The sequence below is a fragment of the Sphingomonas sp. ABOLH genome (assembly GCF_003951715.1).
GTDB classification, from domain to species: domain Bacteria; phylum Pseudomonadota; class Alphaproteobacteria; order Sphingomonadales; family Sphingomonadaceae; genus Sphingomonas; species Sphingomonas hankookensis_A.
Map to the genome: position 1 here is coordinate 1 of NZ_QQWV01000030.1, position 45,301 is coordinate 45,301.

General features: G+C 67.2%; 45 protein-coding genes and 1 tRNA gene. 29 read left to right on the forward strand and 17 right to left on the reverse strand.

Annotation, left to right across the window (positions count from 1 at the left end; translation table 11 throughout):
- The first annotated feature begins 439 nt into the window (after window positions 1-439).
- Window positions 440-1,909, forward strand: coding sequence for a lipopolysaccharide biosynthesis protein (locus CA237_RS13470; protein WP_066692945.1), 1,470 nt, complete (start codon window positions 440-442; stop codon window positions 1,907-1,909).
- Here the strand turns inward: CA237_RS13470 and CA237_RS13475 are convergent.
- Window positions 1,896-2,849, reverse strand: a complete 954-nt coding sequence (locus tag CA237_RS13475) for a hypothetical protein (RefSeq protein ID WP_066692951.1) — start codon at window positions 2,847-2,849, stop codon at window positions 1,896-1,898. The genes CA237_RS13470 and CA237_RS13475 overlap by 14 nt on opposite strands.
- A gap of 45 nt (window positions 2,850-2,894) precedes the next feature.
- The gene (locus CA237_RS13480) at window positions 2,895-3,317 is read right to left on the reverse strand and encodes a CBS domain-containing protein (protein ID WP_066693016.1); all 423 of its coding nucleotides are present in this window, start codon (window positions 3,315-3,317) and stop codon (window positions 2,895-2,897) included.
- An 84-nt stretch (window positions 3,318-3,401) separates the two neighbouring features.
- Between CA237_RS13480 and CA237_RS13485 the strand changes: the two genes are divergently transcribed.
- Complete coding sequence (locus CA237_RS13485; protein WP_066692954.1) at window positions 3,402-3,704, forward strand: hypothetical protein; 303 nt, start codon at window positions 3,402-3,404, stop codon at window positions 3,702-3,704.
- Between the two features lie 275 nt (window positions 3,705-3,979).
- Here the strand turns inward: CA237_RS13485 and rpmG are convergent, their stop codons facing one another.
- Window positions 3,980-4,147 carry a 50S ribosomal protein L33 gene (gene rpmG, locus CA237_RS13490; protein WP_055757016.1) on the reverse strand — a complete coding sequence of 56 codons (168 nt, stop codon included), beginning with the start codon at window positions 4,145-4,147 and terminating at the stop codon, window positions 3,980-3,982.
- Between the two features lie 183 nt (window positions 4,148-4,330).
- Between rpmG and CA237_RS13495 the strand changes: the two genes are divergently transcribed.
- The 5 genes from CA237_RS13495 (at window position 4,331) to CA237_RS13515 (ending at window position 7,738) form a co-directional block, all read left to right on the forward strand.
- Entirely contained in the window at window positions 4,331-4,615 is a 285-nt protein-coding gene (locus CA237_RS13495; RefSeq protein WP_066692959.1) for a hypothetical protein, read from the forward strand.
- 12 nt (window positions 4,616-4,627) lie between these two features.
- Window positions 4,628-5,188: a TMEM165/GDT1 family protein gene (locus CA237_RS13500; protein WP_066692962.1), complete on the forward strand. Its 561-nt coding sequence runs from the start codon at window positions 4,628-4,630 to the stop codon at window positions 5,186-5,188.
- 107 nt (window positions 5,189-5,295) lie between these two features.
- On the forward strand, window positions 5,296-5,787 hold the full coding sequence (locus CA237_RS13505; protein ID WP_066692963.1) for a DNA starvation/stationary phase protection protein: 492 nt from the start codon (window positions 5,296-5,298) through the stop codon (window positions 5,785-5,787).
- Between the two features lie 140 nt (window positions 5,788-5,927).
- Window positions 5,928-6,113 carry a DUF1328 family protein gene (locus CA237_RS13510; protein ID WP_066692965.1) on the forward strand — a complete coding sequence of 62 codons (186 nt, stop codon included), beginning with the start codon at window positions 5,928-5,930 and terminating at the stop codon, window positions 6,111-6,113.
- Window positions 6,114-6,124: 11 nt separating this feature from the next.
- Window positions 6,125-7,738, forward strand: coding sequence for a cisplatin damage response ATP-dependent DNA ligase (locus CA237_RS13515; protein WP_066692967.1), 1,614 nt, complete (start codon window positions 6,125-6,127; stop codon window positions 7,736-7,738).
- A 106-nt stretch (window positions 7,739-7,844) separates the two neighbouring features.
- Here the strand turns inward: CA237_RS13515 and CA237_RS13520 are convergent, their stop codons facing one another.
- The 3 genes from CA237_RS13520 to CA237_RS13530 are packed head-to-tail and all read right to left on the reverse strand — an operon-like array spanning window position 7,845 to window position 9,998.
- Window positions 7,845-8,645, reverse strand: coding sequence for a glutaminyl-peptide cyclotransferase (locus CA237_RS13520; RefSeq protein ID WP_126014374.1), 801 nt, complete (start codon window positions 8,643-8,645; stop codon window positions 7,845-7,847).
- 43 nt (window positions 8,646-8,688) lie between these two features.
- On the reverse strand, window positions 8,689-9,639 hold the full coding sequence (locus CA237_RS13525) for a glutathione S-transferase family protein (protein ID WP_066692969.1): 951 nt from the start codon (window positions 9,637-9,639) through the stop codon (window positions 8,689-8,691).
- A gap of 38 nt (window positions 9,640-9,677) precedes the next feature.
- Window positions 9,678-9,998, reverse strand: a complete 321-nt coding sequence (locus CA237_RS13530) for a metalloregulator ArsR/SmtB family transcription factor (RefSeq protein WP_066692971.1) — start codon at window positions 9,996-9,998, stop codon at window positions 9,678-9,680.
- 84 nt (window positions 9,999-10,082) lie between these two features.
- Between CA237_RS13530 and CA237_RS13535 the strand changes: the two genes are divergently transcribed.
- Window positions 10,083-11,009: an acyl-CoA desaturase gene (locus tag CA237_RS13535; protein WP_066692973.1), complete on the forward strand. Its 927-nt coding sequence runs from the start codon at window positions 10,083-10,085 to the stop codon at window positions 11,007-11,009.
- Window positions 11,006-11,440 (forward strand): hypothetical protein, encoded by a 435-nt coding sequence (locus CA237_RS13540; RefSeq protein ID WP_066692976.1) that lies wholly within the window; start codon window positions 11,006-11,008, stop codon window positions 11,438-11,440. The genes CA237_RS13535 and CA237_RS13540 overlap by 4 nt, the downstream gene beginning before the upstream one ends.
- A gap of 86 nt (window positions 11,441-11,526) precedes the next feature.
- On the opposite strand, the gene CA237_RS13545 is transcribed toward CA237_RS13540, so the two are convergent.
- Together CA237_RS13545 and CA237_RS20150 are read right to left on the reverse strand one after the other, a co-directional pair.
- The gene (locus CA237_RS13545) at window positions 11,527-11,889 is read right to left on the reverse strand and encodes a bleomycin resistance protein (RefSeq protein WP_066692979.1); all 363 of its coding nucleotides are present in this window, start codon (window positions 11,887-11,889) and stop codon (window positions 11,527-11,529) included.
- A gap of 318 nt (window positions 11,890-12,207) precedes the next feature.
- Window positions 12,208-13,065, reverse strand: a complete 858-nt coding sequence (locus CA237_RS20150) for a cold-shock protein (protein WP_066692982.1) — start codon at window positions 13,063-13,065, stop codon at window positions 12,208-12,210.
- 207 nt (window positions 13,066-13,272) lie between these two features.
- On the opposite strand from CA237_RS20150, the gene CA237_RS13555 reads away from it, so the two are divergent.
- The 6 genes from CA237_RS13555 to rpoN all read left to right on the forward strand — a co-directional run bounded on the left by CA237_RS13555 (window position 13,273) and on the right by rpoN (window position 18,471).
- The gene (locus tag CA237_RS13555; RefSeq protein ID WP_066692985.1) at window positions 13,273-14,088 is read left to right on the forward strand and encodes a TerC family protein; all 816 of its coding nucleotides are present in this window, start codon (window positions 13,273-13,275) and stop codon (window positions 14,086-14,088) included.
- A gap of 70 nt (window positions 14,089-14,158) precedes the next feature.
- A complete protein-coding gene (locus CA237_RS13560) occupies window positions 14,159-14,779 on the forward strand; it encodes a ribonuclease D (protein WP_066692986.1) in 621 nt (206 codons plus the stop codon).
- A gap of 9 nt (window positions 14,780-14,788) precedes the next feature.
- The gene (gene lptC, locus CA237_RS13565) at window positions 14,789-15,427 is read left to right on the forward strand and encodes an LPS export ABC transporter periplasmic protein LptC (RefSeq protein WP_066692987.1); all 639 of its coding nucleotides are present in this window, start codon (window positions 14,789-14,791) and stop codon (window positions 15,425-15,427) included.
- A gap of 6 nt (window positions 15,428-15,433) precedes the next feature.
- The gene (locus CA237_RS13570) at window positions 15,434-15,976 is read left to right on the forward strand and encodes an LptA/OstA family protein (RefSeq protein ID WP_066692989.1); all 543 of its coding nucleotides are present in this window, start codon (window positions 15,434-15,436) and stop codon (window positions 15,974-15,976) included.
- Window positions 15,977-16,189: 213 nt separating this feature from the next.
- A complete protein-coding gene (gene lptB / locus CA237_RS13575; protein WP_066692992.1) occupies window positions 16,190-16,975 on the forward strand; it encodes an LPS export ABC transporter ATP-binding protein in 786 nt (261 codons plus the stop codon).
- Between the two features lie 5 nt (window positions 16,976-16,980).
- Window positions 16,981-18,471, forward strand: a complete 1,491-nt coding sequence (gene rpoN / locus CA237_RS13580; RefSeq protein ID WP_066692995.1) for an RNA polymerase factor sigma-54 — start codon at window positions 16,981-16,983, stop codon at window positions 18,469-18,471.
- Between the two features lie 305 nt (window positions 18,472-18,776).
- Here rpoN and CA237_RS13585 read toward each other — a convergent pair whose 3' ends face one another.
- Window positions 18,777-19,448, reverse strand: a complete 672-nt coding sequence (locus tag CA237_RS13585) for a glutathione S-transferase family protein (protein WP_066692998.1) — start codon at window positions 19,446-19,448, stop codon at window positions 18,777-18,779.
- A 45-nt stretch (window positions 19,449-19,493) separates the two neighbouring features.
- Between CA237_RS13585 and CA237_RS13590 the strand changes: the two genes are divergently transcribed.
- Both CA237_RS13590 and CA237_RS13595 read left to right on the forward strand, forming a co-directional pair.
- Window positions 19,494-20,057 (forward strand): hypothetical protein, encoded by a 564-nt coding sequence (locus CA237_RS13590; protein ID WP_126014376.1) that lies wholly within the window; start codon window positions 19,494-19,496, stop codon window positions 20,055-20,057.
- A gap of 35 nt (window positions 20,058-20,092) precedes the next feature.
- Complete coding sequence (locus tag CA237_RS13595; protein ID WP_066693002.1) at window positions 20,093-20,494, forward strand: hypothetical protein; 402 nt, start codon at window positions 20,093-20,095, stop codon at window positions 20,492-20,494.
- A gap of 18 nt (window positions 20,495-20,512) precedes the next feature.
- Here CA237_RS13595 and gltB read toward each other — a convergent pair whose 3' ends face one another.
- The 5 genes from gltB to CA237_RS13620 form a co-directional block, all read right to left on the reverse strand.
- Window positions 20,513-25,042, reverse strand: a complete 4,530-nt coding sequence (gene gltB, locus CA237_RS13600) for a glutamate synthase large subunit (RefSeq protein WP_066693004.1) — start codon at window positions 25,040-25,042, stop codon at window positions 20,513-20,515.
- Window positions 25,039-25,638 (reverse strand): DUF2059 domain-containing protein, encoded by a 600-nt coding sequence (locus CA237_RS13605; protein WP_066693008.1) that lies wholly within the window; start codon window positions 25,636-25,638, stop codon window positions 25,039-25,041. Before CA237_RS13605 ends, gltB begins: the two co-directional genes overlap by 4 nt.
- Complete coding sequence (locus CA237_RS13610; RefSeq protein ID WP_066693010.1) at window positions 25,635-27,080, reverse strand: NAD(P)-dependent oxidoreductase; 1,446 nt, start codon at window positions 27,078-27,080, stop codon at window positions 25,635-25,637. Before CA237_RS13610 ends, CA237_RS13605 begins: the two co-directional genes overlap by 4 nt.
- Before the next feature lie 151 nt (window positions 27,081-27,231).
- Window positions 27,232-28,080 carry an undecaprenyl-diphosphate phosphatase gene (locus tag CA237_RS13615; RefSeq protein ID WP_066693011.1) on the reverse strand — a complete coding sequence of 283 codons (849 nt, stop codon included), beginning with the start codon at window positions 28,078-28,080 and terminating at the stop codon, window positions 27,232-27,234.
- Window positions 28,077-29,021: a complex I NDUFA9 subunit family protein gene (locus CA237_RS13620; protein WP_066693014.1), complete on the reverse strand. Its 945-nt coding sequence runs from the start codon at window positions 29,019-29,021 to the stop codon at window positions 28,077-28,079. Before CA237_RS13620 ends, CA237_RS13615 begins: the two co-directional genes overlap by 4 nt.
- A 136-nt stretch (window positions 29,022-29,157) precedes the next feature.
- On the opposite strand from CA237_RS13620, the gene CA237_RS13625 reads away from it, so the two are divergent.
- The 10 genes from CA237_RS13625 (at window position 29,158) to ppk2 (ending at window position 39,931) form a co-directional block, all read left to right on the forward strand.
- A tRNA-Leu gene (locus CA237_RS13625) sits at window positions 29,158-29,244 on the forward strand.
- 168 nt (window positions 29,245-29,412) lie between these two features.
- Window positions 29,413-29,979, forward strand: coding sequence for an RNA polymerase sigma factor (locus CA237_RS13630; RefSeq protein WP_066689984.1), 567 nt, complete (start codon window positions 29,413-29,415; stop codon window positions 29,977-29,979).
- Window positions 29,976-30,944, forward strand: coding sequence for a FecR domain-containing protein (locus CA237_RS13635; protein ID WP_126014378.1), 969 nt, complete (start codon window positions 29,976-29,978; stop codon window positions 30,942-30,944). Before CA237_RS13630 ends, CA237_RS13635 begins: the two co-directional genes overlap by 4 nt.
- A gap of 212 nt (window positions 30,945-31,156) precedes the next feature.
- Entirely contained in the window at window positions 31,157-33,790 is a 2,634-nt protein-coding gene (locus CA237_RS13640; RefSeq protein ID WP_126014380.1) for a TonB-dependent receptor, read from the forward strand.
- An 11-nt stretch (window positions 33,791-33,801) separates the two neighbouring features.
- A complete protein-coding gene (locus CA237_RS13645) occupies window positions 33,802-35,142 on the forward strand; it encodes an alpha/beta fold hydrolase (RefSeq protein ID WP_066689977.1) in 1,341 nt (446 codons plus the stop codon).
- The gene (locus CA237_RS13650; protein ID WP_066689976.1) at window positions 35,139-36,191 is read left to right on the forward strand and encodes an alpha/beta hydrolase; all 1,053 of its coding nucleotides are present in this window, start codon (window positions 35,139-35,141) and stop codon (window positions 36,189-36,191) included. The genes CA237_RS13645 and CA237_RS13650 overlap by 4 nt, the downstream gene beginning before the upstream one ends.
- A 16-nt stretch (window positions 36,192-36,207) precedes the next feature.
- Window positions 36,208-37,557 (forward strand): hypothetical protein, encoded by a 1,350-nt coding sequence (locus tag CA237_RS13655; protein WP_126014382.1) that lies wholly within the window; start codon window positions 36,208-36,210, stop codon window positions 37,555-37,557.
- Window positions 37,558-37,611: 54 nt separating this feature from the next.
- The gene (locus tag CA237_RS13660) at window positions 37,612-38,490 is read left to right on the forward strand and encodes an alpha/beta fold hydrolase (protein WP_066689972.1); all 879 of its coding nucleotides are present in this window, start codon (window positions 37,612-37,614) and stop codon (window positions 38,488-38,490) included.
- 17 nt (window positions 38,491-38,507) lie between these two features.
- Window positions 38,508-39,122, forward strand: coding sequence for a GyrI-like domain-containing protein (locus CA237_RS13665; RefSeq protein ID WP_126014384.1), 615 nt, complete (start codon window positions 38,508-38,510; stop codon window positions 39,120-39,122).
- 38 nt (window positions 39,123-39,160) lie between these two features.
- Window positions 39,161-39,931 carry a polyphosphate kinase 2 gene (gene ppk2 / locus CA237_RS13670; RefSeq protein ID WP_232307940.1) on the forward strand — a complete coding sequence of 257 codons (771 nt, stop codon included), beginning with the start codon at window positions 39,161-39,163 and terminating at the stop codon, window positions 39,929-39,931.
- 132 nt (window positions 39,932-40,063) lie between these two features.
- Here ppk2 and CA237_RS13675 read toward each other — a convergent pair whose 3' ends face one another.
- The 3 genes from CA237_RS13675 to CA237_RS13685 all read right to left on the reverse strand — a co-directional run bounded on the left by CA237_RS13675 (window position 40,064) and on the right by CA237_RS13685 (window position 42,156).
- Complete coding sequence (locus CA237_RS13675; RefSeq protein ID WP_066689968.1) at window positions 40,064-40,936, reverse strand: MipA/OmpV family protein; 873 nt, start codon at window positions 40,934-40,936, stop codon at window positions 40,064-40,066.
- A gap of 67 nt (window positions 40,937-41,003) precedes the next feature.
- A complete protein-coding gene (locus CA237_RS13680; RefSeq protein WP_332307311.1) occupies window positions 41,004-41,456 on the reverse strand; it encodes a DUF2141 domain-containing protein in 453 nt (150 codons plus the stop codon).
- On the reverse strand, window positions 41,359-42,156 hold the full coding sequence (locus tag CA237_RS13685; protein ID WP_126014388.1) for a sterol desaturase family protein: 798 nt from the start codon (window positions 42,154-42,156) through the stop codon (window positions 41,359-41,361). Before CA237_RS13685 ends, CA237_RS13680 begins: the two co-directional genes overlap by 98 nt.
- 294 nt (window positions 42,157-42,450) lie before the next feature.
- Here CA237_RS13685 and crtY point away from each other — a divergent pair, with 294 nt between their 5' ends.
- Entirely contained in the window at window positions 42,451-43,614 is a 1,164-nt protein-coding gene (crtY, locus tag CA237_RS13690; protein ID WP_066689962.1) for a lycopene beta-cyclase CrtY, read from the forward strand.
- Window positions 43,611-45,089 carry a phytoene desaturase gene (locus CA237_RS13695; protein ID WP_126014386.1) on the forward strand — a complete coding sequence of 493 codons (1,479 nt, stop codon included), beginning with the start codon at window positions 43,611-43,613 and terminating at the stop codon, window positions 45,087-45,089. Before crtY ends, CA237_RS13695 begins: the two co-directional genes overlap by 4 nt.
- Window positions 45,090-45,301 lie beyond the last annotated feature (212 nt).

Genomic DNA, 45,301 nt, shown 5'->3' on the forward strand with positions numbered 1-45,301 from the left:
TTGATGTTCCAAATATGCCAGGTGGAATAACCCAACACACTCAGCTCACTTCAAGGAGCCGGCTCTGCACATTACAATCTTGGTGGTTGTAACGAGACATACGAGCCAGCTTAAACTTTAAACGATCCAAAACCACCTTGAATGGCCCAGACCGCAAGCCGCCGCCCACATGTCCCTTCATCTACATCAACAATATCAAAGAACTAGACAACAATACCGGCGTCGCTTCGCTACCCCTCTTTAGGAAGGGCAGATCGCGTCGCCTGCGTTTCGCTGTCTCGGTGGAAGCGAGTAGCTCGCCCCGTCCGGTGAACAGCCCTCTACGGGGGGTCGCCCGACCCGTCAACGGCTTTTTGCAATTTTGTTTCGAGAAAGTTGCAGATCGGCGGAAATCCGCGGGTTTACCCCCTCTCAATCGATCGGGTTAAAAGGTGGTGTGATGGAAAGCCCCGCCGAATCAGCCCCTTCCCCCTCCGAATCGCTCGGGAACCAGGTCCGTCGCGCCGTCATCTGGCGTTCGGGAAGCCAGATTGTCGGGCAGATCGTGTCGTGGGCGTCGACCTTCCTCGTCATCCGGCTGCTGACGCCGGGCGACTATGGACTGGTCGCGATGACCGGGGTCGTGCTGTTGCTGCTCAACATGCTCAACGGCCATGGCCTAGCCAATGCGCTGATTCAGCATGGCAATGTCTCGCGTCGCGAGGAGCGGCAGGTGTTCGGGATGCTGCTGCTGCTCAACATCGTGCTGGGCGGCGTGCAGTTCGCCCTCGCCCCGCTGGCCGCCGCCTATTATCGCGAGCCGTTCGTCGCCGACCTGTTGCGGGTGCAGGCCCTTCTGTACCTCACCACGCCGTTCAGCTCCTTTGCCTACGCGCTACTGGCGCGGCGGATGGATTTCCATCGGCAGGCGCAGGTCAATCTGCTGTCGTCGCTCGCCGGAGCGCTGGCGGCGATCGGAGGGGCCTATGCCGGCCTTGGCGTGTGGACGCTGGTGCTGGCGCCCGCCACCCTGTTCGCGACGCGTGCGATCGGGCTGATGATCGCCGCCCGTGCCTGGATGTGGCCGAGCTTCGACTTTCGCGGTGCGGGCCATCTCGCCCGCTATGGCGGGATCGTGGCGGGCGCGAGTTTGCTGAGCTTCGCCCAGAGCCAGGCCGATATCCTCGTTGCCGGGCGCTTCTTCGACGCGCATGCGGTCGGTATCTACACCACCGCGCTGTTCCTGACCCAGATCTTCACCAACAAGGTCGTGCCGCCGATCAACGAGGTCGCCTTCTCCGCCTATGCCCGGATGCGCGACGATCCGGCGGCGGTCGCGAACGGGTTCGTCCGGTCGGTGCGGGTGCTGATGCTGGTCGCAGTACCCTTCTTCATTGGCCTGGCGGTGACCGCCGGACCGGCGGTGGCGATCGCGCTTGGGCCGCAATGGGCGGAGGCCGCGCCGCTGGTGACCCTGCTCGGCATCGCCATGCCGTTCATGACGCTGCAAGCGCTTTTCCCTCCGGCAGTCGACGCGATGGGCAAGCCCGGCACCACCGCCGGCACGACCGCGATCGGTGCGATCGTCCTGCCGATCGCCTTCCTGATCGGCGCGCGGTTCGGGATCGAGGGCGTGGCCGGAGCGTGGATCGTCGCGCATCCGATCCTGCTGGCGATCGTCGCCGCGCGGGCGCTGCCGGTCATCGGGTTGTCGGTGGGAGCCTTCGCCCGCGCGGTGGCGCCGGCGTTCGGCGCAGGGGCGGCGATGGCGGGTGCCGTAACCCTGGCCGTCCATGCCGCCGGGCCGCTGTCGCCGGTGCCGATGCTGGCGCTGCCGGTGGTGGTCGGCGGCGCGGTCTATGCCGGCAGCCTGTGGCTCTTCGCCCGCAGCGCGGTGCTCGACGCCTGGGCGATGCTCAGGCGGTCCTGAGCCGTTCGATCGCGGTACGAGTCGCCGCCAGATAGGCGTCGCCATGGAAGCGATAGGTGCCGATGAAGTGGACGAACGCCGGATCGGTCGCGAATGTCGCCCGTCCGAACAGCGCCGCATTCCAGAAGTTCAGATACCGGTCGTACGGCAGCAGCAGCGGATCGCGGCCATTGGCGACGACGAAGTTCGACGTCACCTGCTCGCTGCCCCAGCGCGACCAGCTCGCCCGGCCGATCGCCGCGTCCATCGCCAGCGAGAAACCTTCGGCCATTTCGCGCCCCGGCCCGCCCGGCGCAAAACCGGCAAAGCCCGAACAGCCGCGCACATAATGGAGCGGCCCATGCCCCGGCAGTTCTACCGATCCGATCGCCGCCTCCGCCGCGTCCTGCACATGCAGCCCCGCCGCGCGCGGATCGACGCCGGCCCGATCGCGCGCCAGCTCTGACGCGGTGCGGCGTTCGGCGCTCGCCTCGCCGCGCAACGTAAAATCACGCCCGGCATCGATCGCCGCGCGCACCTCGTGCAGGTCGCCCAGCGTCACCGTGTCCGAATCGACCTGGATCACATAGGCACGGCTGCGCAGGTCGAGGATGGTCAGCAACCGCTCCCATGTCCCGCCGCGCGGACACGGCCCGGTATCGACATCACCGATCGCGATGATGCGCGGACGGTTCAGATGATGCGCCAGCACCGCATGGTCGGCGGCGGTCAGCGTCCCGTCGTCGAGGATGACCACCCGCCCGCGCCCGAGCCGTTGCAGCAGCGACTTCACCGCGACCAGATAGGGCAGCAGCACCGCCGTCCCGATCATCGAGAACAGGATCACGCCATCGTCGCCCGTCGCGATCGGCGGGGTGGCGAGCACGCGCCGTGCCAGCCGGCGGTGCAGCCATTGCTTGACGTGCCAGTTGAGATGTTCGGCGAGCGAGGGAGTTGCCATGATGCCGCTCTATCGCTGCCGCCTTAACCGCCGGTCAACGCGCACTTACGCCTGCTGGATATAGGCGCGCATCGCGTTCGCCTCCGCCTCGATCCCGTCGATGCGATGCTTGACCAGATCGCCGATCGACACGAACCCGACCAGCGCGTCGCGCTCGACCACCGGCAGGTGACGGATGCGTCGCTGCGTCATCAGCGACAATGCGCCGAGGATCGATGCGGAGGGTGGCACGGTCACCACCGGGCTGCTCATCCGTTCGCCGACCGCCATTTCGAGCACGTCCGCACCGACCTCGACCAGCGCGTGCACCACGTCGCGTTCCGAAAAGATGCCGGCGACCCGATTGTCGACCAGCACCGGCACCGCGCCGATGCGATGCTGCGTCAGCAACGCCACCACCTCGCGCACCGGCATGTCGGCCCCGACCGACACCACGTCCCGCCCGCCCGAAATCGCCGCGATCGTCATCGCCCTCTCCTCCTGCGCGGCGGTTCCCTCCCGCATCGCGTCCATGGGGTTGAGAATTCCACGCTTCGCGCCCAATGAAAAGCCATGGCGAACGATCTGGACGACCCCGACTATGCCGCGTTCGCGTGGGCGCGGTTTCGCTGGCTGCTCAAGATCATGGGTGGCGTGTCGATCGTCGCCGCACTGGTCGCGCTGGGCGGCATCTGGTGGTGGATCGGGTCGATGAACTGGATCATCGCCGCCGCGACGCTGGGTGGGGTCGGCGGATCGGTGATGCTGGGCGGTGTGCTGATGGCGCTGGTGTTCCTGAGCAACGGCTCCGGTCATGACGCCGCGGTCGATTCGTTCAATGCCGAGCGCGATCCGGGGCGGGATCCGCGGGAGTAGGCGTCCGGTTGGTCACTTTCGCGAAGGCAGGAGTCCATAAGCGCTTCGTGGCGCGCAGTTCGCGCGCCCATCCCGCGTCACCCCGGGCTTGCCCCGGGGTCCCGCTTCTCTCCGACGCCAGAAGAAGAAGAAGAAGCGGGACCCCGGGTCAAGCCCGGGGTGACGATAGGGAAGGACCAAAATCGCAACCGCCCCAAAACGCAAAACCCGCCGGGAGCCTCAGCCCCCGGCGGGTTTTCGCGAAACAAATCGGCCCGGCTGCGGGCCGGACGCGCTTACTTGATCTTCGCTTCCTTGAACTCGACATGCTTGCGCACGACCGGGTCGTACTTGCGGAAGGTCAGCTTCTCGGTCTGGTTGCGCGGGTTCTTCTTGGTGACATAGAAGAAGCCGGTATCGGCCGAGCTGACGAGCTTGATCTTGACGGTGGTCGGCTTTGCCATGACCCAAAAACCCCTTGGGCATGACGCCCGCAAATGACAATGGAAAGCGACCCGCCACGACGCGGGCTGCTGCAAGTTGGGGGCGCATGCGGCAATCGCGCGCCCGAGTCAAGGCTGGACGCCTTCATCGGAACGTAACCTCTGCATTGCAGGTTGGGATTCAAGAGGATGAAGGAGACGGCAATGCGGATCGAGTCGGTGCATATCGATGCGGAACGGGCGATGACCCGGGGCGGCGCGACCCATCCCTATGCCGAGATCGAGGCGATTCGCGCCATCGCCACCGCCGAATCGAGCCTGCCGGCGCTGTCGGTCCTCGCGCTGGTCGATGCCGCCATCGCGCGCGGCGAGCGTGCCTCGCTGCAGGAATGGACGGCGCTGGCCCGCGACGCGGTTCGCTGCGGGCGCAGCGACGTCGCGACGGCGCAGGCCTATGCCGCCGCCTGTTCGGTACGCCTCGCCGGCTGAACCACGACACGCATGGACCCGCTCGTTCCCGCGCTGGTCGCGGTCCTGCTGGCGGGAGTCGGCGATCGTCCGGCACTGTTGAGCGCGATCCTCGCCGACCGGCACGGATCGGCGGCGACCACCGCCGGCCTCGTCGCGCAGGCGATCGGCTTCGCGCTGGCGGCGGTCGGCGGCATGCTGGTCGCGCCCTATCTCACCCCCAATGCGCGCAGTCTGTTGCTGGCGCTCGCCTTGCTCTCGGCGGGCGGGGCGGCGCTGTTCCCGGCGCGGATCAAGGACCGACTCGATCATTGGCGGCTGCCCGGCTGGCTGACCGGCTTCCTCGGGATCGGCATCCTGGCGCTGGGCGACCGTGCCCAGTTCCTCGTCTTCGCGCTGGTCGCCCGCACGCCCGATCCGGTGGCGGGCACCATCGGCGCGACGCTGGCGACCATCGCCCTGTGCAGCGCCGCCGCGACGCTGGGCGAACGCGGCTGGCAACAATTGCCGTTCCGCGTGATCCGGCCGGTCGTGGCGGGACTGCTGTTGCTGAGCGGCGCGATCATCGGCCTTGGCGCGCTCCGCCTGCTGTGATCCAGCCGGTCGATCAGGCCGACCGATTTTTTTGAACCGACAGCGCGGGAAAGATTCGGCACCGCAATCGTTGCTGAACCGAATCATATCCAGCCGGAGAAAATCCCGTGACCAACCCCGCGCTCGACACGCCGACCGACCTCCCCAACAACAAGGTCGCCAGCGTCGCCGATGGCTTGAACGCCGCCCTGGCCGACTGCTTCACCCTCTATCTCAAGACCAAGAATTTCCACTGGCACGTCTCCGGCCCGCATTTCCGCGACTATCACCTGATGCTCGACGATCAGGCGTCGCAGATCCTCGCGGTAACCGACGTCATTGCCGAGCGCGTGCGCAAGACCGGCAACACCACGCTGCGCTCGATCGGCGACATTTCGCGCCGCACCGCGATCAAGGACAATGACAAGGATTTCGTGAAGCCCGACGACATGCTCGCCGAGCTGCGCGACGACAATCTCAAGCTGGTCGAACGCCTGCGCGAAGCCCGCGAAGCCGCCGAGGATGCCGGCGACACCGCCACCAGCAGCCTCGCCGACGACTGGATCGACGAAGCCGAAGAGCGCGCCTGGTTCCTGTTCGAAGCCGCGCGCAAGGGCTGATCCCTTCCCGCCGGACCATGCCAGGGCCCGCCGGTGCCATCCGCACCGGCGGGCTTTTTGTCGCATCCGGAACCGCACCTGCCCCCCACGCGCTTCTGGGAACAGGGCGATCCTGCCCCCCGTCAAGCCGGAGCACCGACATGTTGAAATGGGCCGTCATCTTCCTGGTACTGGGTCTGGTGCTGGGCGCCTTGGGCTTCGGCGGCGTCGGTGGTGCGTTCGTCGGCATCGCCAAGATCCTGTTCTTCGTCGCCATCGCCATCTTCGCCATATTGCTCGTGCTGGGTCTGCTCGCCGGCAAGGGCGTGAAGAACGCGATCGACTGAAGCCGCCAGCGATGCGCGCCTTTGCCGATCTGCTCGACCGGTTGATCTATACCCGGTCGCGCAACGCCAAGCTGGCGTTGATCGGCACGTATCTGCGCGAGACGCCCGACCCCGACCGGGGTTGGGCGATCGCCGCGCTGACCGGCGACCTTGACCTGCCGGCGGTCAAGTCCGCCGCGATCCGCGCGCTCATCACCGAACGGACCGATCCGGTGCTGTTCGCGATGAGTCGCGACTTCGTCGGCGACACGGCGGAAACCGTCGCGCTGCTCTGGCCCGAACCGCCGCCGGGCAGCGTGACCGATGCCGATCCGCTGACGCTCGATACCGTCGTCACCCGGCTGCGCAGCCTGTCGCGCTCCGACGCGCCGCGCGCGCTGGCCGCCATGCTCGACCGGCTCGAGTCGGACGAACGTTTTGCCCTGCTCAAGCTCGCCACCGGTGGCCTGCGCGTCGGCGTGTCCGCCCGCCTCGCCAAGACCGCGCTGGCGCAGGCGTTCGGTCTCGACGTCGATGCGGTGGAGGAGGTGTGGCACGGCCTCGCCCCGCCTTACACCGAACTGTTCGACTGGGCGGAGGGTCGCGCCGAACAGCCGCATGCCGCCGACCTGCCGGTGTTCCGCCCGTTCATGCTCGCCCATCCGCTCGACGACGGCGTGGTCGACCTTGCCGACTATGCCGCCGAATGGAAATGGGACGGCATCCGGGTGCAGCTGGTCCATGTCGGCGGCGAAACCCGACTCTACAGCCGCGCCGGCGACGACATCACCGCCGCCTTTCCCGAAGTCGCCGCCGCGTTCCGCACCCCAGGCGTCCTCGATGGCGAGTTGCTGGTGCGGGGGCAAGGCCAAGGCGATGCGCTCCACGCCGACGACACCGGCGCGGCCAGCTTCAACGCGCTGCAACAGCGGCTGGGGCGGAAACTCGTGTCGAAGGCGATGCTGGCCGACTATCCCGCCTTCGTCCGCCTCTACGACATCCTGTTCGACGGTGCCGAGGACCTGCGCGAACGGCCCTGGCACGAACGCCGCGCCCGGCTCGAAACCTTCGTCCCCCGCCTCGACCCGACGACTTTCGACCTCTCCCGTCTGATCGACGCCGCCGACTTCGCCGAACTGGCCAACATCCGCAGTCGCGCGCGCGATTCGGCGATCGAGGGCGTCATGCTGAAACGCCGCGACTCCCCCTATGTCGCCGGCCGTCGGGTCGGGCTGTGGTATAAATGGAAGCGCGATCCGCTCGTCGCCGATTGCGTGCTGATGTACGCGCAGCGCGGCAGCGGCAAGCGATCGTCCTTCTATTCCGACTATACCTTCGGCTGCTGGACCGCCGACCCTGCGCAAGGCGGCGAGCTGCTGCCGGTCGGCAAGGCCTACTCCGGCTTCACCGATGCCGAGCTGAAGGACCTCGACCGCTTCGTCCGCCAGCACACGATCAACCGCTTCGGCCCGGTGCGTGAGGTGGAAAAGACCCTGGTGTTCGAGGTCGCGTTCGATTCGATCCACGCGTCCAAACGCCACAAATCGGGCGTCGCAATGCGCTTCCCCCGCATCAGCCGCATCCGGCTCGACAAGCCGGCGGCGGAGGCCGACCATATCGCGACGCTGTTGAAATGGGTGAGCTAACTCACCCACAGACGAAACCGTACCCCCGCGCAGGCGGGGGTCCAGAGCCAAGCGGAACCCACGTCAGCGCATGCGACCCTGGATCCCCGCGTGCGCGGGGATACGCTCAACCCTGCGGCACCGGCTCTAACGCAATCTCGAACAAGGTCGGCCACCATTTCCCGGTCACGAACAAACGCTTCCCCGCCGCATCCCACGCAATCCCGTTCAGCACCGCCTCCGGATCGAGCGGTCCCAGCTCCGCGCGCAGCGGCGCCAGGTTGACCAGCCCGTCGACCTCGCCGGTCGCCGGATCGATCCGCACGATATAGTCGCGGTGCCAGATATTGCCCCACAGCTTGCCGTCGATCATCTCCAGCTCGTTGAGGTTGTGCACCGGGCGGCCATTGGCGGTGATCGTCACCCGCCGCTTCTCCTTGAACGTCTTGGGGTCCATGAACCGCAAGGTCGGCGTCCCGTCCGACAGGATCAGCGAGGTCCCGTCGTTCGCCAGCCCCCATCCCTCGCCCGGATAGCGCGCCCGCCCGACCGACTTGAGCGTGCGTGCGTCCCAACGGTGCGCGATCCCGTCCTGCCAGGTGATGCTGACCAGCTGTTTGCCATCGACCGCCAGCCCCTCGCCGAACTGCAATCCCGGCAGCTTCGTGCGCGCTAGCACCTTGCCGTCGTTCAGCCGCACCCGCCGCACGTCCGACACGCCGGGCTGGCCGGTACTCTCGAACAGGCTGCCGTCATGCCACACCAGCCCCTGCGTGAAGGCGGCGCGATCATGCGGATAGCGTGCGACGATCCGTGCCGAGATGCCCTCGACCGGGACCGGTACATGCGCGGCGGGGGGCGCGCCGGTCTGGGCCACGACGGCGGTGGTGGCGAGCGCAAGGCCCAGCGGCAGTGTCCAGCGGATCATGCGCATATCTTTCTCGCCTCCTCCTTGCGCGTACCTGAACCGTTCAGAACGGCACCGCCGGGCCGGCCGGCACGATGCCGGTCGGATTGATATCCTTGTGGCTGCGATAATAGTGCGTCTTGATCTGGTCGAGGTCGATCGTGTCGGCGACGCCTGGCAGCGCGGCGATACGTTCGGCCAGCGCGCGCAGCCGCGGATAATCGACCAGCCGTCGGATATTGCACTTGAAATGCCCGTGATACACGGGATCGAAGCGCACCAGTGTCGTGAACAGCCGGATATCCGCCTCGGTCAGCCGCTCGCCGACCAGCCATTCGCCCGTCAACCGATCCTCCAGCCAATCGAGCGATGCGAACAGCGCATGGACCGCTTCGTCATAGGCGCCTTGCGTCGTCGCGAAGCCCGCGCGGTACACGCCGTTATTGACCGTCGCATAGACCCGCTCGTTCACCGCATCGATCTCGTCGCGCAGTTCAGCGGGATAGAAGTCGCCCGGCCTGGCACCCACATCGTCGAACGCGGTGTTCAGCATCCGGATGATCTCCGACGATTCGTTGTTCACGATGCGCCGCTCCTGCATGTCCCACAGCACCGGCACGGTGACCTTCCCGGTCATGTCCGGACCGGCCATGGCATAAAGCTGGTGCAGGTGATCCACGCCATTGACCGGATCGCCGGTCCCGCCGAATGCCCCGGCAAAGCTCCACCCCTGCGCGCCCATCACCGGCCCGACGACCGTCACCGGCAGCATCGCCTCCAGCCCTTTGAGCGCCCGGACGACCAGCGTGCGATGCGCCCAGGGACAGGCAAGGCTGACATAGAGGTGATAGCGATCCGCCGCCGCCGGAACGCCGGTCTGTCCATCCGGCCCCGGCGCCCCGTCGCGCGTCAGCCAGTCGCGAAACCCGCTCTCCGCCCGCTGGAAATTGCCCGACGCATCGGTCGGCGCGACCGGCGTATCATTGGTCCACACCCCGTTTTGCAGCATTCCCATCGGCAATCCCTTCGCATGTCGTCGCGCGTGCAACGCGCTCAGGCCGCGTCGGGGTTCCCGCCGTCCCGCCGAGCCGCACTTTCGCGCTTGAGCGGGCGGGCAACCGGACAGACTTCCTGCACGAAACCGTTCAGCGTGTTGGTCAGATTGTCGGGTACCAGCCGATAATAGACGAACTGCCCGCGCTTCTCGCTGCTGACCAGTCCGGCCGATTCTAGGATCGAGAGATGCTGCGAGATCGACGGTTTCGACATGTCGAACCGCGCCGCAATCTCGCCCGCGCTCAATTCGGCATGCGCCAGATAGGCGAGGATCTTGCGCCGGGGGACCGACGCCAATGCTTCGAACACGCGCTGCATGAAGCGATAGATAGGCGTGGAGCGCCGGCTTGACAAATATGCTTCGTTATTTAGGTTATTTCCTAATTATCGAAGGGCTCTGTTATGGCTGATTGCTCGACGTTGCGGATGAAGGCTACCGAAACCAGCTGCGCCGTACACGGGCGGGTCCGCTGGGCGCCCGGACGATCGTTGTGGATCGGCGGCATGACGCTCGCCGCGCTCACCCTTGTCCCGTTCCACACCACCTTCGGCAGCGTGCTGCTGTTCCTCGGCACCAGCGCGGTAACGCTGTGTGCCGGCCATTCGGTCGGGCTGCACCGGTTGCTGATCCACCGCAGCTTCGTCGCACCGCTGTGGCTGGAACGGCTGCTGGTCTATCTCGGTACCTTGGTCGGCATGGCCGGGCCGCTGGGCATGGTCCGGCTGCACGACATGCGCGACTGGGCGCAACGTCAGCCCGAATGCCACCCGCTCCACGCCCATCGCGCGCCGATGCTGCAGGATGCGTGGTGGCAAATGCATTGCCGGCTCGACCTAGACCATCCGCCGTGCTTCGTCCCCGAAGCCCGCCTGCGTGACGACCGGTTCCTGCGCTGGCTGGAGGCGAGCTGGATGGCGCAGCAACTCCCCTGGGCGCTGCTGTTCTTCGCCGTTGGCGGGATGCCGTGGCTGGTGTGGGGCGTGGCCGCCCGAGTCGCGGTCGGCGTCACCGGCCACTGGCTGGTCGGCCACATCACCCACCGGACCGGGCCGCAGGGCTGGGTGATCGACGGCGCGGGGGTACAGGGCCACGACCTTCCCGTCGCCGCGCTCATTACCTTTGGCGAAGCGTGGCACGGCAACCACCATGCCTTTCCCGAATCGGTGAGGCTGGGTGTCCTGCCGGGTCAGCATGATCCGGGCTGGTGGCTGTTGCTGGCGCTGCGGCGCGTCGGCTGGGTCAGCGCGCTGAACGAACCGGCCGACCTGCCGCCTCGCGCCGGGTTGCGGCGAGTGCACGGCGCAACGGTGGTGGAAAGGATCGCGTGAGCGTCGCCGCGCCGTCGATCTGCCGACGTATCGCATCGGTCACCGTGGCGGCCATTGCGGCCGTTGCCATACTGGTTACCGCCTGGGGACTGCGCGAGGTCATCGACCATCGACCGGTTGTCGACGGCCGCCTTCCCGGACTGATCCGGTTGGGGCTGTTCGGGATCGTCTTCGGATCGTTCATCGCCGTGCCGATCTGCCTGATGCTCGGGCTGCCGCTATGGGACTTTGCGATACGGTCGGAGCGACAGCGCCAACGCGACGCGCTGCGTTTCGGGCTGATCGCCGGCGCCCTGATCGGTGCGGTCATGGCGATCGTCGGCGATCCGGGAGCCCGCTGGTTCGACGAACCGCTCGACTTTATCGGCTACTGCGTTACCGGCCTCTGTGCAGGCCGGATCGCCCATCGGCTTGGCTATCCACGACGCTGAACCCCTTCCAGCCACACCCCGTTCGGTTCGAGCAGCTTCGAGCCTGTCGAGAAGTGTCCGTCGAGAGCCCCGTCGCAACGGCCCGCTCAAATCTCCCCGATCAGGCGCAACAGCGAACAATCGGGATCGAGCAACGCGCCGATCCGCAGTCCGTTCTGCGGCACCGGCGGCTGCAATCGGGGAAAGCCGGTCGCCTGTTCGGGCACCCCCGCCGCCTTCACCACCGCATAAAAAGCATCGACGTCATCCAGGCGCAGACAGCTGCCATAGCCGCTGGTCGTCGGGTCGAAGTCCGGCCACGCGAAGAATTCCAGCTGCAAGTCGCCCCGCGTGAGGATCATCCACCCCGCATCGCGCCACGCCTCCTCGAATCCCAGCTTGGCATAAAAGTCCGACGTCACCGCAAAATCGCGCGACGGCAGGTTGGGCGTGGCCCGGTCCATCGTCATCCTCTCGATAAAAGGCCGCGGTACAGCCGGCGACCGATGCTCCTGCCCGTACGCCGCGGCATCCTATCCTCACGTGAGCGGCGATCCAACCGATGGCTGGTCCGGACAGCGCGTTCGGCGCATCGAGCGGACAGCGGATCCACGCGTCCCATTCTCGCTCCGCCCGCCAGCGCAGGAACCAGGCGGCACGATCGTCCGGGCTTACCAGCAGCGGCACGGCACCGGCACACGAACAAGACGTTCCCAGCCACCCAAACGAAAAGGGGCCGGCTATCCCATCGGACAGCCGGCCCCCAATTCATCGCCGAAGCGAGAACCTCACAGCTTGTTGAGGTTCACCGCTGCGTGCTTGCCGCGACGATCGACTTCCAGCTCGAATTCGAGCCGGTCGCCTTCGTTGAGCGTCGGCAGACCCGCGCGCTCGACGGCCGAGATATGGACGAACGCGTCCGGCTGGCCATCGTCGCGCTGGATGAAGCCGAAGCCCTTCATCGCGTTGAAGAACTTCACGACGCCGCTCGCGCGCTCGCCGGTCAGCTGCCGCTGCGGGCCGCCCATGCCGCCGCCACGCGGGCCGCCTTCGCGCGGTTCGCGCGGGGCGCCGCCGCCGGTGACCGGCAGGGGTTCGCCGTCGATCTTGAGGTCGGTCGCCGAGATGCGGCCGCCACGATCGACAAGGGTGAAGCCCATCGGCTGGCCTTCGGCAAGGGCGCTGAGGCCCGCCTGCTCGACCGCCGAGATGTGCACGAACACGTCTTCGCCGCCGTCATCGCGGACCACGAAGCCGAAGCCCTTCTGCGCGTTGAAGAACTTGACCACGCCGGTCGCTTCGCCGACGACCTGCGGCGGCATGCCGCGGCCACCGCCGCCGCCACCACCAAAGCCGCCGCCGCCGCCACGGAAGCCGCCACCGCCGCCGCCGAAGCCGCCGCGATCACCGCCGCCGAAGCCGCCGCGATCACCGCCGCCGAAACCACCACGGTCGCCGCCGCCATAGCCGCCACCGAAGCCGCCACGATCGCCACCGCCGAAGCCGCCGCCACCGAAACCGCCACGGTCACCGCCGAAGCCGCCGCCACCGAAGCCGCCGCCGCCGTAGCTGTCGTCACCAAAACCGTCGCGCTTGTCCCTGCCGCGCCCACCGCGCTCGCCGCGCCGTCCTCGATCGAAACTCATTGCCCTGTTCGTCTTCCCGGTTCGCCCAACTTCATCGTAAACCCAAGCGTCGAGCGAAAAACGCAGGTGTCCGGGCACCGCCAAACCGGGTGCCACTCCCCTGCCATAGCCTAAAACACCGCAGGCCCAAACCAATTTCGCCGCAGCAATGCTTCCCGTCGTCCCGAACCTTGTACAATTGTGGCGAAACCGGCACAGATTCGCCCCATGGATACCATTTTGGCACTTCTGACCGACCCGGCCGCCTGGGCCGCCTTCCTGACCCTGGTCGTGCTGGAGGTCGTGCTGGGTATCGACAACCTCATCTTCATCTCGATTCTCTCGAACAAGCTGCCGCCGCACCAGCAACAGACCGCCCGCCGAGTCGGCATCGGCCTCGCGCTGGTCATGCGGCTGGCGCTGCTGTCGATGATCGCGTTCATCGTGTCGCTGACGAACCCGGTGTTCGACCTTGGCATCACCGGAGCGGTCGACGGCTATGGCAAGCCGAGCTTCGAAACCGCCTTTTCGTGGCGCGACCTGATCCTGATCGCGGGCGGGCTGTTCCTGGTGTGGAAGGCGACCAAGGAAATCCATCACACGATGGACGACGAACCGACCGGCGAAGCGCTCGACAAGCAGGGCAAGGCCGCCGTGTCGTTCGGATCGGCCATCGCGCAGATCGTCGCGCTCGACATGGTGTTCTCGATCGATTCGATCCTGACCGCGGTCGGCATGACCGACGAGGTGCCGATCATGATGGCCGCGGTGATCGTGACGGTCGCGATCATGCTGGTCGCCGCCGATCCGCTGGCGCGCTTCATCAACGCCAACCCGACCGTGGTCATGCTGGCATTGGGCTTCCTGCTGATGATCGGTGCGGTGCTGATCGCCGACGGCTTCGGCGTGCATGTGCCCAAGGGCTATATCTATGCCGCCATGGCCTTTTCCGCGGGGGTCGAGACGCTCAACATCGTCTCGCGCCGGTCCAAGACGAAAAAGCGTCTCGCGCGCGAAGCCATCGAGCGCGAGGCTGTTCGTTAAGACGGTGCCGGCACCGCAAAATGCGCTTCGGCGCATTTTCAAACGCCTCTCCAACCGCTAGGCGCGACCTATGACCGTCTATTTCCACGAAGAAGACCTGCCCGAGGGCGTCTTTGCCCCCGGCGCCGACATCGCCGTCGATACCGAGACGATGGGCCTCATCACCCCGCGCGACCGGCTGTGCGTCGTCCAGCTGTCGGACGGCGGCGAGGACCAGCATCTCGTCCGCTTCAACCCCGGCAGCAGCTATGCCGCGCCGAGCCTGAAGGCGGTGCTGGCCGATACGAGCCGGGTCAAGCTCTATCATTTCGGCCGGTTCGACCTCGCCGCGATCGAATATTATCTGGGCGTCGTCGCCGCGCCGGTGTTCTGCACCAAGATCGCGTCGCGACTGGTGCGGACCTATACCGACCGCCACGGGCTGAAGGAGCTGGTCCGCGAACTGCTGGGCCAGGACATTTCCAAGCAGCAGCAATCGTCCGACTGGGGCGGCCCGGTCCTCTCGGAGGCGCAGCGTGACTATGCGGCCTCGGACGTGCGCTTCCTCCATGCGCTGCGCGAGGAACTGGTCAAGCGCCTCGCCCGCGAAGGGCGGACCGATCTGGCGCAGGCGTGCTTCGACTTCCTGCCGCATCGCGCGCGGCTGGATATCGCCGGCTGGCCGGAAATCGACATCTTCGCGCATATGTAAGGGACGGCCATGTCGGAAATCGCCCGCCAGGAACGAACGCGCCGGCAACGCCGCGCCGCGCCCGGCAGCGCGCATGACCGGCTGATCGCGACGCTGATGGTCGCGCTGCCGATCGCCATCGGCGTGCTGGCGGCGTTCCTGGTGATGGCGCCTTTGTTCATGCGCGGCGACACCAGCTTCGTGCTCGACAAGAACAAGGTCGATGTCGCGCAGGAACGCATGCGCCTGCGCGCCGCCGAATATCGCGGACAGGATGCCAAGGGCCAGCCCTTCGTCCTCGACGCCGGATCGGCGGTGCAGAAAAGCTCGGCCGAACCGGTGGTCCAGATGCAGGAACTGGCCGCCGGCATCCGCCTGCCCGACGGCCCCGCCCGCCTGACCGCGCCGCGCGGCCGCTATGACATGCGCTCCGAACAGGTCGATGTGCTGGGCCCGATCCAGTTCCGCGCCGCCAACGGCTATTCGCTCGACACCACCAACGCCACCGTCGACCTGAAGACCCGCCGGCTGCGCAGCGGCGGCGCAGTCACCGGCACCACGTCGATGGGCAATTTCAGCGGCGACCGGCTCGACGCCGATCTGGAGGCGCGCACCGTGCGCCTCACCGGCAATGCCCGCTTGCGCATCGACCCGGCACGCACGAAATAGTCGCCCATGATTCGCTATGCGCTACCGGGCCTTGCCGCCACCATCGCCCTCCTCGCGGTCGCGGGGTCGGCGCCGGCACAGACCCGGCATGATTCGAACGCACCGATCGACGTATCGGCCAACGCCATCGAACTGCAGGACAAGCAGCAGCGCGCCGTGTTCACCGGTGGCGCGGTGTTCCGCCAGTCGACCATGACGCTGAACGCCGACCGCGTCGTCATCGCCTATAGCGGACAGATCACCGACGGTTCGCCACAGGCGACGCGGATCGACGCCACCGGCAATGTCGTGCTGACCCGCCCGGACCAGACCGCACGGTCGCGCTTTGCCGTGTATGACATCAACCGCCGCGTGGTGACGATGATCGGCGGCGTGCGGCTGACGCAGGGCGCCAACACGCTGAACGGCGGGCGCCTGTCGATCGACCTCGACACCGGCCGCGCGACCATCGACGGATCGGGCGTCGGCAGCAGCGCGGCACCCGGCGGCGGCGTGCAGCAGAGCGGCGGACGGGTCACCGGCCGATTCTCGGTGCCGAAGCGGAATTGACGTCGGACAGCAAAACCACGTCACCCTGGGCTTGACCCGGGGTGACGGAATAACGGTGCGACGGTATCGCCGAAAACCGGCACGAACTGACCGCATATCGCGCCCGAACCACCGAACAGACCTTCCCTTCCCCTCGCTGTCCATGCAATAATCCTGCCAAAGTCGCGGCGATAACGTCGCGGTAACCATCGCCATGCGATCAGGACGTTGCCGATGCCCGACACCACCCTGCTGACCCCCGCCACCGAAGCCCGCCCGTTTGCGGAAGTCCCCTCGGACCGCGGGCTGTCGGTCGTGTCGATCGCCAAATCCTATGACAAGCGCGTCGTGCTGTCCGACGTGTCGATGTCGGTCGGGCGGGGCGAGGTCGTCGGCCTGCTAGGCCCCAATGGCGCGGGCAAGACCACCAGCTTCTATTCCGCCATGGGCCTGGTGAAGCCCGATGCCGGCCGCATCCTGCTCGACGGTGAGGATATCACCGCGCTGCCGATGTATCGCCGCGCGATCCTCGGGCTGGGCTATCTCCCGCAGGAAACCTCGATCTTTCGCGGCCTGTCGGTCGAAAAGAACATCCTCGCCGTCCTCGAACTGGCCGAGCCGGACAAGGCGGCGCGCGCCGAGCGGCTCGAACAGCTGCTCGACGAATTCGGCCTCACCCGCCTGCGCGCAGCCTCCGCCATGGCGCTGTCGGGCGGTGAGCGGCGCCGCGCCGAAATCGCCCGTGCGCTGGCGGCGAACCCGACGATCATCCTGCTCGACGAACCGTTCGCCGGCATCGACCCGATCTCGATCGCCGACATTCGCGACCTCGTCATCCAGCTCAAGTCGCGCGGCATCGGCGTGCTGATCACCGACCATAATGTCCGCGAGACGCTCGAAATCGTCGATCGCGCCTACATCATCTATGACGGCCGCGTGCTGTTCGCCGGGTCGCCCGCCGAACTGGTCGCCGACGCCAATGTCCGCCGCCTCTATCTCGGCGAAGGCTTCGAACTCTAACCGCCATGAGCCTCGCCCCTCGCCTCGACCTGCGCCAGTCGCAATCGCTGGTGATGACGCCGCAGCTGCAGCAGGCGATCCGCCTGCTCGCGCTGTCGAATCTGGAGATTGAGGGGTTCATCGCCGAAGAGATCGAAAAAAACCCGCTGCTCGATTCCGGCGGCGGCGGCAGCGACGATGACGGCCCCGCCTTCGACGCCGCCGAACCCGTCGCGACCGCCAGCGAACCCGCCGGGTCGGACGAACTGCTCGGCATCGGCGCGGCGAGCGGCGAATCGCTCGATCTCGATCTGGGCGACACCTTCCACCATGACAGCCCGTCGGACGGGGTCGGCTCGCTCGACGGGGGCCTCGGCCTCGCCGCGACCGGGGGTGGCGGGTTCGACGAAGGCCCCGACTTCGACACCTTCGCCAGCGACGACGTCTCGCTCGCCGACCATCTGCTGCAACAGGCCGGGACCTGTGTCGCCGGTGCCGACCTGTTCATCGCCAGCGCGATCATCGACCAGATCGACGAATGCGGCTATCTCACCGGCTCGCTGCTCGACATCGCCCATCGCCTCGGCATCCCGCTCGCCCGCGTCGAAGCGGTGCTGGGCATCGTCCAGACCTTCGACCCCAGCGGCGTCGGCGCGCGCAGCCTCGCCGAATGCCTGACGATCCAGGCGAAGGAGGTCGACCGCTACGATCCCTGCATGGCGCGGCTGATCGACAATCTCGATCTCGTCGCGCGCGGTGCCCTGCCGCAGCTGCGCCGCATCTGTGAGGTCGACGACGAAGACCTCGCCGACATGATCCGCGAACTGCGCGGCTATGATCCCAAACCCGGCTGCCGGTTCGGCGGAGAGCGCACCCAATCGGTCGTCCCCGACCTGATCGTCGCGCCGCGCAAGGACGGCTGGGCGGTGGAGATCAACGGCGCCACCCTCCCGCGCGTCCTCGTCAATCGCGGCTATTTCGCCGAACTCAGCGCCAATGGCGACAAATCGTCGAAAGCATGGCTGTCCGACTGCCTCGCCAGCGCCAACTGGCTGGTAAAGGCGCTCGACCAGCGGCAGCGCACCATCCTGAAGGTCGCGACCGAGATCGTGAAGCAGCAGGAGGCGTTCTTCCGCCAGGGCGTCGCCCATCTCCGCCCGCTGACCCTCGCCAAGGTGGCCGAAGCGATCGAGATGCACGAATCGACCGTCAGCCGGGTGACCTCGAACAAATATCTTTCCTGCCCGCGCGGGCTGTTCGAGCTGAAATATTTCTTCACCTCCGCCATCCAGTCGGCCGATGGCGGCGAGGCGGTGTCGGCACTTGCGGTCAAGGACGCGATCCGCACCCTGATCGCGAACGAGGACCCCAAGAAGATCCTGTCCGACGACACGCTGGTCGAACTGCTGAACGCCAAGGGCTTCGATATCGCCAGGCGGACGGTCGCCAAATATCGCGAGGCGATCGGGCTAGGGTCGTCGGTCCAGCGCCGCCGGCAAAAGGCGCTGGGCGGGTAGGACTTTCCTACACGGGGCAGCGTCGCCATGATGGCCGGCGCTCTTTCCCACCGTCCATTCGCGTCCTTTTACCGGGCAAGGTCACGCACGCCGTAAAACGCGCACGAGTGTGAACTTAGTGAACTTTGGAACCGGCGTTGCCGCTAAATGCTTCAAATCATTCAAGCCCGTGTGGTTCGAGTAGCGATCGAGCCTGTCGAGAGCGCGTATCGAGAACGGGGTTCCGCTGGACAGGCGTTCTCGACGGACGCTTCTCGACAAGCTCGAAGCTGCTCGAACCCAACGGGGGATTTGGAAAGGTCGTCCTAAACGTCCAATTTCTCATAATCCGCCGGCGGCGGCACGCCTTCCATCCGCTCGGCCAGCAGCGGGCGAAAGCTCGGGCGGCTCTTCATGCCGACATACCAGCGCTTCGCCAGGTCGTGCGTCTTGAAATCGATCCCGCCCAGATAATCGGCGATCGAAATCTGCGCCGCCGCCGCCAGGTCGGCGAGGCTCATCGTCGCGCCGCCGATCCACTGCCGATGGTCGAGCAGATAATCGATATAGTCGAGATGCTCGACCGCCGCCTTCATCGCCTCGCGCAGTACCCGCGTATCGGGCGTCTGGCGGTGGACGATGCGCTTCTCCATCCGCTCCATCAGCAAGGGACCTGTGATCTCGCGATAGAATTGCGTGTCGAACCACGTCACCAGCCGCCGCTGTTCGGCGCGGTCGGCGGCGCTGCCGTTCAGCATGGCGGGCTTGTCGCCCGTCTCCTCGATATATTCGCAGATCGCCATCGAATCGATCAGCCGGATGCCGGCTTCGTCATCGATCATCACCGGGGTCTGCCCGGCCGGATTGATGTGCAGGAACTCGTCGCGCCGCGCCCAGGGCGATTCGCGCACCGGCTGATAGCCGATGCTCTTTTCCGCCAGCAGCAGGCGGACTTTCCGCGAGAAAGGACATAGCGGGAATTGCAGGAGCTGCCACATGGGTCCGTGTTAGGCCGCAGGCTGGCCGGGCGGAAGGGGATTCGTGTGGGGTTGCTCGGCAGTCTGGTCTGGTTGGTCGTGGCGATCCTGCTCGCCGACCGCTCGCCGCGCCCGGCGGTTCAGGCGGTGGCAGTCGTCTGTGCAGGACTTTCCGGCACGACCCTGCCCGATCTCGACCTGCTGCTGCCGCTCGGCCATCGTAGCGGCCTGACCCATTCGCTGCTGCCGCTTGCCCTCGCCCTGTTCGCCACGCGCTGGCGCCCGGTCATGGCCGGCCTCGCGATCGGCATCGGCCTGCACCTCGCCGCCGATACCTTCCCCAATGCGATGCGCGGCTTCGCGACGGTCAAGCTGCCGGGCGTCGGTTCGCTCGGCGCCACCGGTTCCTATGCGTGGCTGGGGATGCAAGCGCTGGCCGCGACGCTGGCCGGCGCGGTCCTGCTGGCGGCGGCGCTCCCGATCCGCCTTGCCCTCGTCACCGCCGCGGCACTGGCGATGGTCGGGATCGCCTATCTCTTCGCGACCGATGGCGGCTGGCCGGCGCTGGCGGTCTATGGCGCGTTCGGCTGGCTGGCGATCCGGCGGAGGACCGTGCGGGTGGCAAGCTAACCTGCTGGCAAGTTTTTTGCCCTACAGCCAACGGCATGGAAGCGACCTTCTCGATCCGCAACGACATCCCGCATGCGCTGATGCACATCACCATGGCGGGCTTTTTCGAACCGGCGGACATCGCGCGGTTCGCCGCTGCGCGCGATCGCGAACTCCTCGCGTTGCGGACGCGTCCCAACGAGCATCTGACGCTGGTCGATATCCGCGCGATGGATATCCAGGCCGCCGACAGCGTCGCCGCCTTCCGCCAGTTGCTTGCCGATCCGCGCACCGTCTCGCGCCGGATCGCGTTCGTCGTCGGCCGCTCGCTGGCCGCGATGCAGATCCGCCGCGCCGCGCATGGTCGCGACACGCAATATTTCGCCGATATCGAGGAAGCGGAGGCATGGCTGCTGTCCCCGCAGACACCGCTGCGGATGGCGTCCCGGGCCGGCTGACCGGCCCGGGACCACCAATCAGGCGGCGACCTCCGCTTGTTGCGCCACCGCCGTGTCGTCGCTCAGCGGATGCGCCAGCCGCGTCAGCATTTCCTTTGGCACCACCTGCCAGAAATGGTGCTTCGCCCGGTCCCAATCTTCCAGGATCGCGCCCGACCAGCGGCTGTCGGTCATCGCATGATGTTCGGCGACCAGGCCCTTGAGCACCCCTTCCCAATGCGCCGCCCCCAGCCGGTGCAGCGTGATGCTCTCCGGATTATGGTTGCGCTCGAAACTGGCGTCATGGTCGTAGATGAACGCCATGCCGCCGGTCATGCCCGCGCCGAAGTTCGTACCGGTATGGCCCAGCACGACCGCCGTCCCGCCGGTCATATATTCGCAGCCATTGGCGCCGCAGCCCTCGACCACGACGGTCGCGCCCGAATTGCGCACGGCGAAGCGCTCGCCCGCCTGCCCCGCCGCGAACAGCTTGCCCGACGTCGCGCCGTACAGGACGGTGTTGCCGACGATGGTGTTCTCATGGCTCTTGAGCGGTGACGACACCATCGGGCGGACGGTGATGATCCCGCCCGACAGCCCCTTGCCGACATAGTCGTTGGCGTCGCCGAACACCTCCAGCTTGATGCCCTTGCACAGGAACGCGCCGAGGCTCTGCCCCGCCGACCCGCGCAGCCGCACGGTGACATGGCCGTCGGCCAGCTTCGACATGCCGAACTTGCGCGTGATCTCGCTGGACAGGCGGGTGCCGACCGCGCGGTGGGTGTTGCGCACGGAATAGGTCAGCTGCATCTTCTCGCCGCGCGAGAAGACCGCCGCCGCATCCTTGATCATCTGTGCATCGAGGCTGTCGGGCACTTCGTTGCGGAAGGTCGACAGGCTGAAGCGCCGCTCGCTCTCGTCCGCATCGACCTTCGCGAGGATCGGGTTGAGGTCGAGGTCGTCGAGATGCTCGGCCCCGCGGCTGACCTGCCGCAGGAACTCGGTCCGTCCGACCACCTCGTCGAGGCTGCGCACGCCGAGGCGCGACAGGATCTCGCGCACTTCCTCGGCGATGAAGGTCATCAGGTTGATGACCTTTTCGGGCGTACCGGTGAACTTGGCGCGCAGCCGCTCATCCTGCACGCACACGCCGACCGGACAGGTGTTGCTATGGCACTGGCGCACCATGATGCAGCCCATCGCCACCAGCGACAGCGTACCGATGCCGAACTCCTCGGCGCCGAGGATCGCGGCGGCGACGATGTCACGCCCGGTCTTGAGCCCACCATCGGTGCGCAGCACCACGCGACCGCGCAGGCCGTTCAGCGTCAGCGTCTGGTTGACCTCGCTCAGCCCCATTTCCCACGGCGTGCCGGCGTACTTGATCGACGTCTGGGGCGACGCGCCGGTCCCGCCGACATGCCCCGACACGAGGATGACGTCGGCATGCGCCTTCGCCACGCCCGCCGCGACCGTGCCGATCCCGGCCGAACTGACCAGCTTCACGCACACCCGCGCCTTCGGGTTGATCTGCTTCAGGTCGTAGATGAGCTGCGCCAGATCCTCGATCGAATAGATGTCGTGGTGCGGCGGCGGGCTGATCAGCGTCACCCCCGGCGTCGCATGGCGCAGCTTGGCGATGAACTCGGTCACCTTGAAGCCGGGCAGCTGCCCGCCCTCGCCGGGCTTCGCACCCTGCGCGACCTTGATCTCGATCTCGTCGCAGGCGTTGAGATACTCGGCGGTGACACCGAACCGGCCCGACGCCACCTGCTTGATGACCGAATTGCCGTTATCGCCATTCTCGTACGGCTGGTAGCGGATCGAGTCCTCGCCGCCCTCGCCCGAGACCGCCTTCGCGCCGATGCGGTTCATCGCGATCGCCAGCGTCTCATGCGCTTCCGGGCTGAGCGCGCCCAGCGACATGCCCGGCGTCACGAACCGCTTGCGGATCTCGGTGATCGCCTCGACCTGTTCGATCGGCACGCCCGTGTCGGGGAAATTGAACTCCAGCACGTCGCGCAGATAGACCGGCGGCAGGTCGCGCACGCCCCGCGAAAACTGCATGTACGTCGAATAGCTGTCGGTCGCGACCGCGGTCTGCAGCAGGTGCATCAGCTGCGCCGAATAGGCATGCGCCTCGCCGCCGCCACGCTGGCGATAGAAGCCGCCGATCGGCAGCGTCGCCACCGCCGTATCGAACGCCGCCTCGTGCCGCTGCGTCGCGTTGACGTGCAGCGAGTGATAGCCCTCGCCCGAAATCTTGGCCGGCATGCCGGGGAAGAAGTCGTTGACCAGCGCACGGCTCAAGCCCACCGCTTCGAAGTTGTACCCGCCGCGATAGCTGGAGATCACCGCGATCCCCATCTTCGACAGGATTTTCAGCAGTCCTTCGTCGATCGCGGTGCGGTGGCGCTTCAGCGCCTCGTCCATGCCGATCTCGCCGAACAGCCCGCGCGCATGGCGGTCTGCAATGGCGGCTTCGGCCAGATAGGCGTTCACCGTCGTCGCGCCGACGCCGATCAGCACCGCATAATAGTGCGTGTCGAGACATTCCGACGACCGCACGTTGATCGACGCGTAGGACCGCAGCCCCTTGCGAACCAGATGCGTATGCACCGCCGCCGCCGCCAGCACGCCCGCAATCGGCACCTTGGTCGCGTTCAGATGCTCGTCGGTCAGGAACAGCTCGCTGCGCCCCTCGCGCACCGCCTGTTCGGCCTGCGCGCGGATGCGAGCGATCGCGGCGCGCAGCGCCTCGGGTCCCTCGCCCGCCGGGAAGGTGCAGTCGATCTCCGCTGCCTGGGCGCCGAAATGCGCCTTCAGCCGCAGCCAGTCGCTGTTGGTCAGCACCGGGCTGTTCAGCACCAGCACCGCGCTTGCCCGATCCCCGGTGTCGAGGATGTTGGCGAGGTTCCCGAACCGCGTCTTGAGCGACATGACATAGCGCTCGCGTAAGGGATCGATCGGCGGGTTGGTGACCTGGCTGAAATTCTGGCGGAAGAAATGGCTGATGAGGCGCGGCTTGTCGGAAATGACCGCCAGCGGGGTGTCGTCGCCCATCGATCCGATCGCTTCCTTGCCGCCCTCGACCATCGGCGACAGGATCAGTTCCATGTCCTCCAGCGTCTGCCCGGCGCACACCTGCCGCCGCGCCAGTTCGGCGCGGTCGTAGCGCAGCGGCGCTTCGGCGGGGGCCGGCAGGTCGTCGATGGTCAGGAACCGGGCGGTCATCGCCGCATAGTCCGCCTCGGCAGCGATCTTGTCCTTGATCGCACGGTCCTTGTAGAGCCTGCCCTCGCCCAGATCGACGGCGAGCATCTCGCCCGGGCCCAGGCGGCCCTTCTCGACCACTGTCGCCTCGGCCACCGGCACCATCCCCGCTTCCGACCCGACGATCAGCAGCCCGTCGCCGGTCAGCGTGTAGCGCAAGGGGCGCAGCGCGTTGCGGTCGAGCCCGGCGACCGCCCAGCGGCCATCGGTCATCGCCAGCGCGGCGGGGCCGTCCCACGGCTCCATGACGCTGGCGAGATAGTCGTACATCGCGGTATGCGCCGGCGGCATGTCGGGCGCGCCCTGCCACGCCTCGGGCACCAGCATCAGCTTGGCGGTCGGCGCGTCGCGGCCCGAGCGACAGATCGTCTCGAACACCGCATCCAGCGCCGCCGTGTCCGACGCGCCCGCCGGGATCACCGGCTTGATGTCTTCCGAGCGTTCACCGAACGCGATGCTCGCCATCTTGATCTCGTGGCTGAGCATCCAGTTCTTGTTGCCGCGGATCGTGTTGACCTCGCCATTATGGGCGAGACAACGGAACGGCTGCGCCAGCCACCATTGCGGGAAGGTGTTGGTCGAATAGCGCTGGTGAAAGATCGCGACGCGCGATTCGAAGCGTTCGTCGGTCAGGTCGGGATAGAAATCCGACAGGCTCTCTGCGAGGAACAGCCCCTTGTAGATGATCGAGCGGCACGACAGCGAACAGAAGTAGAACCCGGTGATCTGCGCGGCGATGATCCGCTTCTCGATCCGGCGGCGGACCAGATAAAGGTTCTTCTCGAACTCGGCCTCGTCCATCTCTTCCGGGGCCGGCCCGGCGATCATGATCTGCTCGATCTCCGGCCGGGTCGCCTGCGCCTTCATGCCGATCACCGACACGTCGACCGGGACCTGCCGCCAGCCATAGATCGACCAGCCCGCCTCGATGATCTCCGATTCGACCAGCGTACGGCAGGTCTCCTGCGCACCCAGATCGGTACGCGGCATGAACACCATGCCGACCGCGAGCCGCGCGTGCAGCGGCTTGTGCCCCGACGCGGCGATCGCATCGTCGAAGAAACGGTGCGGCAGGTCGACATGGATGCCGGCGCCGTCGCCGGTCTTGCCATCGGCATCGACCGCGCCGCGGTGCCACACCGCGCGAAGTGCATCGATCGCCGACTGCACGACCCGGCGCGACGGCTTGCCATCGGTCGCGGCAACCATGCCGACGCCGCAGGCATCGCCTTCGAATTCGGGGCGGTACATGCCTTCGGTGGCAAGGCGGAGGCGTTCGGAGGTCATGTCGGTCATTCGTTCTCGCCCTTCGGCTTAGGAGGCTTCGGCAGATGCGCGGTCGCGGCCTCCACCTTCTTCATGATGCCCGGCATTTCCTGCAGCATCATCGGCATCGCCTTCATCATTTCGCCCATGATTTCCGGGTCGGCGAACAGCGATATGAACTGCTCGCCGAACGCCTGACCCGAAGGCGTGGCGAAAAAGGCGTTCAGGTCGTTCAATTGCCGCGCGTCGAACCGCTTGGCCAGCGCACGGGCCATGCCGGTGCGCAGCGACGGTTCCATCCGCCCCATCAGCGGGCCCAGTTCCTCGCCCATGACGCGCGTCATGATCCGCATCCGTTCATCGAACGCCGGATCGGCGGCCCGCGCCTTGGCCCGACCGCCGGGCACCGCCGTTTCCATGTTCGCGAGCATGGCATCCATCATCGCCGGAAACTGCTGCCGCATCAGCCGCATATAGACGCCCTGCGGCACCAGCACCGCGACCGACTTTTCCGCCAGCGCTAGGCGCGCCGGATCGATCGGTTGTACGGCAGCGGGGGCGGCCGGTGTCTGGGCCAGCGCCGGCGTGGCACCCAACAGCGAGGCTGCGAGGATCAGCGCCTTCATGCCGCCACCTTCGCAGCCTTAGCCTTCGCCTTCAGGTACGCGTGCATCCGCTCGGTCACGTCGCGGCCGTCGCGGATCGCCCATACCACCAGCGATGCACCGCGCACGATGTCGCCGGCCGCGAACACCCCGTCCAACGACGTCATCATCGACTTGCCGTCGACGCGCACCGTGCCCCAGCGGGTCACGCCCAGTTCGGGGGCATCGAACAGCGTCGGCAGATCCTCGGCATCGAAGCCCAGCGCCTTCACCACCAGATCGGCGTCGAGCACGAACTCGTTGCCCGGATCGGCCTCCGGCGCACGTCGCCCCGAGGCGTCGGGCGCGCCCAACCGCATGCCGGTCGCGCGGACCTGCACCACTTGGCCCTCACGTTCGTCGAACGCAGCGGGGGCAGAGAGCCAGACGAACTCGACGCCCTCTTCCTCGGCATTGGCGACCTCACGCTGCGAGCCGGGCATGTTGGCGCGGTCGCGGCGATAGAGGCACTTCACCGACTTGGCGCCTTGGCGGATCGCAGTACGAACGCAATCCATCGCGGTATCGCCGCCGCCGACCACGACGACATTCTTGCCCGCCGCATTCAGCGACCCGTCGTCATAGGCAGCCACCTGATCGCCGAAGCCGACCTTGTTCGACGCGGTCAGGTAATCGAGCGCATCGACCACACCGCCGCTGCCGACGCCCGGTGCCTTGATCGCGCGGGGCTTGTACACGCCGGTCGCGATCAGGATCGCGTCATGCTTCTGGCGAAGCTCGTCAAGCTTCGCATCGCGGCCGACCTCGAACCCTTCGTGAAAGACGATGCCGCCTTCTTTCAGCCGCTCGACCCGGCGCATCACCACCGGCTTTTCCAGCTTGAAGCCCGGAATGCCATAGGTCAGCAGCCCGCCGGCGCGATCGTAGCGGTCATAGACATGGACGTCATAACCGAGGTTGCGCAGCCATTCCGCCGCCGCCAGCCCCGCCGGGCCTGCGCCGACGATGCCGACCGACTGGCCACGCGCCGGGCCGACCGCGACCGGTTCGACCCAGCCCTTTTCCCACGCGGTATCGGTGATGAACTTTTCGACCGACCCGATGGTGACCGCGCCATGGCCCGAAAACTCGATGACGCAATTGCCCTCGCAAAGCCGGTCCTGCGGACAGATGCGGCCACAGATCTCGGGCATGGTCGAGGTGCTATTCGACAGCTGATAGGCCTCCTGCAACCGCCCCTCGGCCGTCAGGCGTAGCCAGTCGGGGATATGGTTGTGCAGCGGGCAATGCACCGAGCAATAAGGGACGCCGCATTGCGAGCAGCGCCCCGCCTGATCCTCGGCGGTCGGCGGGGCATAGCGCTCCGCGATCTCGCGGAAATCTTCCGCCCGCAATTCGGGTTCGCGCTTCGCAGGATAGGACTGCGGACGCGAAACGAACTTCAACATTGCTTGCTCGGCCATAATGCCCTCCGACCTTTCGGAAAGCATGTTTTGACCGCTGAGTCACGCAATAATCGGTCGATAGGTAAGCTATGATGACCTTATTGCTGCGTGTTGAATAGCAGTTTTTCAAGAACCAATCGCAACAACGGCTTTTATGGCCGTATCGGACCTATCCCACTGCGGGGATACGTCCTTGCGACAACAGCATAATCAACGCCCCGCCCAGCAGCACGCGGTAGACCACGAACGCCATATAGCCCCGCGTCGACACGAGCTTCAGGAATCCGACGATCGATGCATATCCCACGACGAACGAGATGACCGTCGCCAGCAGGGTCGGCCCCGGACCATAGGGGCCGAACTGTCCCCAGGTCTTGAACAGCTGGTATAGCCCCGACGCCAGCACCGCCGGAATGGCGAGCAGGAACGAGTAGCGCGCCGCCGCCTCGCGGGTGAAGCCCATGAACAGCCCGGCGGTGATCGTGCCGCCCGACCGCGACACGCCCGGCAGCAACGCCATCGCCTGTGCAAAGCCGAACACGATGCCGCTGCCCCAGCGCAGCCGGTCGAGGCCCAGCCGCCGTCGCCCGACCAGATCGGCGATGCCCAGCAGGATGCCGAAGCCGATCAGGCTGAACGCGGTGAACCACAGATTGCGCAGCGACGTCTCGATCGCGTCCTTGAACAACAGCCCCAGCACGACGATCGGCAGCGTGCCGACGATCACCAGCCAGCCCATCCGTGCATCGTCGCGCGCGACCGCATCCTGCCGGCCGCCGAAGAACTGGCCCAGCCACGCCGTCGCGATCCGCCAGATATCCTTGCGGAAATACAGCAGCACCGCCGCTTCGGTCCCGATCTGGATGATGGCGGTGAACGCCGCCCCCGGATCGGTGCCCGATGGCAGGAACGCCCCGGCGATGCGCAGATGCGCGCTGGACGACACCGGCAGGAACTCGGTCAGTCCCTGGATGATGCCGAGGATCGTGGCTTCCAGCCACGCGGTTGCAGGGTTCACGCGCGGGCGACCTTGTTGAAGCGGCCATTCTTGCGATAGACGACCAGCCAATCGGGCGCGACCGTCGCCAGTGGCACCGGCCGCACGCCGAACGCCTCGATCCCCGGCACCCCGTCACCGACGACATTGTCGCGCGACAGCATCGCCCATTGATCCTTGCTGATCGGGGTGAACGGCATCGCCGCGATCGCTCCGCCCAGATCGTTGGGAATTTCGAGGAAGCGGACATCGCGCCCGATCGCACCCGCGATCCAGCGGTTGAGGTCGCCCATCGAGATCACGTCCGGCCCGCCGATCGCATAGGTCTGTCCACCGAAGCGCTCCGGTTCGGCCAGCGCCTTGACCACCACCTGCGCCAGATCGACGACATAGATCGGCTGGAACTTGGTTGCCGCGGCCATCACCGGCACCAGTGGACGCCCGATCAGCGCCGGCGCGCCCGAAATCATCCCGGCGAAGCGATTGACGAAGCCATCCTCGCGCCCGAACACGATCGACGGACGCAGGATGGTCGCGGTCGGAAAGGCGGCCAGCACCGCCTGCTCGCCCGCCGCCTTCGACCGGCCATAGGCCGAGGGCGAGGCCGGATCGGCGCCGATCGCCGAAATCTGCACGAAGGCCTTCACGCCCGCCGCAGCGGCGGCTTCCGCCACGGTGCGCGCGCCCGCAACATGCACCTTGTCGAAATCGCCCTCGAGGATACCGACCAGGTTCACGACCGCATCCGATCCGGCGACCGCCCGCACGACCGTCTCCGGCCGCGACAGGTCGGCGGCGACGAACTGCGTCTGCCCCAGCCCGCCCTGCGTGCGCAGGTACAGCGCCTGACGCGGATCGCGCTGCGCGATGCGGACGCGTGCACCCGCCTTCAACAATTCCTGCACGACATAGCGGCCGACAAAGCCGCCGCCGCCGAACAGCGTCACCAACTGGTTCTTCATCGAGTCCGCCCTTGCCTGTCTCTACGCCAAGGCCCCATGCCGCTCCTGCAGCAAAACGGCAAGGACAACCTAAAATTCTCGAAACAAGTTGTTGACACCCCGCCGCACCCCCCGTAGAGGCGCCCTCCTACCCCGTGCCCAGATGGCGGAATTGGTAGACGCACCAGCTTCAGGTGCTGGCGATCGCAAGGTCGTGGAGGTTCGAGTCCTCTTCTGGGCACCATTTCTTCGCATAGCGTCGAAACAGCTTCGGGGATCGTCGGAACGACGGTCCCCGCAGGCACTTGTCTGCGGGCCGGTCGCCCGTCCGGGTGAATATCTTTCGATTCCATCGATCTGCCGTCCGACTGGACGTTACGGGTTGGCGCGTGTCATTCGTCATTACCCTCTGATGATCGACGATGATGTCCTCAAACGCTGGTTCGTCGCGGACGTGCTTCCGCTGGAGCGCGACCTCGAACGCTATCTGGCGCGCCATTGCCGGGCGCGGGATGACGTGATCGACCTTCGGCAGGAGGTGTACGAACATGCGGTCGGTGCCGCGCGCCGGGGGATTCCGTTGAACACGCGGCCGTTCGTCCTGACCATCGCCCGCAACCTGCTGATCGATCGGGCGCGCCGGGCGAAGGTGGTGTCGTTCGAACAGATGGCCGATCTCGACGAGCTGAACGTGCCCGACCTGACCGAGGCGGATCGTGCGCTGGGCGCCCGCGACGAGCTGCGCCGGGCGATGGCGGGGCTGGACCAGCTGCCGCCGCGCTGCCGCGAGGTCGTCCGGCTGCGGCGGGTCGAGGGGCTGAACATCCGCGAAACCGCCGCCCGGCTGGGGGTGGGCCACCACACCGTCGAGCGCCAGCTGACGCTCGGCCTGCGCGCGCTCGCCAATTTCATGCTGGGCGGCACGGCGCGGATCGACCGCACGCCGGGGCTGGCCCCGCGACGGAAGCGGACGCCATGACCGCCCGCCCCGAGATCGAAGCGCGTGCCGCCGCGTGGCTGGTGCGGCGCGACCAGCCCGAATGGAACGCGGCGGACGATACCGCGCTGGCGGCCTGGCTGGACGAAAGCGATGCGCACAAGGCCGCGCTGTGGCGGCTCGAGGCCGGTTGGGACGCGACCGCGCGGCTAGCCGCCATGCGAAGCACCCCGGTCGAACCGGTGCCCCGCCGCGTCGCCCTTCTGAACAGCCGGGCGCTGCAGGCGCTGGCGGCCAGTCTGGTGCTGCTCTGCCTGTTCGCCGCGATCGCGCTGCCGGACCTGCTCCGGCGCGATCCGCCGCTGCTGCGCCGCTTCGCCACCACCATCGGCGAACATCGCGCGCTGCGCCTGCCCGATGGCAGCGCGGTGACGCTCAATACCGCCAGCACGCTGCGCACCGCGATCGACGGGGGTCGGCGCGCCGTCTGGCTCGATCGCGGCGAGGCCTATTTCGATGTGGCCCACGACAGCAGCCATCCCTTCGTCATCCACGCAGGCGACCGGATGGTGACGGTGCTTGGCACCCGGTTTTCGGTACGGCGCGATGGTCGCACGGTCACCGTCGCCGTCGTCGAGGGCCGGGTCCGAGTGGAGGATGCCGCCGGTGGCGAGCGGGGGCGGGCGGCGGTCATCACCGCCGGCAATGTCGCCATCGCGCGCGGCACGTCGATGCTGCTGACCGACCGATCGCCGGCGCGGGTGGAGGCGGCGCTGTCATGGCGGCAGGGGATGCTGACCTTCGACCGGACGACGCTGGGCGAGGCCGCCGCCGAGTTCAACCGCTATAACCGCCGGCAGATCCGGATCGCCGATGCACGCGCGGCGCAGATCCGGATCGGCGGCACGTTCGAGGCGACCGACATCGATGCATTCGCACGACTGCTGCACGCCGGGTTCGGACTGACGGTGCGCGAAGACGTCGATGCGATCACGATAGATTCCTGATCGGTCGCGTTACGACTTTCCGCCTGCCGTCCGTCTAGCATTGCAGAAGGCCCGAAGAGGCCGTGCAGTATCGGAGGGGGAATATGACCGGAAAGCATCGGTTCCTGGTAGCGGCAGCACTGGCAAGTAACTGCGCGACAACGCCTTCATGGGCGCAGGCGCGAACGGAAACTGTAAACCGGGTCCGCACCTACAGCATTGCGCCCGGTTCGATGCGGGCGGCGCTCGATGCCTGGTCGCGCCAGGCGGGTACGCCGGTGCTCTATCGCAGCGACGAAGTCGATGCGCTGCGCTCGCGCGGGGTTCGCGGAAAGCTGGACGCGATGGCGGCGTTACGGGCGGTCGTCGGCGGGTCGGGTCTCGTCCTGCATCGCGATCGCAGCGGCGCGATCGCCGTGACGCGGATGCCGGTCGCGGATCGCACGGCGGCGGTCGCACCGGTGGCGGAACCGACCGCGGCACCTGCGCAGGAGGATGACAGCATCGGCGACATCGTCGTCACCGCGCGGCGCACCGCCGAACGCGGCCAGCGCGTGCCCGTCGCGATCACCGCCTTCTCGCAGGATGCGATCCGGGAAAAGGGGATCAACAACGGCACCGACCTGCAGAATTTCACCCCGTCGCTATCGGTGGTCGGCGATGTCGCGCGCAACCAGGAAACCTATACCATCCGCGGCATGGGCGGCACCGGCGGTCCGGGGGCGGGCAGCGGTCCGGGCGTGGTCGGCTATTTCGCCGAAGTGCCCACCAGCGTCAGCGGCCCGGGCAATTTCTACGACCTCGCCTCGCTCCAGGTGCTCAAAGGGCCGCAGGGCACGCTGTTCGGGCGCAACACGACCGGTGGTGCCGTCCTGCTGGAGCCGCAGCGGCCACGGATGAACCGGGTCGAAGGCTATGTCGACGGCACGATCGGCAACCTTGAGCGCAAGAGCGTGCAGGGTGCGCTGAACGTGCCGATCGTCGACGACATGCTCGCGATCCGCGTCGCGGGACAACTGGACCAGCGCGAAGGCTATGTCCGCGACGTCGTGACCGGCCGCGACTATCTCAACCGCAACAATTTCAGCCTGCGCCTCGGCATCCAGTTCGATCCGTCGGCGACGATCAGCAACTATACCGCCGTCAGCTATCAGGAAGTGGACGAAAATGGCGGCGGCAGCATCCTGCTCGCGGTCAATCCCGCCCGCCCCTATGCCGCGCTCCTGCAACCCTATCTCGCCGCGCAGCAGGCGCGCGGCGTCCGCCGGACGGCGCTGAGCGTGCCCACGTTCGAGAAGGCCAAGAACTTCCTCGTCCTCAACAACACCGAATGGCGCGTCAGCGATACCTTCACGCTCAAGAACATCTTCAGCTACGCCCGCACCCGCTCGACCAGCGCCACCGATCGCGATTCGACGACGCTGCCGATCGCCGACCTGCTCGGCGCCTATCCGGGCAGCTGGAACAACAATTTGCGCACCATCACCGAAGAGGTGCAGGCCCGCTACGACAACGGCACGCTCCGCGTACAGGCAGGCGGCTTCTTCCTCGACCAGAAGACCCCCGCGCCGCTCACCTTTGCGACGGTCAACCCGTTGCAGGCCGGCGGTATCCTCGGCGGCGGCCCGCTGCTGATTCCGCAGCCGTTGCAGGCGGCGCTCGGCCTCACCAGCCCGCTCGTCCCCGCGCTGACCCTGCAACCGAGCGCCCATGTCGACGGGCACAGCAAGGCGGCCTATGCGCAGGTCCAGTACAAGATCGTGCCGACGCTGACCGCCACCGCCGGCTTTCGCTGGACGTGGGACGAATTCGGCGGTGATATCCAGAGCTATCAGGATCCGGCAAGCTATCAGGTCTTCAACCGGCTCGCCGCGCTCGGCATCATCAACCCGGCACAGGCGGCGCAGATCGTCGGGCTGAACGCCGGGCTGTGCGTCTATGACGCATACCGGGCGGTCGCGGCCGGGCGCGTGCCCACGCTCAAATACCCGAACTGCACCGCTGCGACCTTCCGCGGCACCAGCAACGGGCCGACCTGGCAGCTGGGCCTCGACTGGCAGGCCGATCCGCAGACCCTGCTCTATGCCGTCTCGCGGCGGGGCTACAAGTCTGGGGCGAGCAACCCGATCGTGTCGCTGTTTTTGGGCGAAGACCACCCGCTGTTCGCGGTGAAGCCCGAACAGGTGACCGATGCCGAAGTCGGGCTGAAGCGCGACTGGACCTTCGGCGACGTGCGCGCTCGCACCAACCTCGCCGCCTTCTATACCTGGTACAACGATATCCAGGTGATCCAGCGCGCGGCGATCCCCGGTTCGGACATCCTGACCAATGCCCAGCGCGCGCGGGTGATGGGACTGGAGTTCGAAGGCATGCTGGTCCCGGTCAAGGGCGTGACGCTCGGCGCGACCTATTCGTACAACTCGGCCAAGTATCTGCAATATGACACGATCGCGATCCCCGCGATCCCGCAGGCGCTGACCGCCGCGCAGCCGAGCCGCGACCTGGCCGGCACGCCGTTCTCGTTCGTGCCGAAGCACAAGTACAATCTGACCGCCAGCCTCGACCTGCCGATTCCGGAACAGGAGGGGACGTTGCAGCTGAGCGGCAACTGGTCGTACCAGACCAGCCAGCGCGTCACGCCGGAGGCGCAGCCGTTCGACACCATCGCCGGCTACGGCCTGCTCAACGTCCGGCTCGACTGGCGCGAAGTGCGCGGCTTCCCGCTCGACCTCGCCTTCTACGGCACCAACATCCTCGACCGGGCGTACCGCGTGACCGCCAATCCCAGCTACAATAATTCGGGCTTTATCGGCTCGATCTATGGCGAGCCGGCGCAATATGGCGTCCAGCTCCGCTATCGCTTCTGAGGGGAGCGGCCATGATGCGCCACGCGATCCTCCTTCCCGTCGCCCTGCTGGCCGGCACCGGCATTGCCCGGCAGGCACCACCCACCTTCCAGCCGACCGCTGCCCAGACTGCCTTGCAGGCAAAGGCACGCGCGGCCGGCGCCACCGCCCTCGCCGCGACGGCGGCACCCGGCGGCGGCATGATCCTGCACGGCAGCGTCGAGGGACGCCGCTTCGTCCTGACGATCCCGTCGAACTGGACCGGCGAGACGGTGCTGTTCGGACAGGGCTATGCTCTGCCGGGCACGCCGCCCAGCGTACCCACCGATCCGTTGGCCAAGGACCCCGGCGGCGGGCTGTTCAAGCATCTCTATGCGCAGGGGATCGCCAGCGGCATCGCCGCGGTCGACAAGAACGGCATCGCGACCGAAACGGCGACCCGCAACACCATGCGGCTGCGCGCATTGGCGGCGAAGCTGGGGGCGAAGCGCTTCTACGCGGTAGGCGGGTCGATGGGCGGCAACATCGTCCTGTCGCTGATCGAGAACCACCCCAACGCCTTTTCCGGCGCGGTCGCGATGTGCGGCGTGACGCAGGGGTGGCTGACGATGTTCCGGCAACTGGCCGACATGCGCGGCGCCTATGACGTGCTGACCGCCGGTACGCCCTATGCGTTGCCGGGCGGCAAGGACCTGACCCGCTCGGCGCTGCCGATCGTGCCGCCCCCCGGCGATCCGACATCGGGTGAGGCGTTTCGCGAAGCGCAGAAGATGAAGCTGCTGTCGCCGATCCTCGCGCTGTTCCTCGCCGCGAAGGCGAACCCGCAGGGACCGGAAGCGCGCATCATCCGGCAGATGGCGGCGATCGGCGGCTTCGCGCCCGACCCGGCGGCGCTGGGCGCACCGATCTCGTCCGCCGCGCTCGGTATGGACGATATCCGTGCGACGATGGGCGGCCTGCCGATCGGCAACCGCGACACCGTCTATGCCCCGCCTGAAATGGATGCGGCGCAGGCGGCGGACTTCAACCGCCGGATGCAGCGCTATGATGCCGATCCGCGCGCGGTCGCCTATGCCCGGCGCTGGCATGAGGCGACGGGCCGGTTCCGTATCCCGCTGGTCACCGTCCACCAGACGATCGATTCGCTGGTGCCGTTCGCGCAGACGCAGGGGCTGGGCCGGATCGCCGCCGCCGCCGGCAACAGCGCGCGGCTGGCGCAATATGCGGTGCCGCCGACGACGATCCCGCTGCCCGGCGGGCTGACCGGCTATACCCATTGCGGGTTCACGCCCGCGCAGAACATCGCCGCGTTCGATGCGATGCGCAGCTGGGTCCGCACCGGGCGCCGGCCCGCGGCGGATGCGGTACGATGACCCTGCACCGCTTCCTTGTCGACTTGACGATCGCCCTGATCGGCTTGGGGAGCGCACCGGCGATGGCGCAATCGGTGGCGGTGCCCGCCTTCACCCTGCCCCCGTCCAGCCAGCTGAGCGACGAGGCGCGCACGGTGCTGGTGCGGATGCAGGCGGAAACCGCGCCCAAGACCATTGCCGGCGACCTCGCGCAGCAACGCGCCTTCTACCAGCAATGGAACGACCGCCGCCGCGCCGAGATGCGCCGCCATTTCGCTACGCGCGAACGGCGGGAGCGTATCGCGGGCGTCCCCGTCACCATCGTCGATCCGGTGGCCGGCATCGCCCCCGGCAATGCCGGTCGCGTGCTTATCAACGTCCATGGCGGTGCCTTTCTCTGGGGATCGGGCAGCGGCGCGCTGGTCGAGGCGATCCCGATCGCGGCGACGATGCGGGTGCGGGTCGTCACGCTCGACTATCGGCTGGCGCCCGAACATCGCTATCCGGCGGCGTCGCAGGATGTGGCGGCGATCTATCGCGCCCTGCTCAAAACGCATCGGCCGGAAAATATCGGCATCTATGGCTGTTCGGCGGGCGGTGTCATCACCGCGCAGGCGACCGCATGGCTCCGCCGCATCGGACTGCCCCGCCCCGGCGCGATCGGGACCTTTTGCGGCACCGGCGCGCCCTATTCGGGCGACAGCCCCCATTGGGCCGGGCCGATGACCGGGGAAGAGGCGTTGCCGACGCCCGTTCTGCCCGCGACCTTGCCGACCCCCTATATGGCGGGCGTGGCGGCTGACGACCCTGCCGCCTATCCGCTGCGCTCGGACACCGAAACCCACGCGATGCCGCCGACGCTGCTGCTGGCGGGCGGACGCGACTTCGCGGTCAGCGCGCTGACCCTCGCCCATCGCCGCCTGACCGCTGCCGGCGTGGCGAGCGAGTTGCAACTGTTCGACGGCCTGCCCCACGCTTTCTTCATGTGGCCCGACATGCCCGAATCGACCGAAGCCTTTCGCCTGGTCGCCCGCTTCTTCGACCGGCATCTCGGCCGCCGCCCTCGTTAAACACGGAGTACGCCCGATGCGCGCCTTTCCCCTGATGTCCCTGCTCCTCGCCGGTGCTGCGCTCGCGGCCGCCCCGATTCCGCCCGCCGCCGCGCAGGACGCACCCGCCGCGCGGCAGCAGACGCTCACGGCACAGGCGACGCGGCTGGGCGCCGTCGACGTCACCGCGACGCCCCGCGCCGACGGCGGCGTGACGATCAACGGCCGGCTCGACGGCAACCAGTTCGCGCTGGCCTTTCCCAAGGGGTGGTCGGGCGACGGCCTGCTCTACGCCCATGGCTATTCGACCCCCGGCACCCCGGTCGCGGTATCCCCCGATCCGGTCGACAAGGGACCGGGCACCGGCGCGCTCGGCGAAGCCTATCGCCAGGGCTATGCCGTCGGCCACAGCGCCTATGCCAAGGCGGGGCTGGGCGTCGAAGCGGGCACGAAAGCCACCGCCCGGCTGCGCGACCTGCTGGCGCAGATGGGCGGCAAGCGCATCTATGCGATGGGTGATTCGATGGGCGGCGGGATCGTGGTCACGCTGCTCGAACGCTATCCGACCGCGTTCGCCGGCGGGTTCGCGCGCTGCGGCGTCGTCGCCAGCTGGCAGGATATCCTCGGCCGGCTGATCGACATGCGCCTCGCCTATGCCGTGCTGACCCGGGGCACGCCCTATGCGCTGCCCGGCAATGCCGACGTCCGCCGCGACGCGGTCTCGCCGCTGCCGCCCGCCGGCACGCCCGATGCCGCCGCGCAGGCCTATGTCTTCGGTCAGATCGCCAAGGTCGGCATGCCGCCGCTGGCGCTATGGACCGCTGCACAAAAGGACCCGAACGGCCGCGAGGCGCGGATCGTGCGCGCCGTCACCGAGATCGGCGGCTTCGACTATGACGCTGCCTCGCTCGCCTATCCGCTGGTCACCGCCGCGCTGGGTGCCGAGGACATGGCCGCGACCGCCGGTGGATGGTTCCATGGCAATGTCGGCAAAACCTATCGCGCATCGTCGCTGTCGGCGGAGGAGAATGCCGCGCTGAACCGCGATATCCAGCGGGTGACGGCGGCACCGCGCGCGCTCGCCTATCTGCGCGAATGGCGCACCGCCACCGGCCGGATCGGCGCGCCGTTGGTGACGATCCACAACCGCATCGATTCGCTCGTGCCCTATGCGCAGGAAGCGATGCTCGCCGCCGCGGTGGCAAAGGCGGGGCGGACCGCGAAGCTCACCCAGTTCACCGTCCCTGCGACCCGCGCCCCGCTGCCCATCGGCGGGATCGAGGGCTATACCCATTGCGGCTTCGACAAGACGCAGACGCTGGCCGCGTGGAACGCGCTGCGCGGATGGGTCGAACAGGGCCGCAAGCCCGATGCGACGCTGCGCTGATGATCCGTCAGGCGCACCGCCTCGCGGTCGGTGCGCCGAACCGGTGAGCCGACGATGATCGGCGACGCGTGCTCGCTGCCGATCCGGCGCGTGCCGACGCGGGCCGGTGCCGTTGGCGTCATCGTCGCCGGACAGGCTGGTCCACGCCTGCCGATCGTCCTGATCCATGGCGGCGGCATGGACCGGGCCGCGATCGCCTGGGCGCGGCTGATCGGGCCCCTGTCCGCCGACCGGATGGTCGTCGCGCCCGACCTGCCGGGCTTCGGCGCCAGCCTGTCGCTCGACCCGGTGGGCAGCGCGGCGGCGATGGCGGATATCGTCGGCGATGCACTCGATCGCGTCGGGGTCGATCGCGTCATCGTCGCCGGGGTGTCGATGGGCGGCGATGTCGCGCTGAACCTCGCGCTGCGCTCGCCCGATCGGGTCGCGGGTCTCGTCCTCGTCGCGCCCGGCGGCCTTGCGCCGCGGGTCCGCAATCCTGCCGTGCAGCTGCTGGCATGGGCGGCGGCGCAGTTGCCCGACGCGCTGCTGTTGCCGCTGGTGCGCTGGGGCAACCGCCATGTCGGGCAGCTCATCCGCCGCATGGTGGCCGATCCCGCGACCCTGCCGCCCGGGATCGCAGAACGCTTCGTCCGGGAAGCGGCCCGCGACCAGGCGGGCATCGCCTATCTGCGCTATAACCAGGCGTCGCTCGCGCCCACCCACCTGCGAAACGACCTGAGCGACCGCGTCGGGTCGATCCCGGCCCCCACCCTGTTCTTCCACGGCGCGAACGACCGCCTGGTCGCCCCCGCCGATTCGCGTCGCGCCGCCGCCCAGATGCCGCGTGCGCGCCTCGTGATCGTGCCCGATTGCGGCCATCTGGCGCAGATCGAGGCGCAGGACCGCTTCCGCGTCGAACTGGGCCTCTTCCTGGTCGAACATCGCCTGTGAACTCCGAAGGAGCACCCATGGAAAAGATCGATCTGAAGCGACAGTTTCGCGACCTCTACCACCCGCCGACACGCGATTTCGCCGATATCGTCGTCCCGCCCATGACGTTCGTGAAGGTCGACGGTGCGGGCGATCCGAACACCGCCGCCGCCTATCGCACTGCCGTCGAATGGCTCTACGGCGTCAGCTATGCGATGAAGTTCGCCGCAAAGGCGACGCTCAGCCGCGACTATGTCGTGCCGCCGCTGGAGGCGCTGTGGTGGTCGGACGATCCGGGCAGCTTCGTCCGCCGCGAAAAGGACCGCTGGCACTGGACGGTCATGATCATGGCGCCCGACTTCGTAACACCGGCCCTGTTCGAGCAAGCGGTCGCGAAGATGCTGGCAAAGCGCGACGACCGCCCGCCCTCGCTGCGCTTCGAACCCCTGGCCGAAGGGCGTTCGCTCCAGATTCTGCACATCGGCAGCTATGACGAAGAGGGACCGGTCCTGCACCGCCTGCACGACACGGTCATGCCCGCCCTAAACCTCACCTTCGCCGGGCCGCACCATGAAATCTACCTGAGCGACCCGCGCAGGACCGCGCCCGCCCGGCTGCGCACGATCCTGCGCCAGCCGGTTCGCCCCGCCTGAGCGCGCCAAACCGCTTTCGGCGGCACGGCGCGCATGTCATGCTGCGCGCGATGAAGAAGCACGTCTATGAATCGCGGCTGCACGCGTTGCAGCTGGCGCTGGTGGAGACCCAGCTCGCGGCAGCCAAGAGCGGCGAACGTGTGGTGATCCTGCTCGAAGGCCGCGACGGCGCGGGCAAGGACGGCACGATCAAGCGGATGGTCGAGCATCTCTCGACCCGCTCGACCCGCATCGTCGCGCTGCCCAAGCCGTCCGACCGCGAACGCTCGCAATGGTATTTCCAGCGCTATGTCGCGCATCTGCCGGCGGCGGGCGAGATCGTGATCCTCAACCGGTCATGGTATAATCGCGCGGGCGTCGAGACGGTCATGGGCTTTTCGACCGCGACCGAACAGGAATCCTTCCTGCGCGACGCCCCCGATTTCGAACGGATGCTGATCGAAAGCGGCATTCGCCTGGTCAAACTCTGGCTCGACATCTCGCGCGAGGAGCAGAAGGCCCGGCTCGACGCGCGGCGGACCGATCCGTTGAAGCAGCTCAAGGTCTCGGACCTCGACGCGGTGGCGCAGGAGCGGTGGGACGATTATTCCGCGGCGCGCGACCGCATGCTCTCGCGCACCCACACCGCGCTGTCGCCCTGGCATTGCATCCGCGCCGACCACAAGAAGCCTGCCCGCATCGCCGCCCTCGCCCATGTCGTCGCCCGCATCGCCCCGGACGCCATCGCCCACGAACAGGATCTGCCTGATCCGAAGATCCTGTTCCTGTTCGACCAAAGCGCCATCACCGACGGCCGGCTGGCGTGCTGACGCTCAGCCCATATACACCGTCACCCCGGCCTTGAGCCGGGGTCCCGCTTCCTCTTGCCCGGTTGCAAAGTAAGCGGGACCCCGGATCAAGTCCGGGGTGACGAAGCTGGGTTCTATCGGTCCCTCATTGCCTCAAAAGCTATAGGCCACACCCACCGCGCCCAGCCACTGGTTGCTCGACCCGTTGCGCGCCACGATCGGGCTGTCGGCAAAGTCGTTGAGCAGCTTGCGATAGACGACCGTGCCGAACAGCTGCCAGCCCGAGCGCAGGTCGCCGCTGATCGAATGGCCGCCGATCGCGCCGAGCGTCCAGTTCTTCCACCCGCCCCGCGCATTGTAGACCGGCAGGCCGCTGGCGAACGACTGGGACGGGGTGATCGAGAAATAATTGTCGGCATAGCCTTCGCCGACGCGCTCGCCCGATACGAAGATGCCGGCAATCGCCTTGAGGCTGAGCGGCGTGACATAGGTCACGGTCGGTGCCAGCACGGTCGAGCCATGCCCGCCCGCCACGTCCTTGCGATAGCTGATCGACGCCGACAGCCGGTCGAACTGCGAGGTGATGACCCCGGTCTTGCCGATGCCGACATAACCGCCCAGTTCGATCGCGGTGCCGACCTTGCCCAGCGCACGGACCTGCGCATCGTCGATGCCCTTGGTCGTGTTGCGGTTCAGGCTCACCACCGCGATCGGCCCCGCCTGGAAATCCCAGGTCGGGCCGACCCCGTCGCGGATCAGGTCGACGCTGGCGCGGTTGCCGGCCAGCAGGAAATTGAACCCCGATACCCGGCCGGTGGCGGCGGGGACCGGCGTGAAGCCGTAATCGTCCGACCCTTCATAATCGGGCAGCACCGCCGCGCCGATCCCGACGACATAGAAATCGCCGCCGGTATCGTCGTTCGGCATGGCGGAGGCGGGCACCGCCGGCCCGGCCGCTTCCTGCGCAAAGGCGGGGGCGGCAACAGCGGCGGCGGCAGTCAGGACGGCGGCGAAAATGGCGCGCAAGGGCGTAGCTCCGGCAAATATTACAGCCGCGTAACGCTACGTTGCCGACTTCGGTCCGTCCTTTCTACTATAGCAGATAGCGAATCCGTACCTGTTGCATGGTTACATCACCCGCCAGCGGGAATTCCGCCGCGCTGAACTTGGGCGGACCGAAGCGGATCGCCGGATTGCGCGAAAAGCCGAAACCTTCGCGCGGGATGCCGGCAAAGGTGTCGAGCTTCGCATTGTTGTTTTCGTCATGGATCACCGACACGGCATAGTCGCCGCGTCCCAGCCCCGCGATCCGCACGCCGCCGGCATTGGCGGCGAAGGTGCGGGTGACGGCGTTGCGGTCGTCGGTGCAGCCGGGAAAATTCTTGGGGTCGGCGGTCAGGCAGAGGCGGATCACGCCCTTGGTCGAACGCAGGTCGCTGACCCGGACGTCAAGCGTGCCGGTCGGCATCGCCCCCGGCAACAGCGCCAGCGCCAGCACCGCCAGCGCGACGCGCCGCGCGCGCGCGCTCTTTTTCGAAGTCGCCAAGCCCGCCATCGGTGCCGCACAGCCGGTCCCAGAAGCGGAAATAGAGCCCGAAATTGCAGCCATAGCGTTCATGATGCCTCTGATGATGGCTGGCGGTAATCAGCCAGCCCCCCAATCGCCCCGCCCACATGAACCGGGGGAACATTTCCCATCCCATGTGGTTGGTGACGCCCATAACCGTCATGGTCGTCAGCACCAATGCCAGTGCACCGATATGAATCGGAATGACGAAGACGAGTAGCGGAATTACCACAGCACCGGTCAGCGCCTCGATGGGGTGAAACGCCATCGCCGCCCACGCGGTCGGCGGGCGGCTGGCATGGTGGACGGCATGGGCGATGCGAAACCATTTCGGCCGGTGCATCCAGCGATGGGTCCAATAGAACCAGGTGTCGTGCGCAAAGAGATAGAGCAGCACCGACAGCGGCAGATACCATAACGGGTACGCGTCGACGTCACGGTAGATCGCCGTCCAGCCGCGATGCTGCCACCCCCAGGCGACGATGCCGGCGGGGATGCCGTAAATGGCAGCGGACAGCAGCGACCAGCGAATCTCCTTGGCGATCTGCGGATCGAGGCCGCGATACAGCCCCGGATGCCGCACGCGCGTGGCAAAGGCGAAACCGGCCGAGGCAAGCAGATAGCGCACGCCCACGATCAGCGTCATCGCCACGGCGGACAACAGGATAGCCAGCGGGATCGACATGGGGGCCCTGTAGCGGATTGTGGGCGGGGAGGACAGGCTTAGATCCTCCCCGCCTGTGGGAAGCGATCGCCCTCCGCAACCCCACCGTCACCCCGGGCTTGACCCTGGGGTCCCGCTTCTCGCTCGGCCGGCTGTAGAAGAAGAAGCGGGACCCCGGGGTCAAGCCCGGGGTGACGAGGAAATCACACCGACTATCGACAGCGGCTGCCGCACGCTGAAGCCCCACCCCATCGGGCAAGCCGGATTTCCGCCGTTGCTACCGCGACTTCGCTCCCCTACTGCCCCCCCATGCCAACCATCCATCAATGCGACCTCGCCATCGTCGGCGGGGGATTGTCCGGCGCCCTCATCGCGCTGGCGGCGGCGAAGCGGCGGCCCGATGCGCGCATCCGCCTGATCGAGGGGGCGGCGCACTTCGGCGGCAACCATGTCTGGTCGTTCTTCGGCAGCGACGTCGCGACCGAACAGCGCGCACTGGTGGCGCCGCTCGTCGCCCATGGCTGGCGCGGCTACGACATCGCCTTTCCGGCGCATGCCCGCACCCTCGACACCACCTATTATTCGATCACGTCCGAACGGCTCGACACGGTGCTGCGCGATACGCTGCCAAGTGAAACGCTGATGGCGTCGGCGCGGGTGCTGGGAGCCAGTCCGACCGCCGTCGTGCTGGCGGACGGCGACCGGGTGGAGGCGCAGGGGGTGATCGACTGTCGCGGCCCCGGCGACCTGTCGCATCTCGACCTCGGCTGGCAGAAGTTCATGGGGATGGAGTTGCACACCGCCTATCCCCACGGCGTCGAACGCCCGATCGTGATGGACGGATCGGTCGAGCAGATCGACGGCTATCGCTTCCTCTACACCCTGCCGTTCGATGCCTCGACGCTGTTCGTCGAGGACACATATTATAGCGACACCCCCGACCTCGACACGCAGGTGCTGGCGGGACGCATCGCCGCCTATGCCGCCGCAAAGGGCTGGGACGCGGCCACCGTCGGGCGCAGCGAAACCGGCGTGCTCCCGGTCGCGATGGGCGGCGATTTCGAGGAATATTGGCGTTCTGGCGGCAATCGCGTGGCAAAGGGCGGGATGCGCGCCGGGCTGTTCCATCCGCTGACCGGCTATTCGCTGCCCGACGCCGTACGTCTGGCGCAGCTGGTCGCCGACAGTTCGGACTGGTCGGGCGGAGCGCTCCACACGCTGACCCATGATTATGCGGCGTCGCTGTGGAAAAAGCGCGGCTTCTACCGGATGCTTGCGACAATGTTGTTCCGCGCGGCGGACCCTGTGGAACGCTACCGCGTGCTCGAACGCTTCTACCGGCTGGACGCGGCGCTGATCGGACGCTTCTATGCCGGGCAATCGAATTTGTTCGATCAGGCCCGGGTGCTGATCGGGAAACCGCCGGTGCCGATCGGGCGCGCGGTGCAGGCGTTGATGGGGAGACAGGGGTGAAGACGGCAGTCGTTATCGGCGCAGGGTTCGGCGGCCTCGCGCTCGCCATCCGGCTGCAGTCGGCGGGCGTGCAGACGACGTTGGTCGAGGGGCGCGACAAGCCCGGCGGCCGCGCCTATTATTGGGAGCGCGACGGCTTCGTCTTCGACGCCGGCCCGACGGTCATCACCGCCCCCGAGGCGTTGCAGGAACTCTGGCAGCTGACCGGCCGCGACATGGCCGAGGACGTGACGCTGGAACCGGTGTCGCCCTTCTACCGGCTCAACTGGCCCGACGGCACCAATTTCGACTACACCAACGACGACACGCTGCTGCGCTCCGAAATCGCCAAGCTCGATCCGGGCGATCTCGCCGGCTATGCCCGCTTCCTCGAATATTCGGCGGGGGTGTACGAGGAAGGCTATGTGAAGCTCGGCCACGTGCCGTTCCTCGACTTCGCCTCGATGATCAAGGCCGCGCCGGCGCTGGCGAAGTACCAGGCGTGGCGCTCGGTCTATTCGATCGTGTCGTCGTTCGTGAAGAACGACAAGTTGCGCCAAGCGCTGTCGTTCCACACCCTGCTGGTCGGCGGCGATCCGATGAAGACCAGCAGCATCTATGCGCTGATCCACAAGCTGGAGCGCGACGGCGGCGTGTGGTTCGCGCAAGGGGGGACCAACAAGCTGGTCGCCGGCATGGTCCGCCTGTTCGAAAAGCTCGGCGGCACGTTGATGCTCGGCGATCCGGTCAAGAGCATCGACACGCTCGGCGACCGCGCGACGGGGGTGACGACGAAGGGCGGCGTGGTGATCGGCGCCGACATGGTCGCGACCAATGCCGACCTGATGCACAGCTACAAGGACCTGCTGTCCGGTTCGCGCAGCGCGCAGCGCAAGGTGCAGCGGCTGGAGAAGAAGCGCTTCTCGCCGTCGCTGTTCGTCGTCCATTTCGGCATCAAGGGCACATGGCCGGGCATCCCCCACCACATGATCCTGTTCGGCCCGCGCTATAAGGGGCTGCTCGCCGACATTTACGACCATGGCGTGCTGAGCGAGGACTTCTCGCTCTATCTCCATCATCCGACCGTCACCGACCCGTCGGTGGCGCCGGAGGGGCATTCGACCTTCTACGCGCTGTGCCCGGTGCCGCACACTGGCAAGTTCCCGGTCGACTGGGACCAGATCGGCCCGATCCTCGAAAAGCGCATTCTCGATGAAGTCGGCCGCCGCCTGATCCCCGACATTCACGACCGGATCGTGACGAAGTTCAGCTATATGCCGAGCGACTTCACCCACGACCTGAACGCCTATCAGGGATCGGCCTTCTCGCTGGAGCCGATCCTGACCCAGAGCGCCTATTTCCGCGCGCACAACCGCGATGACGATATCCCGAATCTGTATGTGGTCGGGGCCGGCACCCATCCGGGCGCGGGGATTCCCGGGGTCGTGGGAAGCGCCAAGGCGACGGCTGGGCTGATGCTGGGGGGCGAGGACTGAACGCCCTCTCCCGCGCCCAACCCCAACCCCAACCGTTTGGTTCGAGCAGCTTCGAGCTTGTCGAGAAGCGCCCGTCGAGAACGCCCCGTTTGAGGCACCCCCTTCTCGACTTCGGTTCTCGACAAGGCTCGAACCTGCGCTCGAAGCAAACGGGAAAGAGAACGGAAGGCCGCGGACCTTACGAAAACACCGCGATCAGCCCCGCGATCACC

What these genes read in the sequence shown, in the direction of transcription:
- CA237_RS13470 (WP_066692945.1), top strand. Translation starts at nt 440, where the DNA reads ATGGAAAGCCCCGCCGAATCAGCCCCTTCCCCCTCCGAATCGCTCGGG.
- CA237_RS13475 (WP_066692951.1), bottom strand. Translation starts at nt 2,849, where the DNA reads ATGGCAACTCCCTCGCTCGCCGAACATCTCAACTGGCACGTCAAGCAA.
- CA237_RS13480 (WP_066693016.1), bottom strand. Translation starts at nt 3,317, where the DNA reads ATGACGATCGCGGCGATTTCGGGCGGGCGGGACGTGGTGTCGGTCGGG.
- CA237_RS13485 (WP_066692954.1), top strand. Translation starts at nt 3,402, where the DNA reads ATGGCGAACGATCTGGACGACCCCGACTATGCCGCGTTCGCGTGGGCG.
- rpmG (WP_055757016.1), bottom strand. Translation starts at nt 4,147, where the DNA reads ATGGCAAAGCCGACCACCGTCAAGATCAAGCTCGTCAGCTCGGCCGAT.
- CA237_RS13495 (WP_066692959.1), top strand. Translation starts at nt 4,331, where the DNA reads ATGCGGATCGAGTCGGTGCATATCGATGCGGAACGGGCGATGACCCGG.
- CA237_RS13500 (WP_066692962.1), top strand. Translation starts at nt 4,628, where the DNA reads ATGGACCCGCTCGTTCCCGCGCTGGTCGCGGTCCTGCTGGCGGGAGTC.
- CA237_RS13510 (WP_066692965.1), top strand. Translation starts at nt 5,928, where the DNA reads ATGTTGAAATGGGCCGTCATCTTCCTGGTACTGGGTCTGGTGCTGGGC.
- CA237_RS13515 (WP_066692967.1), top strand. Translation starts at nt 6,125, where the DNA reads ATGCGCGCCTTTGCCGATCTGCTCGACCGGTTGATCTATACCCGGTCG.
- CA237_RS13520 (WP_126014374.1), bottom strand. Translation starts at nt 8,645, where the DNA reads ATGATCCGCTGGACACTGCCGCTGGGCCTTGCGCTCGCCACCACCGCC.
- CA237_RS13525 (WP_066692969.1), bottom strand. Translation starts at nt 9,639, where the DNA reads ATGGGAATGCTGCAAAACGGGGTGTGGACCAATGATACGCCGGTCGCG.
- CA237_RS13530 (WP_066692971.1), bottom strand. Translation starts at nt 9,998, where the DNA reads ATGCAGCGCGTGTTCGAAGCATTGGCGTCGGTCCCCCGGCGCAAGATC.
- CA237_RS13535 (WP_066692973.1), top strand. Translation starts at nt 10,083, where the DNA reads ATGGCTGATTGCTCGACGTTGCGGATGAAGGCTACCGAAACCAGCTGC.
- CA237_RS13545 (WP_066692979.1), bottom strand. Translation starts at nt 11,889, where the DNA reads ATGACGATGGACCGGGCCACGCCCAACCTGCCGTCGCGCGATTTTGCG.
- CA237_RS20150 (WP_066692982.1), bottom strand. Translation starts at nt 13,065, where the DNA reads ATGAGTTTCGATCGAGGACGGCGCGGCGAGCGCGGTGGGCGCGGCAGG.
- CA237_RS13555 (WP_066692985.1), top strand. Translation starts at nt 13,273, where the DNA reads ATGGATACCATTTTGGCACTTCTGACCGACCCGGCCGCCTGGGCCGCC.
- CA237_RS13560 (WP_066692986.1), top strand. Translation starts at nt 14,159, where the DNA reads ATGACCGTCTATTTCCACGAAGAAGACCTGCCCGAGGGCGTCTTTGCC.
- lptC (WP_066692987.1), top strand. Translation starts at nt 14,789, where the DNA reads ATGTCGGAAATCGCCCGCCAGGAACGAACGCGCCGGCAACGCCGCGCC.
- CA237_RS13570 (WP_066692989.1), top strand. Translation starts at nt 15,434, where the DNA reads ATGATTCGCTATGCGCTACCGGGCCTTGCCGCCACCATCGCCCTCCTC.
- lptB (WP_066692992.1), top strand. Translation starts at nt 16,190, where the DNA reads ATGCCCGACACCACCCTGCTGACCCCCGCCACCGAAGCCCGCCCGTTT.
- rpoN (WP_066692995.1), top strand. Translation starts at nt 16,981, where the DNA reads ATGAGCCTCGCCCCTCGCCTCGACCTGCGCCAGTCGCAATCGCTGGTG.
- CA237_RS13585 (WP_066692998.1), bottom strand. Translation starts at nt 19,448, where the DNA reads ATGTGGCAGCTCCTGCAATTCCCGCTATGTCCTTTCTCGCGGAAAGTC.
- CA237_RS13595 (WP_066693002.1), top strand. Translation starts at nt 20,093, where the DNA reads ATGGAAGCGACCTTCTCGATCCGCAACGACATCCCGCATGCGCTGATG.
- gltB (WP_066693004.1), bottom strand. Translation starts at nt 25,042, where the DNA reads ATGACCGACATGACCTCCGAACGCCTCCGCCTTGCCACCGAAGGCATG.
- CA237_RS13605 (WP_066693008.1), bottom strand. Translation starts at nt 25,638, where the DNA reads ATGAAGGCGCTGATCCTCGCAGCCTCGCTGTTGGGTGCCACGCCGGCG.
- CA237_RS13610 (WP_066693010.1), bottom strand. Translation starts at nt 27,080, where the DNA reads ATGGCCGAGCAAGCAATGTTGAAGTTCGTTTCGCGTCCGCAGTCCTAT.
- CA237_RS13620 (WP_066693014.1), bottom strand. Translation starts at nt 29,021, where the DNA reads ATGAAGAACCAGTTGGTGACGCTGTTCGGCGGCGGCGGCTTTGTCGGC.
- CA237_RS13630 (WP_066689984.1), top strand. Translation starts at nt 29,413, where the DNA reads ATGATCGACGATGATGTCCTCAAACGCTGGTTCGTCGCGGACGTGCTT.
- CA237_RS13635 (WP_126014378.1), top strand. Translation starts at nt 29,976, where the DNA reads ATGACCGCCCGCCCCGAGATCGAAGCGCGTGCCGCCGCGTGGCTGGTG.
- CA237_RS13640 (WP_126014380.1), top strand. Translation starts at nt 31,157, where the DNA reads ATGCGGGCGGCGCTCGATGCCTGGTCGCGCCAGGCGGGTACGCCGGTG.
- CA237_RS13645 (WP_066689977.1), top strand. Translation starts at nt 33,802, where the DNA reads ATGATGCGCCACGCGATCCTCCTTCCCGTCGCCCTGCTGGCCGGCACC.
- CA237_RS13650 (WP_066689976.1), top strand. Translation starts at nt 35,139, where the DNA reads ATGACCCTGCACCGCTTCCTTGTCGACTTGACGATCGCCCTGATCGGC.
- CA237_RS13655 (WP_126014382.1), top strand. Translation starts at nt 36,208, where the DNA reads ATGCGCGCCTTTCCCCTGATGTCCCTGCTCCTCGCCGGTGCTGCGCTC.
- CA237_RS13660 (WP_066689972.1), top strand. Translation starts at nt 37,612, where the DNA reads ATGATCGGCGACGCGTGCTCGCTGCCGATCCGGCGCGTGCCGACGCGG.
- CA237_RS13665 (WP_126014384.1), top strand. Translation starts at nt 38,508, where the DNA reads ATGGAAAAGATCGATCTGAAGCGACAGTTTCGCGACCTCTACCACCCG.
- ppk2 (WP_232307940.1), top strand. Translation starts at nt 39,161, where the DNA reads ATGCTGCGCGCGATGAAGAAGCACGTCTATGAATCGCGGCTGCACGCG.
- crtY (WP_066689962.1), top strand. Translation starts at nt 42,451, where the DNA reads ATGCCAACCATCCATCAATGCGACCTCGCCATCGTCGGCGGGGGATTG.